Genomic DNA, 57671 nt, shown 5'->3' with positions numbered 1-57671 from the left:
ACTTGGCCAGCTGCCCAACAGTGATTATTTCCGAAATATCAAGCGCTACCCAGAAGCTATTCAGCACGAAGGAGTGCTCATTATCCGCTTTGACGCGTCCCTCTTCTTTCTCAATGCCACTTACTTCAAAGACAAAATCAAGAAAAGAGTAAATCGTTATCCTGGCAAGCTCGAAGTACTGATCCTGGATACTTCCAGTATTATCAATATCGATTCCAGTGGCCTCAGTGCCCTACGTGACCTTCACCGTTGGTGTACTGACCAAAACATTGAATTATACCTGGCGGGCACCATGGGGCCGGTTCGAGATAGCCTCGCTCGCGCAGATTTGCGGTCGCTAATAGGCCCGGATCACTTCTTTCGGCATCCTATTGATGCAATAGAATTTGCACAGAAAGATTAAATGTTCTCGTTATAATGCAAGTAAATCCCTATTAAGCATCGTTTTAACTTGGCTATTCTCAATGAATAACTATACTACATGGATATCACTGGACTTCTAGGTATTTTAGCAGGTATAGCGGTTGCTATTTGCCTTTTCTTTGCCAAGTATCTTTTTTCCAATAAAAAAGGAAACCGTCTAAACTCCATTTTATTAGGATTGCTGTTAATTGCGGTAGCACTACGAGTAGGTAAATCTATCTGGTTCTTCATCTTTTTCGGAGCCGCTCCTTTCGGCCTAGGCATTGGTTTTCTAGGTTTAGCAAGCATAGGTCCATTGCTATTCCTTTATATTGACAATAACCAGCACGACCGGCATAGCGTAAAAAGAAGTGAATTATTACACTTCGTTTTCCCTGTACTCGGCACCTTCACCTGTTGGCTCAATACAATGCAAGTAGCCACCTATTTATACCAACTAGCGACCATAGTACTATCTATTTACCTGCTCTTGTCTTGGCGTAACTATTTTACTAACCCAAGTCAATCCCCAGACTTAAAGCTATGGAATCGAAATGTGATTATTACTGTCACAATCATATGGATTGCTTTCGTTTACCAACACCTTACAGGTTCTTTACTTGACTATGCAATTGGTGCCGGAATAGCAGCACTGCCCATTTATTATCTCTTCGTTAAAGCAACCCGTACCCTGCTCGTTTTTTCAAATAAGCAACAAGATCTCCAATTGTCGGAATCACTGATAACCTCTGTAAAACATTTTTTTGAGGAAAAAGAAATATTTACACAACACCATTTGACCCTCAACCAATTTGCAAAAATATCAGACCTTCCTGCCTATTTAATTACCAAAGCGGTACAACAGCTTTACAACAGATCTTTTCCGGAGACGGTAAATTATTTCCGAGTAAAAAAAGCACAACAACTCCTGCTCGCACCCAAGACTGCCCAGCAAAAAATAACAACCCTCTCTTTTGATGTTGGTTTCCGTTCTACTTCTTCTTTTTACGCCGCATTTAAAAAAGAAACCGCTATGACTCCAAAGCAATTTCAGAAATTCGCTGCTAAGAAAAGGGCAAATCATTAACCTTATTTCTGCCCCTCTCTATAACACTGATAATAGATCGAACAAAGTGAGCTTAGGCAGGACCCAAACTCACTTATAAACCGACAACACCGAGTACAAGTACTACTTATTGCATAGAATAATTTACCGTCCAGGCAATTTGTACTCGCCATTCGTCATCTCGTCCACTATTTCTTCAATTCGGTTATGAAAACGCTCTGGTGCTTCTACCTTAGCATCCTTAATGGCTAACAATGCACTGGCCGTATCCCCTAAGAAATAGTCACTGATTCCCAAATTCAGCTGAATAAACCATGTATTTGGAAACTTCTCTAAAGCTGTTTCACAAAAAGATTTCGCTTCTTTATACTGCTCTATATCTAGCAAAAACCGAGAAAAACTATTCGCTTCATATGCCGTATATCCAATATTTTGAACCTCACCAATTGTAAGCTCCAAAGCTTCATCTTGGCCTAACCTATGATTAAGACGTGCCTTAGTTGTCAGGTTTGTAATATTCTTATTAGCAGCAAAACCATAATATCCCCCATTGATTGACCGTTCAGTCCATTCCAGTGCTTCCTCCAAATTGGTATCGTGATTCAGACACCAATTGGCTGCATCGTTCCAAGCCTCCCATCGGTAGGTGTTTATACCACGGAGTTCTTTTCGGAAAGAAGCTAATACCGTCTTTTCTAAATCTACTGAAACAGAAAAAGGAATACGCTTATCAGCCCATTCCAAGCCTAAGACCATCGTATTTTCACCAGCAGGATAAAACTCGTAATCTAGCTTTTCAGAAAAAGCACAGGCTACAGCATTTACCTCTACCTGCAAGCTTACATCCTGGTCCACATCCAAATAATAGCTACCCCATTGCTGACTATTATGGGCAAATAACAGCCTGAATTGGTCATCATGTGGAATGATATGAAATCCATAAACCCCAGCAGCCAAGGGCTGCCCCTCGATCAAAACATCAGTAGAGAATTCAATCGTTGTATTCATATTCGCTCCGGCCCTCCAAGCTATAGGGTCGCCATTCTCAGGTATAATTCCCGGGTCGTTCCAAACATCACGATCTCTTACGGTAGGGCTATGGTAGGTAACCGTAATGTCTGTGACAGCAAGTCGTTGCATCTCCACGACATAATTACTCGCCTGAGGAATTTTCAATGTATGGAACTGACCATAAAGTGTGCTACAAGTCAGCACAAGGCTGAACAAAACCAAAACAACAGTACGCATGATTTCTTTTTTTAACAGTCATTAAATTCCCTGCGAAGTAAGGGGCTCTTCTTTTTTTCCAATAAGAAGTATCTCTTTTTTATCTCCTGATTCGTCAAATCAGGAGAAGATTTTCCCTTTTCACGATTATATTTACAGCTATGGAGACTCCCGCAGCAGAAATCATTATTGACGAGCAGCTCGTCCGCTCCTTATTAAAAGAGCAACACCCTGACCTCGCCCAGCTTGATCTTAAGTACATGGCGGAGGGCTGGGACAATAAGATCTACAAATTGGGTCAAGATTTTCTTATTCGTCTACCTCGGCGCCAGCAGGCACTTCCTTATATCATTCGCGAGCAAGAATGGCTCCCCAAATTGGCCCCAAACCTGCCCATTCCTATACCTTCCCCCCTACGCTTTGGTCAGGCCCAGGGTGAGTATCCGTGGCCTTGGAGCATTACACCTTGCTTTCCCGGACAACCAGCAGCCGAGGCCTTGCCTGCCCCCAAAGAAGCTTCCCGCCTTGCCCATTTTCTTAGAATTCTCCATCAACCTCCAGCACCAACCAACGCCCCCTACAACGCCTCCCGGGGATGCACCCTCAACTCGCGGGCTGATAAGATCGAAGCGCGCATTGAACGCTTTATCAGCAAAGGACTCATTTCCTCCAATATTTCTAAAATTTGGGAAGAAGCGCTACTTGCACTTGATGATCAAATGCCCAAACGCCTCATTCATGGTGACCTCCACCCCAAAAACATCATTACCCACCAGGGCAAATTTTCGGCTATTATCGACTGGGGAGATATAACGGCTGGCGATCCGGCCACTGATTTAGCCAGTTTTTGGATGCTCTTTAACGACAAAAATGCACGCAATGTTGGTCTTGCTGACTATGACACAAACCCAGCGCTCTTGGCGCGAGCTAAAGGTTGGGCCGTCTTTTTCGGAACCATTTTATTGGATATAGGTCTGGGTGGCGATCTCGTTTTTGAGAAGGTCGGACGGTTTACACTACAAAATTTAGAGGAAGATTATCGTTAGCGAGCGAACTATATCTAACATCAATGATTTGGGCGCATCCCCTGGCGGGGTCGCTCCCTTACAGGGTTCGCTTTGCTCCGTGCCGACCTACTGGTTACGGCGCGCCGTAACCAGTAGGTCGGCACTGGTCACTTCGTTCCCACCTTCCAGGCAGCTTGCGCGGGGTATGCCCTAATATGCGACAAATAGCAATTATTGTTTCAATTGAAAAAAAACAAAACTTTTAATTGACTACTCCTGTATTTTTCCTATCTTTGTTATCACCTTAGTGAACTGACAACCACAGAGGCAATCATCGGTAACTCCCCCTAGCAGTCACTAGGAAATTCAGCGGTTTATTTTTGCGTATTGCTTGGCTGCTGCCGCTCTGGCAGCAGAGATAGACGCACGCCCCGTAGGGTCGTTTTGACCGGGGGCGTTTTTGGCGATCTGGCAGGAGGGTGGGCCCTCCACTTGGGGCTCTTACACCCAACTTTCTCCCCCAAATCATCCAACCGCATCAAAAAAACCTTCCTTTCAGCTAATAAATCCCCCTAAGCACAACTCCTTCTTAATACGCCAAAACGATCTTCCCAAAGTGAGCACCACTAGCCTGGTAACGAAACGCTTCAGTCAATTCCGTAAAACCAAAGCTACGGTCAATAATTGGCCGCCAATTCGATAGTTCGATGGCACAAACCATGTCTTCCTGCATCATTCGGCTACCTACAGCAAGGCCCGTCATACGCAAATGCTTAAAGAACAGTTTTGGGAAAGTGATCTCTCCTTTGCGGCCATTCCCCAATATTCCAATAGAAGAAATATGACCTCCCATAGATGCTGCTTCAATAGATTGTTGCATGGTTGAACCTCCTCCAACATCTAGCACATGATCTACACCACCACCGCTGATCTTAAAAATGGTTTTTCCCCAGCGTTCTTCTTCTCGGTAGTTCACCACTTCTTTCACACCCATGCTTTTGAGACGGTCTGCTTTTTCGGAAGAGGACGTTGTAGCATAAACTTCCGCACCGGCGGCCAGGGCAAGCTGTAATGCAAAAATCGACATGCCGCCAGTACCCTCAACTAATACTTTATCTCCCATTTTCAGCTGACCTTCAACCACCAGAGCCCGCCAAGCCGTCAGGGCAGCACAAGGCAAGGTTGCCGCTTCCGCGTAAGAAAAACCACGAGGGATACGGGTAAGTGATTGTGCAGACACGCACGACATTTCCGTTAAGTAACCATCTACTGTTTCGCCAGAAATGGCACTAGTCTTCGCAGATGTAGGCTTGCCATCCAGCCAATTGGGAAAGAACAGTGACATCACTTTATCTCCCTTTTTCCATGCAGTCACCCCCTCTCCTACTGCGGTTACCTCCCCTGCTCCGTCCGACATAGGTACACGGCCTTCCGGCACTGGAATCCCTCCAACGCCGACGAGATAATCATGATAATTCAAGGATGTTGCGTGCCAACGCACCAGTACTTCACCAGCCGCCGGTTGCGGCTCATTTTGTTCTTTTAATTGCAGGTGGTCAAGACCACCTTTGCTGCCTATGGCTATTGTTTTCATGATAATAATTATTTTCAAACCGTAATGACCACCTTCCCTTTTACTTCGCGATTGAGCAGTGCCTCAAGGGCCTTGGCTGCCAGTGGCAATGGATAAGTAGCATGTATCCGAGGCTTTAAACTCCCTTCAAAAAACCACTGAATCAACTGCATAGTTGCTTGTATGTTTTTTCCAGGGCTTTTTTGCGCAAAAGCACCCCAAAAGACGCCTATAATCTGACACCCCTTGAGCAAGGGCAAATTAAGCGGAATTTTAGGAATATCTCCTGCTGCAAAACCAACGACCAAATAACGGCCCTCCCAAGCTATGGCCCTCAAAGCTGCTTCGGTGTAATCGCCACCAACGGGATCATAAATAACATCAACACCTTTGCCTCCTGTCAGTTCTTTCGCACGAGTTTTTAAATCTTCCTTGGTATAGTTAATTACTTCATCGGCACCATACTCTCGGCAAATCGCTAGTTTTTCATCAGTAGAGGCTGCTGCAATTACTTTAGCGCCCATTTTCTTACCCAACTCTACTGCTGTCAGGCCTACTCCTCCGGCGGCGCCCAATACCAGTAGGGTTTCTCCTTCTTTGAGTTTCGCCCGGTCATTTAGCGCGTGATACGATGTTCCATAAGCCAGTAAAAAAGCTGCCGCCTGGGTCATATCCATGCCTGGTGGTTTAGGAAAACAGGCCTTGGCGGGCAAAACTGCTTCTTCGGCAAAGCCTCCGTAAGGTGCAAAACCAACGACCTCATCGCCTACCTTAAAACCTTTTACCTCTGCTCCTAAAGCCTTTATCGTACCAGCAATATCGCTACCAGGCGAAAAAGGTAATGCTGGTTTTACCTGGTACAATCCTTGTATAATCAGGGTATCCGGAAAGTTCACCGAACAAGCATGAACCTCTACCAGTATTTCATCGGGCCTTATGCTGGGTGTAGGTAAATCACCATAGCGCAAATTAGAGGGTGGACCGTAGGAATCACAGATGATTGCCTTCATTTTTTTATTTTTTCTAATTAAAAGTACAACTTACAGCCTGCGGATTCGCACTTTAGAGCTTATTGGGGAATTTTGCGAACTGATTCTCCTTTTCGAATTTCACAATAAACAAAAATCTCATGAAATCCATCTTCCCCATCTTTGTTTTGCCTCTCTTCTTTGCATTTTTTTCTTGCCAAAACAATCAGATTATTGCTCAACCAACTCCTCTTACCACTGGCCCTGAAACAGGTTCGATCGTCGTAGCTGGAGGTGGTCGTCTTGGTGACGACATTCTGCTTAAATTCATTGAATTAGCCGGTGGCATGGAGACCCCTTTAATTGTTATCCCCACCGCTGCGGGAAATCACAATTACAACCAAGATGTGGGAGTAGCTTCGGATTTTCGCCGCTTGGGAGCCCAAAATGTACAGGTCATACACACAAATGATCCAGACATTGCGAACAGTCCCACTTTTACTCAGCCATTAGAAAATGCCGGAGGCGTATGGTTTGGAGGAGGCCGACAATGGCGCTTGGTCGATGCCTACGGAGGTACGCGCTCGGAAGAACTTTTCCGGGCCGTACTGGATCGTGGCGGAGCCATTGGTGGCTCTTCCGCCGGTGCTACCATACAGGGTTCTTATCTGGCGCGGGGCGACACCAAAAACAATCAGATCATGATGGGTGATCACGAAGAGGGCTTTGGTTTCATCAAAAATATCGCTATCGACCAGCACGTACTGGCTCGTAATCGCCAATTTGATTTGTTTACCATTTTGGATAAACGCCCGGAATTGCTCGGCATTGGGCTCGATGAAGGAACCGCCATTATTGTACAGGGCGACACCTTTGAAGTTATGGGAGCAAGTTACGTTTTGATTTACGACCAAAGTTTTTGGTCAAGCGAAGGCAGTGATTCAAAACAATTGCCGCCAGCAGAACGTAGCTTTTACTTCCTTCGTGAGGGGGATCGCTACGATATGAAACAGCGGAAAACCATAGAGTAAATCCAAGTCAAATTTTCGGCAAAAAAACAGAAAGAAATTTTAAGTAGCCTACAGAAATGCCCACTAGGCAAAGGTAAAGGGACAGTAAACTCCCAATTACTATCCCTCTACCATAGGCGCAAACGCGCTCTATTTTTTCACCGAAAGGCTAAGCTATGACATGCCTAAACCGTAGTAATACACCTCTGGTGAGCCTTCGTAGATACCTTCTACCAACACCCCACCATTCTTGTTTTCCAGCGATTTGACTAGCTCATCCACGTTACGGATTATTTGCCCATCCACTTTGGTAATAATAAACCCTTCCCGCATGCTCGTCTGGCGGCTAATTTTGCCAGCATAGAGTTTACTCACTTTCACTCCGCCAGGAATGTTTAGTGCTGAGGCTTGATCCTTACTGATATTCTCAACACTAGCGCCCAACTCATTGAACAGCTCGTTACGTTCAGCTGCTACGATCTTTGTTTCGCCTTCTTGCCCTTTCAACTTCACCGTCAGATTCAGGTCTTTTTCACCGCGTTTCAGACTCAATTCCACATCATCCCCTGGACGATTTCGAGCAATCAGTTCTTGCAACTCAGCGGGGGTTTGTACTTTCAGGGTATTCACGGCCACAATTACATCACCAGCTTTTACCCCAGCTGCGGCAGCGGCACTTTCCTCCCCTACTTCTTCTACATAAACGCCGGTATTGACCGATAACTCCTTCTCTTTAGCCAAATTACCTTCGACGCCACGGATACGTATCCCCAGAAAGCCACGTTGTACGACACCATACTTCAACAGGTCCTCAACCACCTTGCTCACTATATTGGCTGGCACCGCAAACCCATAACCAGCATAAGCACCTGTTGGACTGGCAATTGCCGTATTGATCCCGATCAGCCCTCCTTGCAAATTTACCAATGCGCCCCCACTGTTGCCCGGATTAATAGCCGCATCCGTTTGAATAAAAGCTTCCACCGCGTATTGGTCTTGCAGAATATTGATACTCCGTGATTTAGCACTTACAATGCCAGCAGTTACTGTAGAGTTCAAATTAAAGGGATTACCTACCGCCAGCACCCACTCTCCAATTTTCACATCGTCAGAGTTTACCAGAGGAAGAGTGGCTAAATCTTTGGCTTGAATTTGCAATAAAGCCAAATCCGTGGCAGGATCTGTGCCGATAACCGTTGCTTTAAAGGTCCGATTATCATGCAAGGCTACTTCTATATCAGTGGCGTCAGCAACTACATGGTTATTGGTAATAATATAGCCACCACTATTGATGATGACACCAGAACCAGTACCTACTCGAGAAGGGCCATTTTGTCCTTGCCGCGGTGTCTGTGGGCCAAAAAAGAAACCTCCTCCTTGATCTCCGAAAAAGTCTTTAAAAGGATCGGGTAGTTGACGGTATTGCTGCTGCGATGGAGTCATTTTTGCCGTTTGGGTAGATTTGATGTGAACAACGGCCTCCATAACGTCTTGCGAAACTTTTGTAAAGTCCAGTGGCACAATTTCATTGTCTCCGTTAATCGTCAAAACAGCGCCCTGCACTGGCATACCATCAACGTGTTCAATCTTGACAGTTTTGCCTGCTCCATAAACACCAGGAGCCAGAAAAAAGACGGCTAAAGATACCACCAGGGCCGTCAGTCCTGAGATGATATAGTTTTTCATTACTATTCAGATTTAAGTTAATCAATGGAAATAAAATTAAACCTGTAAATGTGTTACATAGATAGATTTTAATTTCAAAAATCACAATTGAACATCAACAAGCCTTATGCCACCTGGGGGGTACTGACAAATTTTCAGTCACTTTATTGGCAACAAGTATTTCAGATAATGTTACTTTGTCAATGTGTCATTTTTTTGTTTCCCAAATGTCAATGTGTAGATATCCCGACAACTAAGTGGTTTAGTTAACAGAGACTGTTCATCGAACTGTAGTAACTGCGAGATATGCTGTAAATTGGCTTTCCTAGCCTCATCAAATAACCTTAGGAATGTTCCACTCCCAACTTTTTGTCGACAAGGTGGCCCTTGTTACTGGCGGACGATCCGGTATCGGCTTTGCCATTGCCAAACAAATGCTCCAACTCGGTGCCACCGTAGTGATCTGTTCACGTAAGGAAGACCTCCTCAATAAAGCGACAAAAGAGCTTCAGCAATACGGCAATTGTTCCTCTCTGCCCTGTGATATTCGCAACAGTGAAGAACTTCAAGTACTCGCCGAATTCATCAAGACCGAACACGGGCGACTCGACATCTTGGTAAATAATGCTGGTGGGCAATTTCCTTCCTTATCGGAATATATCAATGATAAAGGTTGGAAAGCCGTTATTGACAACAACCTCAATGGTACTTTTTTTGCTATCCGTGAGATGGCCAACGCCTTTTTCCTCCCTCAATCACAAGGCATCATCGTCAATATTATTGCCAGTATAAATCGTGGATTCCCCGCCATGGCACACACTGCTGCGGCACGCGCCGGTGTTGAAAATCTTACCAAGTCACTCGCTCAAGAATGGGCGGCATCGGGCATTCGCATCAACTGTGTTGCCCCCGGTATAATCGAGTCATCTGGCCTTGAAACCTACCCTCAACCAGTGCAGGAAATGTTTGCAGAAGCTCAAAAAGCAATCCCCCTCCAGCGTTTCGGCCAAGTAGAGGACGTCGCCAATGCCGTTTGCTTTCTGGCAAGTCCGCTGTCTGCTTACATCTCTGGCATAGCGCTCCACGTTGATGGTGCCCAACACCTCAACTTTGATAATATGGGGCTGGCTAATTTACTGAAGTCCTATTTGTAAAAAGCTTCGTAAATTGTGAACCACCCCTAAAAACCATTGTAAAGTACCCGATCCGCAGTAGTATTGCTGCGACGGTAAACCCGAGCCACCTACAATGGATAAAAGCAAATTATCGCAAAACCTTGATCCTATCATCTCCCTTTTCTACCGCTGGGAGAAAGAGCAAGGTGATACCGTCTTCCTTCGCCAACCCTACGGCAAGGAATGGAAAGAACTAACCTACGCCGAAGCAGGACAACAAGCACGTTGTCTATGCACAGCCTTACACGAACTTGGTTTAAAACCAGGAGATCATGTAGGCATACTCTCCAAGAATTGCTACCATTGGATCATCACCGACCTGGCCCTGATGATGGGTAATTTTGTGTCTGTCCCTTTCTATGCTAGCCTCCCCGCAGAACAACTCAAAGAAGTCATCGAACTCAGTGATATCAAAGCACTCTTTGTAGGTAAGCTCGACGAATGGGGCGAAAAAGCACAGGTAGTACCAGATACATTAAAAGTCATCAGGTTTCCTCATTACGCTGGCAATGCACTGATCGAAATAGGCCATGAATGGGATGTCTTGATCAATAAATATGCCCCCCTTGTTGGCACTCCCCTTCCGGCGCTAGATGACTTATGGACGATCCTCTTCACCTCCGGCACGACCGGTACCCCCAAAGGTGTGATGCATACTTATCGCAACCCTGCTCTTGTGTTACGTATCGAGGAGCTAACAAATTTCACGGGTGCGCTACAGCTAAAACGCAAAAAATGGTTTTCCTTTCTCCCACTCAATCATGTGGCGGAACGAATTGCTGTAGAAGCCAACTGCCTGGCCAATGGTGGTAGTATTTCCTTTGCGGAATCTATCGATACCTTTGCCAACAACCTGCAAAGTGTACAACCTTCATTCATCTTTGCCGTACCGCGCATTTGGACTAAGTTTTACCAGGCTGTCACTGCAAAAATTCCGGCGCCTGTTTTAAGCGTACTTTTCCGGATTCCACTGCTGGGTAAAGTCCTGAAAAACTATTTGCGCAAAGCAATGGGACTTAGCCATATCGAGATAGCAGGCACCGGCGCAGCCATCACTCCTGCCTACCTCAAGCGCTGGTACCAAGAACTAGGTATTCATCTGGTAGAAGCCTACGGCATGACAGAGGTCTGCGGCTCTATTTGCAATGGCCCTCAAGCAGATGCCCCCTCAGACGCAGTGGGGGTGGCTGTTCCTTTCTGCGAAGTCAAAATTATGGAGGCCAGCGAAGAAATACTCATGCGAGCGCCCTACCAGATGACGGGTTACTATCGCTCTCCCCAAAAAACGGCCGAAGTCATCCAAAACGGTTGGATACACAGCGGCGACAGAGGCACCATCGACGAAAAAGGCTATGTTCGTGTCATTGGCCGGGTAAAAGACGCTTTCAAAACCTCTAAAGGTCAGTTTATTATCCCCAACCCGTTGGAAGAACACCTAGCGCAAAATGAATACCTTGAACAAGTATGTGTGGTAGGTTTAGGTTGCTCCCAACCCATCGCTCTCGTAAATTTATCACCCAGCGGCTGGAACAGTTCAAAGAAAATAGTCCAAGACTCTTTACAGGAAACCCTAAATAGCATTAACCAACAACTGGCAAACTATCATCGTGTTTCCACTATTGTCATCGATAAAGTTATCTGGTCAGAAGCCAATCGTTTGCTCACACCTACCATGAAAGTCCGACGAGCAGCTTTGGATCAATCCTATGGAGAGGAATATGAACGATGGCATTCAGCGAAGGAGGCGGTGGTTTGGAAATAAGGGGTTGTTGGTTCGATGGTTGATGGAAAAAATAACTTTTACGCCTTTACACTTACCCAACTTTTACACCTTAAATTGGGTTTCAATATCTGTATCTTAGCATTTGGGAAAGACGACAGAAAATACTTAAAGCATGATAGAGCAACAATACGACATCAAGGAAGTAGACCGAATTTTTGATTTACAGCGGCGGCCAGAAAACCTCCAGCGGATGAAGAACACCACCGCAGCACAACGGCTGGAGCGCATTACAAAAATCGAAAAATATATCCTCAACGAAGAAAATCAAGCTCGCTTGGCGAAAGCCATGTGGTATGATTTGCGTAAATCACGCGAGGAGATGCTAGCTACTGAGATTCTTCCAATTCTTACGATCCTTGTTCATATCAAACGGCAATTGAAATCATGGATGCGGCCCCAACGGGTAGGTGCTCCGATGGCTATGTTGGGTATATCTTCTTATATCCGTTACGAACCTAAAGGACAGGTACTTCTGATTGCCCCTTGGAATTACCCTTTCCAACTAGCGATCAATCCGCTGCTACATGCTATTGCGGCTGGTAATGTTTGTATCGTCAAGCCGTCTGAAATATCAGCTGCGACCTCCAGTTTTATCAAAAATATGGTGGAAGACCTTTTCAACGAAAACGAGGTTGCCGTGATTGAAGGTGATGTGCCTGTTTCTCAGGCTTTGCTCGACAAACCTTTTCATCATATCTTTTTTACCGGTAGCCCAGCGGTAGGCAAGATTGTGATGAAAGCAGCCTCTAAGCACCTTACTTCCGTTACGCTGGAATTGGGCGGAAAATCACCATGTATCATCGACGAGACCGCCAATGTAGGTGTCGCCGCTGAACGAATAGCCTGGGGCAAATTGCTCAACAATGGCCAAACGTGTATTGCTCCTGATTATGTACTGGTACACGAAAGCAAGAAAGAGGCCTTCCTCAATGCGTACCAAGCTTGGGTAGAAAAGTCGTACAATTCCGACCAAAAAGGCATCAAAGCATCGCCTTACTATACCCGGATTATCAATGAGAAGAATTTCCATCGGGTAAAAAGCCTTATCGATGATGCCGTAGATAAGGGTGCTCAACTCATTGGCAGCGGAGAAACCGATGCTGATGATAAGTTTATCGCTCCTTGTTTACTTGATCAAGTGACTACTGAGATGACTGTAATGCAGGAGGAAATCTTTGGCCCAGTACTTCCCGTCGTTACTTACCGCGACCTATCTGAGGTACCTGCTTTCATTCAACAACTCCTTAAGCCACTGGCGCTTTACATCATGAGTAAGAGTCGCAAAAACCAGGAATACCTCTTGAACAATACCACCGCTGGAGGCACGGCTATCAATGAGTTGATGATTACAACCTTGAATCCAGAATTGCCTTTTGGTGGTGTCAACAACAGTGGCATCGGCAAATCCAATGGCAAACATAGCTTTGTTGAATTCTCTAATGAACGCGGTGTTTTAAAACGACGGTTCCTCGATTTCAAAATGCTATTTCCTCCCTATAAAACCACGATTTTCGAATGGATGACCAAAGCAGCACGTCTTTAAAAACAGTTCTTATTACAGGTGGTAGTAGTGGTATTGGTTATGCCCTCACTCGCTGGTTTGCCCGGGATGGTTACCGGATTTTATGGGTATCCAAACCAGCGGACGAACTAGAAATGGCCAGCATTGAACTCAAAAACGAGTTTCCTTATGTAGCATTACATTACCTGGCCCTTGATCTGGCGGTGCCAAATGCAGCCCAAGCAGTTCTCGAATGGACGCAAGAATTAGACATTCCCGTCAATGTTCTGGTCAACAATGCAGGATTCGGCACCTACGGGCATTTCGAAAAAATGCCTTTAGCAACGGAACTTGCAATGATCCAGCTCAACGCTGCTACCGTCTACGAACTGACCCATTTGTTTCTTCGCGAAATGGAAACACTCGGCCACGGTAAAATCGTCAACATTAGCTCAGCAGCATCTTACGTGCCTATGCCCTACTCCAGCATCTATGCCGGCACCAAAGCTTTCGTAAGGCAAATGACCGAGTCGCTGGCCTGGGAGTTACATGACCGAAACTCACCCGTGAAAGTATACGCCGTCTGCCCCGGCCCGCTGGCCGACACCAAGTTCCAACAACAAGCCGGAATGATGGGCGTACGTACCTTCAAAAGCATCATGGCCAGCACAACGGTAGAAGAAGTTGCACGCGATGCCTATCGGGGCATCCAGAAAAACAAAACCATTATTCGCACAGGCTTGGCCTTCCGCATCAATTACTGGGTCGCCAAGTTCAGTCCGGAGTTTCTGGCACGCTGGATTGTATTGAGGGAGATGGCTAAAAAAACGTGAGATTGGCCCTCTTGTGTTCCTGAAAACAAATACAACCTAAAGAAAACAGCGCCTGTCTTTACAATTAAAATAACACCTGCTCATTTTCCTAACATAAAAAATGACCTAAAACGATGCGTAATCCTATTACTTATTTTTTGTTTCTAATCACAAGTCTTTTTGTATTTCAAAGTCAGCAAGTGGCAGAAAATGACAGGGTTTATTACGATCATCAACTAGATTATTTCCCTAAAGTAAAGTCATTCCACACAGATACTAACACAACTATTCGCTTTGCCTTTAGCGGAGAATTCAAAGAGGCAATTGAGTCATTATGCAATCATATCCACCCTGATCATTACATCCTTGAAAGGTTTTCTGGGTTTACAATGCAAACCAGTGGAATGTCCCCTCCTGAATTAAAGGAGCATCCGATGTGGATGAGTGTAACTATTGATAAGCATGGGACGCTAGAGGCTTTAAACATTTCCCCAGGAAATCAAGCAGCTGACGTCGCCTTAGAAAAAGAGCTATTTAATCTTTTTTCGCTGAGTGAGATTAACCCCGCATTAGTCAATGGCATGCCTGTTAAGTGTAACTTGTTTTACACGATTGACACTACCGAATAGCCTAAGGCTTTGAACCAACCTAATGAAAACAGATAGAATATTCTTCAAAAACAACCCTTATCCAAACGGCCACAGGATACAAGAATTCTGCTGGAGTGGACGATTGATAAAAGAGCGCGGACTCGTATTTGATTTTCATTTAGTAACGGAGAATTACTACGAAGAAGATGACTCCGATGAGGAAGAGGAAGAAGCCAACTCCGACTGGGAATCAAAAATGGCTTGGGGCAACTTTCACCAATGTACCATGTCTTCTACCTTTTGGAATGGAAATGGTGCGGTGGTAGGCACAATAGGCAAACCGCTCGACTTTAGTAAATTATTAGGCAAGACCATCATTATTGACCCTCTGCCCGATGTTAATAAATATAATCCACAAGCATTTGCGTTGGACATTTACCTGCTTGGCCATGACAAATGTGCCAACCACAATATTACATTTACGAAACAACATAATACATCCACCTTCGATATAGAATGGCGTGGAAATATAGCCTTATTTTATTCCGGCGATAACGAGTTCAAATATTCCTTTGAAACAAAAATCAGGAAGGTGAATTTTGCAGGAATCCACTTGGACAAAAGGCTCAACCTGGCAGCAAACACCACCTTATTAAGGGCCTGCTCCCTAGGTATCAAGACCTTTGAGTTACTGGACGGTAAATTTGATATTAAGCTATAGTGTTCTCACCAGCCCAACATCAACACCAGCGCAGTTGATAGCAGCGTCAAGAAAATGCCAATCCGGAATATTTGAAAACTTCGTCGAATCAGGAGCATTTTTTGGCCAAGGCGGCGGCCAATAAAAAACAGATCCTGGGCTAAAAACTGACGCACACTGTTTTTCTTTTCTGTTGTCCGAAGAAGATTATCGTAATACGCAGTAAGATCAGTATGATAAGCGGTACCAAAGAAAAAGGGACTAGCTTCCATGCCCTCGGGCAATTCTTCGTTGAAGGTATCAAAGTTAAAAGGAGCCAGTACCAGCGTCGAAATGTAGATGGTTGCAAAGCAGGTGACGGCCAAAAAGAAGAGCGGCACAAATAGCGTATACGCAAATACTACGTCCAAGTTTGACATGGCCAAGGGGACGACAAAAGCGATCATCACAGCGTTCAAACTCAGCAGTACATTGGCTTTGTTATCAGCAATAGCGGTCAACTCTATGTTGTTCCGCAGCGTAGTTCGGATCACATTAACGGTTTCTTTTGAAAAAGAAAAAGTCGCAGCTTGTTTCGGTGAGACCTCTGGAGCCTTCATCATAGTAGGTTGTTAGGCGCGCAAGATACAACAGTCCCCCTTAATCTCCTACCTCACTTCAATACGATGGAGGGCAGAAAGGTTTCACCATTGTCTGTATTGATCTATTCTCCGTTTAAACACTCCTGATTTTTAAGTAAATATGTATTTTGGGATTGTTAGTTGGATAACTAATAAAGAAACTATTCTCCGTCTCCAATTAAACCCAAACTCAAGCTCCTTGTCTGACTTCTGAAAATTTAGACAATGGACAGACGAAAAATGCTCTAAGATGAAACGTAGATCCTTCCTGCAATTCGGGCAACAAACCCAGACGAGGAATGTTGCCACAGCAAACACCACCCTTACAACCACCGACCTGGAGCCATACACTGGCCAATGGAGCACCGTAGAGGCAGCTTTTCTGCTGCGACGAACCACTTTCGGGCCTAAGCCTACACATATTAAGCAGGCCGTTGCGGATGGACTTAGTGCTACCATCGGACAACTGTTTGCTAACCAGCCATTGCCCGACCCGCCGGTCTATTATGACTACGAAGACGATCCGAATGCCGGGCTAGGTGAAACATGGGTAAATACACCTATACCCACTCCGAGCCCCCAGGGTATTTTTGGAGGCCGATATCGATCACTGATTGGTTCTCAGCTGGGCCTTCTCATCAACGGTGGCGTTTCTATCCGTGAGAAAATGGTGCTCTTTTGGCATAACCACTTTGCTCTTGATGATAACAATGCCCAATTTGGTTACCAATACCTTGATGTTCTTCGCAGAAATGCCCTTGGGAATTTCCGAACAATGGTAGAAGAAATTACCGTCGCTCCTGCGATGCTCAGGTATTTAAACGGCCACCAAAATAGCAGGCAAGCCCCTAATGAGAATTACGCCAGGGAGCTGCTGGAGCTTTTTACCATTGGTCGTGGTGAAGTAGCAGCCCCCGGTGATTACACCAATTACACCGAAGACGATGTTGTGCAAATGGCCCGAGCCCTTACTGGCTGGCGTTTCACCACCCCAGACAATGGTCTTCCTTTAGGTGTTTTCGTTGCCAATCGTCATGATACTGGAGAGAAACAACTTTCTCACCGTTTTGATAACGCTATTATTTCTGATGCTGGTGACCAGGAATACAAAGTGGTTATCGATCATATTTTGCAAAAAACAGAAGTTGCTCGTTTCCTGAGCAGGCAGCTTCATATTTGGTTTGTTGGCACAGATATCGACGGTGTAGTCGAAGTCAACATTATCGAGCCCATGGCACAGCTGATCATTGATAACAATTACGACATTCAGCCAGCGGTAGAAGCACTACTTGGCAGTAATTATTTCTTTGAAGAAACCCATCGAGGCTGTATGACCAGTCACCCTCTCGATTTTATGTTCAAAATCGTGAACACGCTGGATATGGGCGCAGAAGCCGCACCTCTTCAACATTACTTTTTCTGGAATCAATTGAGACGGCTTGCAGAAAGCCTAGAGATGAAGTATATGGCGCTGCCATCCGTTGCTGGTTGGAAAGCTTTTTATCAGTCGCCACAATTCTATAATATTTGGATCAATTCAGTGAGCCTTCCCATTCGCCAGACCGTAGGGAATACATTACTTAATGGAATAAATTCCGGCGGTGTTCAGTGGCGAGTAAACCTACTGGATTTTATTGCAGAGATGGACAACAACCTCGATCCCAATAGCATGTTGGAGCAAATTGCTTTATATCTATTTGCCTATCCTATCTCCGATAATCAGCGAGACTTCCTCAAAGAAGTCTTAATTCCTGGCCTACCTGATTTTGAGTGGACTGTTGAATACGCTGATTTCCTACAAAACCCTGATGATCCTGATCTACGAGATGCCATTTTCACCAAATTAGAATCGCTCTTTGGCACCTTGTTTAAGATGCCGGAATTTCACCTTATTTAATACCCTCCAATTACAGACGTTATGAAAAGAAGATCTTTCCTCCAAAAAAGCTCCTTGCTTTCTGCTCCTTTGCTGTTGGGTGGTGTACCTGTTTCTGCCATTTCCGACAAGTCTTTCCTCAATCTCCTCAATGGTGATGATGACCGGGTACTTGTGCTCATTCAATTGAATGGTGGCAACGATGGCCTAAATACAGTGATTCCTCGTGATCAACAGGATGGCTTTGCTGCTGTGCGAAGCAACATCATGATCCCAGCAGATAGCTTACTCAACATTACCGATACCGTTGCCCTCAATCCCGCCCTAACGGGCTTGGAAGAGGTCTTCAATGAAGGTAAGGCCAATATCATCCAAAGCGTTGGATATCCTAACCAGAATCGGTCGCACTTTCGTTCCCTGGACATCTGGCACACGGCATCAGATGCGGATGATTTCCTGGATACGGGTTGGCTAGGGCGCTACCTTGACACCCAGTTCCCTGGGTTCCCCGAAGGCTACCCCAACGAAAACTGTCCCGATCCACTAGCTATGACGGTTGGTTCTGTTGTTACAGAAACCTGCCAGGGCGTTAGTGGCAACTTTAGCCTTGCTGTTGTCGACCCTGAAAACCTCAGTGCCTTGGCAACTCCCACCAATAACGACCTCGCAGAAGGATGTTATGGCAACCGCCTTGCCTTCCTGATCAATACCATTGAGCAAACCAATGCTTACAACGAAGTTATTGAGGCGGCTAATTCGAGTGGCGTCAACTTATCCTCAAAGTACGCAGATGACAATGCGCTAGCCATTAAACTACGTACCGTAGCTCGCCTCATTTCCGGTGGTTTGGGCACCAAAATATATGTCGTCAGCCTCGGTGGTTTTGATACTCACGCGGACCAAACAGTCGATGGCGACCCTACTGCTGGTTCGCATGCGGCCTTATTAAAAACGCTTGGTGATGCTATCTGTGCTTTTCAGGATGACCTGAAACTGCAAGGCTTGGAAGAACGCGTAATCGGTATGACTTACTCCGAGTTTGGTCGCCGGATTCGCTCCAACGCCAGTTTTGGTACAGACCACGGCACAGCTGCTCCTTTGGTTGTCTTTGGCTCTTGTGTCAATGCCGGTGTTATTGGTGACAACCCTGAAATTTCGCCCGACGTTGACAACCAGGAAGGCGTGCCCATGCAATACGATTTCCGCTCCGTATACGGTTCGGTATTGATGGACTGGTTTTCTGTGCCGGAAGATGATGTTCGCAACTTGCTCTTTGAAGACTTTCAACATCTTCCCATCTTGCGCGACTGTTCCGTCACCGACACCAGCAACGCCCTGGGAGAATCACTGAAGCTCAATATTTACCCCAATCCCTTCCGTGACCACACTTCCTTGGAGTTGACTACGGGCAACGAATGGGTTAAAATAAGTATCTACGATGTCATTGGTCACGAGCTACGAGTTGTCAGCAACCGTGTCTTCCCCGCAGGTAACCATCGTATTAGTATCGAGACACACCAGTTACCAGTAGGTTCCTACTATTGTCGTGTTCAAACCAAACAAGGACAAAAGACGGTGAGGATGGTGAAGGGTTAGGAAGTCAGCAGAGGGAAAGCGGAAGTGGGAAATAATCGGAGTGCGCGTATCCATTAAGGCTATCTAATACTTCCGAATTCCCACTTCCGATCTCCGACTTTGAAAAGGGTTGATGGTTGGGTGCAACTTACGTCTGTCTTTTTTTAACAATTATTTCATTCAATTAATATTGCGCAGAAAATAAAGTGCGATTTTTCTCAAGTTTTCCAAATAGTTAAAACGCTTTAAGTGAAGCGCTTATTCAACTATTATGAAAAACAAAGTCGCTTTTTATTTTCGTGCTGTTCCTTAGGCACAGAAAGTATGCTCTTTCTGAAGGGGATTTCTATGCCCTAAAACCAATATATTATGAATTACGGAAAAGAATTTCAAAGCTTCGCAGTTGGTCACCTCGGGATGAACAGCATGCACTTAGAGGCATATTTTAATGCAACCAACCCACAACTGAAAGCGACTATCTCCCCCACCGTGATTGAGGAACGTTCCTTAAACATGGTACAGATGGACGTCTTCAGTCGATTAATGATGGATCGGATTATTTTCCTGGGCGTGCCTGTAAGCGACTATGTAGCCAATGTCATTCAGGCCCAGCTGTTGTTCCTGCACAGCACGGATGCCCGGCGTGATATACAGATGTACATCAATAGTCCTGGGGGCTCCGTAACCGCTGGGTTGGGCATTTATGACACCATGCAATATGTGGGGCCAGACATCGCTACCATCTGCACCAGTGTTTCGGCCAGCATGTCTGCAGTCCTTCTAGCTGCGGGAGCCAAAGGAAAAAGATCTGGACTCCCCCATAGCCGAGTGATGATCCACCAACCCAGCGGTGGAATGCAAGGCCAAGTGTCTGATATGGAGATTAGCTACCATCTAATCAAGGGGATGCAAAAAGAACTCTATCGCATACTCAGTGAGCATACGGGGCAGAGCTATGAGCAAATAGCATCAGATAGCGACCGCGACCGCTGGATGTCAGCGGCGGATGCAGTTACCTACGGAATATTAGATGAAGTTCTTTAAGAGAGGACGCTAATCCTCGTCTTCGTCGTAATCTTCGTCATCATCTTCATTCAAACCGAAAAGATCAATCTCTTCGTCATCATCTTCGTCTAATAAATAGACTTGTTTCGGTTTGTATTTCTGTTTACCAACTGGTTGGAGCTTGGTGCGCCGGCGTTGATCATTAGAATTGGCCCCAGAAGCATTATTTTCTGGTCGACCTTGACGTTGCTTATCTAACTGTTTCATTATTAGCAATGATTACAAAAGCGTTTTATCAAGACAAGTGTACAAGAAAAATTGATACGGCGAAAGGGGTAAGGCAAAAAAAAGTAGAAAAAAACTAAAAATCAAGCTACTTCATGCCCCCTGGCTGCTTCTAACAAAGCAAACCAATCTTGATCTGTCAATTCGAGATCAAGCGCCTGCACGGCAGCCGTCATTCGAGATTGTCTGGCGGTACCCAGCACCGGTAAAATTCCCGCAGGGTGATGCAGCAACCAAGCCAGCAGTAATACATCTGCCCCCGGGTTGCCATACTTATGGCCAATGTCATCCAGTTTATCGGCAACCCGGGAGGCGGTTTCATCGTCGCGGTTGAAGAAGCCTCCCAGCGGCGACCAAGCCATTGGATGCATTCCGAGCTGGAGGCACTGATCGAAAGTACCATCAAAAAACGGGTTGGTATGCAGTAGGCTTGCCTCTACCTGATTGGTAACCAAGGGCGTAACCTGCCTTAAATATTCAACTTGTGAAGTTGTAAAATTGGAAACGCCAAAATGCTGCACCTTCTCCGTCGCTTTTAGGTGAGCTATAGCTGCTGCGACTTCCTCCGCCTGCATCAGCGGACTGGGGCGATGAATCAATAGCAAGTCTAAATAATCCGTACGCAGGTTGCGTAAGCTTCGTTCTGCCGAAGCAATGATGTAGTCTTTACCCAAGTCATAGGATTTGACTTGATTCTCAGGGCGCTGTTCACAAACCAGCCGGATCCCGCATTTAGAGATCAGTTGCATCTCCTGCCGTCTTTTAGGGCGTAGTGCAAGCGCATTACCAAAAGCTTCCTCTGTGGTATAGTGCCCATAAATATCCGCATGATCGAAAGTGGTGATTCCTAAACCCAGGCAGTGATCAATCAGCGCTGACATTTCCTTTACGTCAAGATCATGCCCCCAAACACCCCAGGTCATTACGCCTGCTACTAAACGGGAAAAAACAGGGCCAGGAGAAGCTAATCGAATCGGAGCTATCATTTTCTTATTTTTTTAGTCTAAGGTAGACTTTCTGCAAAATCAGTAGAGGGACGCGGTTTCCTCCGCGTATCTAAAGTAGATGATATAGGGATAGTGTTGTAAAAGGCATTTATTTCCAATATAACCTCTTTTTACAGAGGTTAACAATGTAGGAGTTATTCTCCTCCTTGGTTTCCAAAAAAGCCTCTACTTTCTACTTAAAATCACGCTATGATCTTCGGCAGATGCTGAGGATACAGCTAAGATATAAAAACACGGTAAATCTATTTACGTCTGTGAGGCCGTCATCCATTTCTTTTCCCTTGGAGGCTCGTAGTCCTTCATTTTCTGCAACAGCTTGTCAATGGATTCATCCACCAATACCATCGCGTAGTTACTTTCTCTGAGCAAGCCATTGCTAACCATACTTTGTAGTAACTTGATGAGGTCATCGTAGTAACCATCGACATTCAAAATACCTATTGGTTTTTGGTGCAACCCCAACTGTCCCCAGGTGAGCATTTCGAAGAGTTCTTCCAAGGTTCCGAACCCTCCTGGCAGCGCAATCACTCCCGAACACAGTTCGTTCATCCGCTGCTTGCGCTCATGCATGCTTTTTACCACAATTAGCTCGGTCAGTCCGCTATGTGCAATCTCTTTCCTACCCAAAAAACCGGGGATTACACCTATGACCTTACCACCTTCTGCCAGCGCACCATCTGCAACAGCCCCCATTAACCCAACCTGCGCACCTCCATAGACTAAAGTGATTCCGCTTTGGGCCAGTGTTTCCCCCAAAGAGGTAGCTTGTGCGGCATAAATAGGTTTGCGACCACTGGAGGAGCCGCAAAAAACGGTAATAGCTTGCATGATAGAAATAGTGTAGATAAGATGCTAAGATAATACGGATATGCGACTTAGCGACGCTGGGGGGTCTCTCCTTCTTCTGTGACAAGTATTAGGTATGGAATTAATTGTGCCCTTGGCTTTTGACACTGCCAAACCAGTTTTTGGGACATACAGAAACCGCAGAAGTATCAAGTGCGCAAGGCGTAGGCTGTAGCACGACGGACGGAGGAGTAGGACAAGGGGCAGCAGTGGTACCGAAGGTAAGAACGGATGGCCCGGTGCCGTATGGGTGTTTGCTTTGCAACACCCATACCGGCATGGCCCATAATCTGTTGTTCTTCAAAAATGCACCCCTACATTAAAGGGTACAAACTCCTAAAAATACAACACTGCTTTTCCGCGAAGGCTAAATGGCGTTCCCGGGGTAAAGTGAATTTCTTCGGTAGCTTCTACTTCATTAAAAAGGCGGGTTTCCGTAGCAAACTGGGCTTCGTTCCACGCTTCGTCCAATATATTTTCTGCGCTTAGTCCAATAAAATAGTTACGGCCTTCGTAACCCAGGTTCGCGTCTAGCAAAAAATAACCTGAGGCTGTGAGACTATTCGCTTCGTCAGCAGGACGGTCTCCCAGAAAGCGGTATCGTATGGATGCTTTCCAGCCTTCAGCAGGGCTATAGCTAAGACCTCCGGTACTGGTCCAAACAGGAGCCAATGGGATACGATCTGCTTCGTCGGTCGTTTTGCTGCGCGCATGGGTGTAAGTAAGGTTAGCATCGGCGAAGAAAGCTTGGCCAATTTGCCAACGCGCCATCCCTTCCAATCCTCTGCGGATGGTTTCTCCGCTGGGTTCTACAACCCCTTCGTCGCCTACATAAACAAATTCCTGTTCCAGGTCGAGCTGCCAGGCATTGATTTGCCACACCAAGCGACGGCCTGTACGAAACAGTGCTCCCAGGTCGTAGCTGACTCCTGCGGGCAGGCTGCTGCCTACTTCCTGTTCTAAAATCAAGCGAGCATCATTGGAATGAAACCCTCGCGCGGCACGCGCATAAAGCTGCCAACCATTAGTAACCTGATAAAACAGGCTCAACTTTGGGCTGAGAATCCCATCGGATGTAGATAATTGCTCATAGGCAGGCTTAGTCTGATCGAGATACTGAAAGCGAAAGCGATCATATCGCAAGCCCGCTTGTAGGCGCAATTCTGGCAGCAACTGCAAGTTTGCTTCCCCATAAGCTGCAGCGTTTAACTCGGTTACATCGCCAAGTTGTACGTTTTCAAGCGTTGTGGTACGATTACGCGTGTAAGACAATTCATTATCATTGCTACGATCAAAGCGCATTTGCCAGCCCAGTTCCGCATTTAGCGGCAATCCTAAAAATTGGGTTTGCTTGAGTACACGGCTACGGTAGCCAAACAAGTGCCGGTCTTCCTTTTGGCGAATTTGATCGCCATTGATGGGGTCTCTGGCAAAGAAGGTAAAGTTGGAATAAAGCTCAAAATCGTATTTGCTATAGAATATCTGGCTTTCAATTTGTGTGCTTGGGTTTAAAAAGTACTGGTGCTGGATATTGGCATTGATCCGGCTTGTTTGCCCGCCTTCTGTATCATCAATCGCGCCAAATCGGGTAATTAGCCCCTGATCGACGGCTCTTTGAGGGATTTGCCCGCTGGCATCCCAACGGCTGCTAAATGCAGAAAAAGTAGCGGTAAGTTTTTGGCGGCCATCAAAAGGATTATGGTATTTGGCCAGTGTATTGACGCGGTAAAAATTTTGAGGGGACTCAAAGTAACCATCTGTAAAAATACCTTCCGAAGCAATATAAGCGCTTGCTTGGTTATCACCTCCTTGCGGCAAAAGGTTGAGGCCACTAACTAAACGGTAGGTATCAAAACTTCCGGCTTCTGCTTTTGCAAAACTCCTTGCCAGCCGGTTGGTCGTCGTCAACTCTACGGCACCAGCAGTAGCAAAATTTCCGTCGCGTGCTGAATATGGGCCTTTGCGCAAGTCAATAGATTGAATTATTTCCGGAATAACGAAGTGTAAATCCGCATAACCTTGTCCGTGAGCATGACTTACCATATTGACGGGCATTCCATCTACCTGGATCGCTAGGTCAGTGCCATGATCGATATCAAAACCACGTAAGAAAATCTGTTCTGCCTTACCTCCGCCAGCGTGTTGAGCAATAAAAAGTCCTGGCATCATACGCAGTAACTCCTGCCCGCTATTAACTGGCCGTGTTTTAATATCAAGCTGAGAAATCACCGCAAAAGGGTCAATAGCCTTTGCGCTAATGACCACATCAGGGAGGTTGACATTTTCAGGTTCCAAATTGATACGTAAAGGTTGCGTGCTATCATCTGTAACCGTAACATTCTCCAGTCTTACTGTAGCATAAGCGAGATAGCTTACTTGAATAGTGTACTGCCCGGCAGGCAAGCCCACAAAGCTAAAGACCCCCAGTTCGTTGGTATAGGCGACCTTGTCCTTATCCACTAACTCTACTGTTGCACCACCTAATTCTAATTGAGTAGTAGCATCACGAACAATACCACTGATAGACCCCTTATGCAGGTTGTTTCCTAACAATGAAAAGCTAGTAAAAACGAAGAATAGTAGTAAAAAATGAGTGTGGTAGATTGTTTTTTTCATCGGACAATAGTTTTTTCTCCTGTTCCATTGAGGGGCAGAAAAGTTCTTTGGTGTACGTTTTATCTTAGAGCGGCAATGCGCTTACATTATTACCTACGACAAGGTCAGGGGAAGTGGATGTTAAAACAACCTAAAACTTTCAAAAGTTGAAAATGAAGCTTCTCCACTCATTCGTTTCTCCTCAAAATTGGCGGTGAAAGAAAATTCCTTATTTTTGCCTTTCACCTATCCTGGAAGCCGCAAAGGCACACCTATGGCGAAGAAGAAGAAAAAAGGTCAGTTAGCATTGCGGTTGGGGCTGAATGATGAACGAATACCAAAGTTGTTTGGCCTGCTCTGTTTGTTTATTGCCGCTTATTTATTTGTAGCGTTTTTCTCTTACCTTTTCACTTGGCATATCGATCAGGATCTTGTTAAAACAAGAACGGGATGGGATATCCTGAACAGTAATGCAGAGATGGCCAACTGGCTAGGCCGCCTCGGCGCTATTACCTCCAACTTCTTCTTTTACTGGTGCTTCGGCTTGCCCTCTTTCCTGCTTGTTTACCTGTTGTTCAAAATAGGTAACAACCGTATTTTCCGACAACCCTTTACCACCATTATGCCAACCATCAACTACACTATTGTAGCGATGTTGTTGGCTGCCGTTTTCCTGGAATTCATTACAGGTAGTGCAAACTTCCCTTGGGGTGGCGCTGTAGGGGAAGGAATTGCAGATTGGTTGCAAAACTTCGTAGGTACTGTAGGGTTATGGTTACTCATCATTGCTGTGGTCATTGGTATGGTCACTTGGCGTACGAACCCTAATTTCAACGAGCTTACCCTCGACAAGATGCTGGAAGGAATTGTCGATTATTTCAGTGATTTGACCAGCGGGGCTAGTTTACGCCGCAAGAAACGGGACGCAACACTTGCTAATAAAAACAAGCGTGCGCTGGAAGCTGATACTGGCTTTGAAGACGACTTAGGTGATGCCCCTGATGATGAAGAAAGTGAACAACCATCTACACCATCTACGCTGCGCCCTACCGGCAGCCAACTTGCTTTTGAACTGGCAGAAAAACGAAAAGCACAAAAACCAACTACGCTTAGTGCCGGAGAATCAGAACTAGAGATAGAGGAACCTACCCCAGGTGCCAGTGGCAATGGTGTACCCACTAACCCCACCGGCCAGCCATTATCTCTTCAGCAAGAAAACAAAGACCATTCCGAGCCCTACGACCCTACCCTTGACCTTTCCAGCTATGAATACCCAAGTGTACAGCTGTTAGAAGACTATTCTCATCAAAAAGTAGAAGTAGACCGGGCAGAACTAGAGGCTAATAAGGATCAGATCATTGAGACGCTGCTCCACTACAAAATCGAAATCACCAAGATTCGGGCGACTATTGGGCCAACCGTAACCTTGTACGAAATCGTTCCTGCACCAGGGGTACGAATTTCCAAAATAAAAAACCTAGAGGACGATATAGCCCTGTCCTTGTCTGCCCTAGGTATTCGAATTATTGCCCCTATCCCTGGAAAAGGGACCATTGGTATTGAAGTGCCAAACAAAAAGACCCAGGTGGTCTCGATGCGCGAAGTGCTGAAGCACGAGAAGTTCAAGCAAGCCAAAATGGATCTGCCTATCGCGCTGGGTAAGACCATCAACAACGAAGTTTTTGTTGCAGACCTTGCCAAGATGCCTCACTTGCTCGTAGCAGGTGCTACCGGACAGGGTAAGTCTGTTGGTATCAATGCCATCATTATGTCCATCTTGTACAAAAAACACCCCTCACAGGTGAAGCTTGTACTGATTGACCCTAAAAAAGTAGAGCTTTTCCCTTACAGCAGGCTTGAGCATCATTTCCTCGGTTTTCTTCCTGGTCAGGACGAACCCATCACGACGGAGACCAACCGGGTAATCCATACCCTCAATTCACTTTGTATTGAGATGGATCAACGTTATGATCTATTGAAGAAAGCCTCTTCGCGTAATATTAAAGAGTACAACGAAAAATTTGTAGCTCGTCGCCTTAACCCGGAAAAAGGGCACCGTTTCCTACCTTTTATCGTACTCGTAATTGACGAATTTGCCGACTTGATCATGACCGCCGGTAAGGAAGTAGAACTGCCCATTGGGCGATTGGCACAGTTGGCACGGGCAATTGGTATTCACCTTGTTATTGCGACTCAACGCCCATCGGTAAACATCATTACCGGGGTAATCAAAGCCAACTTCCCTGCCCGAATTGCCTATAAAGTAACGGCTAAGGTCGACTCCCGCACCATTCTGGATGGAGGAGGGGCTGATCAGCTCATTGGCCGAGGAGATATGCTCCTAAGCGTAGGGGGTGAAATGGTCAGAATTCAAGGTGCCTTTGTCGATACGCCAGAGGTAGAGCGTGTCATAGACTTTATTGGCAACCAGCAAGGATATCCAGAACCTTATCTTCTTCCCGAATTCCATGGTGATGAAGATATGCAAGGCTCCGCTACCCTCACCTATCGGGATGTTGATGAGATGTTTGAAGAAGCCGCACGCCTAATTGTTACCCAGCAACATGGCTCTACGTCTATGATCCAACGCCGCCTAAAACTGGGCTATAATCGGGCAGGAAGGATCATGGATCAACTGGAAGCTACCGGTATTGTCGGCCCATCAGAAGGCTCTAAAGCCAGAGAAGTCCTCGTTTACGACGAAATAGAACTGGAGCGCTATCTCACTGATTTGCGGAACAAGTAACAAAAATCATCAGAAAGAGATAATTTAGATATTGTGCATCGTACACGAAGTCACCCGACCTTTGTCTTTTCAGATAAAGCAATCAGGTTATGGCAGACTCGCGGCGGGCATCCAGTCTTCATATGAAACAGATCCAGCGGATGGTAGAATACCAGCGCCACTTGATTTTTTTCTTACTTAGCGCTATTGGCGCTTTTATTTTAACTCACCTGCTACGGGGAGCCGATTTTACCCAAGCTCAGGACTACGTGCTTTTTTTACTGTTCTTTTCCGTAGGTCTTTGGTTTACTGAGGCCATTCCTCCCTTTGCTGTAGGTATCTTGATTGTTGGTTTTTTAGTCTTTTTCCTTGGTAGTATTGCCCCTACTGGAGCCGAAAAAGGCCTCAATGTTCAGAAATTTGTAAGCACCTGGTCCAACAGTGTTATTTGGCTGATCCTTGGTGGTTTCTTTCTCGCCGAAGGGATGCGAAAGACGAAGGTCGACCAGGATGTATTCCGCATGCTAGTTGCTCGTTTTGAACCTCGCCCTGACCGTATTCTACTAAGTGTGATGCTTGCCACCTGCTTGGCTTCTATGCTCATGTCTAACACCGCGACAACGGCTATGATGGTAGCGACAACGGCACCACTGTTGTTACGCATGGGAGAACAAAGTCCCTTTGGCAAGACTGTCTTACTGGGCATTCCCATCTCGGCTGCCGTAGGAGGCATGGGTACGATTATTGGCAGCCCGCCTAATGCAATTGCCGTTGAGGCCATCAACAATAGCGGAGCCTTGCCTTACACTATCGGCTTTCTAGACTGGATGATTGTTGGTGCGCCTATTGCTATTTTACTCACCCTTATCATGTGGCAAGCTCTAATACGGAAATACCAGCCAGGCAACGAGCTTCTCGACATTTCTGAACTCCTGGAGAAAACATCTTATACAGAACGTTTAGTCATCACTACTGAAGATGAAAGCCGGGAGATTAGTCTTGTCGATGGTAACCGTTTGCGCAAGCGCATCGTAGTCATCACCCTACTCATCACTTTGTCCTTATGGCTTACAGGTCGTATGCACGGCATCCCGCCTGCTGCAGTGTCCGGCATCCCCATTATCGTATTTACGATGGTGAGTATCATTACCGGTGAAGATGTCCGGACTCTCCCATGGGACACCCTTATGCTGGTTGCCGGTGGTTTGTCTCTTGGGCTTGCTATTCAGGACACTGGTATCTCTGCTTACTTTGTGGATCAGCTTCAACAGTGGCCGTTTAATCCATTATTGGTACTCCCTGTTTTTGCACTACTCACCGTTATTTTGTCCAATATCATGAGTAACACCGCTGCTGCTACTATTCTTATTCCCGTAGCAGCATTATGGCCTGGTGTTCACCCAGCGGTGTTACCTATTGTAATTGGATTAGCAGCTTCTTGTGCGCTTTTCCTCCCTGTTTCAACTCCGCCAAATGCCATCGTTTTCGCTACCGGAAAAGTTACGCAACAAGAGTTCCATTTCGGTGGCATCACCGTTGGATTAGTGGGCCCAATATTGATTATAGTATGGCTTGCTGTAGCAAGATTATGGTTTGGATTTTAAAAACCAGAAGAGGGAATTAGGCTAAACATGAAAGCAAAAACCTACTCCATGTATGTTTTCGATCCTTATTTGCTGATCTTTCTTCAAGTATTTACGTAAACGTGAGATAAATACATCTAGGCTACGTCCTAAAAAATAATCATTCTCCCCCCAGACTGCTTCGAGGATATCTGCTCTTTTAATGACTTGATTTTTGTGCTCCAGCAAGTATTTCAAAAGGTCGGCTTCTTTTTGCGTAAGCCGGCGAAGGTCATCGCCAATCTTCAACTTGAGGTTGGGATAATTAAAAATGTATTCTCCCAATACGTATTCGTTAGGCGGAGGAGTCGACACACTACGGGATCGGCGTAAAAAAACCTCTATTTTCAGTATCAATTCTTCGATACTGAAAGGTTTCGTTATATAGTCATCAGCCCCAAGGCGCAATCCAAACAAGCGGTCTTCCTTGAGAGATTTAGCCGTTAAAAACAGTATGGGGACCTCTGTATTTTGTTTACGAATTTCTTTAGCCAATGTGAAACCGTCCGTTTCAGGAAGCATCACATCCAGTAGGCAAAGGTCATAATCCTGACGATCAATAGCCTCCTTGGCACTACTCCCATCAGCACAATGTGTCACTTGATAACCTTGCAGTTCAAGATGATCACGAGTAACAAAACTCAGGCTTTCGTCGTCTTCTACGTATAAAAGGTGGGCACGCATATGGTTATGGTTAGGTTTTATCTTTCTCTGACACCTTAGTATTGCGCAGAAAATAAAGTGCGATTTTTTTCATGTTTTCCAAATAGCTAAAACGCTTTAAATGAAGCGCTTATTTAACTATTGTGAAAAACAAAATCGCTTTTTATTTTCGTGCTGTTCCTTAGTATTAGATTGGCATTGGCTGATGGCGGGCTTTCAGGCCCTGTCCAAGGTTTAATCTCACCGTCGTTCCCTGCCCAACATCGCTGTCTAATGTAATCGTCCAATTATGGGCTTGGCAAATACGCCGTACGTAATACAATCCGAGTCCAAAACCTTTAACATTATGGACATTACCCGTAGGAATACGATAAAATTTATCAAATATCCTCGCTTGGTAGGCCGGAGATATTCCAATGCCATTATCTTGAATAGCAAGCTGAATAACGTTATTGTTTCTAATGACCCGCACACTTATTTGCGGATCTTCTTGACAGTATTTAATAGCATTATCGAGTAAACTATAGAGAATATTGGTCAGATGCAATCGGTCAGCCATCAGAACAACGCCAGCGGCATCTTCCAGGTCGGCAGTAAGTTCACCACCTTGTTCTTCCAATCGCATCCGCGTGCTGGAAAGTAATGCATCCAGAATCTCCAACAAATCTACTTTTTCCTTCTTGAGTTCCAGATTGCCTTTTTCCACACTGGCAAGCTGTAGTACTTTTTCGACTTGTTTGTTTAGGCGTTGGTTTTGTTCGAGTATGATCGTAGCGTAGCGATGCAAGCGAGTGTCAGCCTTCACGCGTTCATCATTAAGAAATACACCAGCTGCAATTTTGATCGTAGACAAAGGCGTTTTAAACTCGTGGGTCATGTTATTGATAAAATCTTTCTGCATCTCAGAGAGTCTCTTTTGCCTTAAAATAACCCACATCGCGTAAGCAAAAAAGAGAACGGTAAGCAGTAGAATAGCTGATAGAAAGATGATCAACTGCATTTTATCAAAAAGAAAACCGGTACGCCCCGGAAATTTCACACCAAAATAATAGGTAAATTCCTGATCCTTGGGTAAATCCCCCAAGTCCATATTTTTTATTTCTCCTTCTGGAGTGTAGCTACAGTAGCCACCATAGACCATTTCATCGGTATGACAATCAAAAACGGCGTACTCAAAATCAACGTTAAGTGTTCTTTCTTCTAGCTCGCTTTGTAGAAGATGCTCCAATAGTTTCGCGTCGATTTCGACAGCCATGTTAACGATCCAATAGTTGGTTGTCCGTTGTTTTACCACATCCCGAGAAGGAAGCTCGGCATCATTTATATCGGCAAGTTGATTAGCTACATGGTAAAGGGCCAGGTTGACTTTTTTATTGAACTCTTCTTCATTGAGGTCCCAGGTCGTCATTACCCAGTAAGATTGGATACCAATGATCCCTACCAAGGCCACGGCCCCAAGAATGACCACCCAACGAATTACCGCATTTTGCATAAGGAGAATTTTTCCCAAACACCTCTAAGCTGGACTTTCGGCATTTTTCCGAAAGTCGTTACCAAAGGTCGTTGTTTTCATCACCTTTAATATAGCTTTCCTGCCGCTTAACAGCGTATTAACAAGGGTTCTCTACGGGAACAAACCTGGAGGTAAGCACTGTAAAATCATCAGGATACCCCTCTTCGCCCTTGAAGGTATTCAGGGCTTGCTGTAGCTCATGATTAAATTCAGCAGCTGAAAGATGGTGGTGTTTTTCCACAAACTGCTTGAGCAACAAGTCGTCAAAATAATCCCCCTGCGCATTCTGAATGTCAATGAGGCCATCAGTGTAAGTCAGGATTAACGAGGGTTGCGTCAGCTGAACTTCTCCGACACCAATTTCCGGCAACTCCTGGAAGGACCCGAGGATCGTACACCCTTCCTTTAACAATACCGTCTGGTCTTCACTTGCTAAAATCGGAGGATTATGGCCAGCGTTGATATAACGCAAGACGTTGGTATAACGATCAAATTCCGCCACAAAAAAGGTAATAAAACGGTCCCCTCCCGTAATCCGATTAACAGAAGTATTGAGGTCTATAATAAACTCCTTAAGTGGTGTCCGTTTATTAATAAGGGTATTGAAATTAGCCTGAAAATTGGCCATCAACAATGCGGCGGCTACTCCTTTTCCAGAGATATCACCGATACAGAAAGCCAGTTTACCATCAGGAAACTCCAGATAATCGTAGTAGTCTCCGCCTACACCAAAATGGGGCTTATAGATACTGGCCATCTCATAACAATCCTTTACCGGCAGGCTGGCAGGAATGAGCATACGTTGCATCTCACCAGCGAGTTCCATTTCCCGGCGTAGGCGTTCCTGCTCTAATTGGCGCTTAAACAGCCTTTTGTTTTCAATGGCTACCGCTACAATATTGGTGATAGTGGTGATGAATTGTACTTTTTCATACATATCATCATCGTCATCAAAGCCACCAATAAACACGTAAGCAATGGGTTGCTTTTTGTGCAAAACAGGTATGACTAGTTCAAAGGCACAAAGAAAAGGATGGTCCTTGGCATCGAGATTAACCAACTCACGGAAATCAGCCAATTCTGAGCCAATGTTGTACTTCTTCTGCGCTTTGGTTAACCCGGTTTGAGCTGTACAAACCCATTTTACTTCTGTTTCGCCGTGAACATACAGCGCCATTTTCTTAATCCCCAGCTCGAATGTCAGGAAGGAATGGTACATTGCGAAAAGCTCCGCAGCAGGAAAGTTATTATTGATCGCCTGGGTAAGGGTCAATAATCGATTGACCTGTAATTGTCGCAAATGAAGCTCATGCTCCAAGCGCTCAATTTTAGAAAACTGCCTGGCCATATTTGCAAAGTCAGCCATATAGTACGCTAGCTCGGAATTTTAGAGTTTGCTGAAAATCTATTCGTAGAATTCCTCAACAAGCTCTTAGTTATAACTCTCCCCAAAGATACTAAAAGCAAAACAAATACTACCTCCTGACTAGGGTTTAGAAAACAGGTCATTAAACGCCTAGGTATCGTAAAATAAAAGGGAAGGAGGTACTTAGATATTTTGGAAAGGAAAGCTAAGGGGTTATTTTTGCATCATGCCAAGTAGAGGAAAGCACAAATGAAAACATTGATATTCCGTGGAGCCAAGCTCGCCTATGACATTGAAGGTAAAGGATTCCCCGTCGTCCTGGTACATGGTTTCTGTGCGGACAGCCAAATATGGGAAGATTTTAAACAGGACTTACTAGAAGAACGCTACCGGGTCATTACCATTGACTTGCCTGGATTTGGCAGTTCTGATGTGGTTCCCAATGTTTCCATTGACTACTATGCCCAAGCTATTCTAGCTGTTTTGGAGGAGAAAAATTTATCCGATGTAATTGTCATCGGTCATTCTATGGGAGGCTACACCGCCCTTGCGTTGGCGGCTTTGGCTGCTGACCGACTCAAAGGAATTGGTCTTTTTCATTCTCACCCTTATGCGGATAGTGATGAAAAAAAAGCTGCCAGATATAAGCAGATCGAATTTATCAATAAACATGGCCACCCCTTATACGTAAAACAGTTGGTTCCCAAATTATTCCCTCCTCCCTATGGGCAAACCAACCCTTTCGACCTAGATAAAATCATCCACCGAGCAGCCCGCTATCCCGCAGAAGGCATCATTGAGGGGTTAAAAGCAATGGCTAGCCGCCCCGACTATTCAGCTGTTTTAAAAAACTTCCTAAAACCCGTTCTTTTTATCGTAGGTGAAGAAGACGAAGCAGTACCCAAGGAGGCTAGTGAACAACAGCTGGCTTTACCTGCTCGGTCTAGCATCCATGTCTTGGAAAAAATTGGACACATGGGAATGATAGAATCTCGACGTAAAACGCAACTCATGGTTCGGCAGTTTGTAACCTACTGTTTGGAGTAAGCCTTCTACTAAAAAAAAGAGCCGCCCCTGGGGGCAGCTCTGAAATTCATGTCTAGCAGAATTATTCTTAGGCTGATTTACGCTGGTCGTTATGCACCATCATCTCCTGCTCATTGAGCGCTTCGAAGCGGTAGCCTTGTTCCGCAAAGTAAGCCAATGTTTTAGGCAGTGCATACCGCAGTTTCTCCTCGGCCTTGCGACTGTCGTGAAATACAACAATCGAACCAGGTTCCACATTGCGGGTAACGTTTAAGAGGCATTGCTCTTCGGTAATGTTCGGATCAAAATCACCACTCAATACATCCCACATCACAATTCTATAATGACGCAGTAAAAACTGTGTCTGACGTGGACGTAACTTTCCATACGGAGGGCGGAAAAGAATTGTCTTGGTCAGGTTTGCACAATGGCGGATGTTGTGAAAATACGGAATGTTGTCCGAGCTCCATCCATTGAGGTGATTAAAGCTATGATTACCAATAGAGTGACCGGCAGCTCTCACTTGCTCGAATACTTCAGGATGTTTTTCAATGTTGTCTCCAACACAGAAAAAAGTGGCTTTGGCATTGTATTGTGCCAATTGTTCCAAAACCCAAGGAGTAACATCAGGAATTGGACCGTCGTCGAATGTAAGGTAAATCACCTTGTCTTCGGAAGGAACTTTCCAGGTGAAATTAGGAAAGAGCTCTTGGATGAATTTTGGGGTTTTAACGAGGTACATAGGAATCGCAATTAATAGTTCAGGGATAATATAATCAAGGTTGCCAGGTCTTAAGACACATCACAACCTACATGTTCATTTTTGTACTAATAACCTGGGGAAATAGACAACGATGGGAAAATCAGGGAGAATTTCTTGCTGCCGCTCTAAATCATTACTTTTGCCGCAGATAATATTGGTAAAGGCACTGTATTTTAGAATGGGGAGTATCCTTAAAAACTGTGTTCTTCCCTTATTACCAAATTTCTTTAGTAAAAGTTTCCCGATAAACGTATAAGTAGCCTGTTTTGCTGCTTTAAAACGGAACTTTTTTTAAAGAAAATTCACTTTTTAGAAGAAATATTCGTGATGACGACAGAAAATGGGGAAATGAGCTCAAAAAACTCAATTTCAACTGTTAGCATTCACCATAAACTACGTTTTACCGATGAGTAATGTCCGAGTAAGATTTGCGCCAAGCCCAACGGGAGCACTGCATATTGGCGGTGTCAGAACAGCCTTATACAACTATCTATTGGCTCGCCAATTGGGTGGCACTTTTATTCTACGAATTGAAGACACTGACCAAAATCGCTACGTCCCTGGTGCAGAAGATTATATCAAGGAAGCACTGGCTTGGTGTGGCCTTACCGTCGACGAAGGCACCGAACAAGGAGGCGACTACGGCCCTTACCGCCAGTCTGATCGAAAAGCCATCTATCTGGAGCACGCACAAAAATTGATTGATAACGGTACAGCCTACTACGCATTCGACACCCCTGAAGAATTGGATGCTCGCCGGGAAACTGAAAAAGAAGCAGGTAATCATAATTTCCGCTATGATGCTGCCAGTCGGTCAAGCATGCGTAACAGCGAATCTCTTTCCAGCAAAGAAGTAGAGCAGTTACTGGCCGCTAACACCCCCTACACCATCCGTCTCAAAGTGCCTACAGATGAAATTGTAAAGGTCACAGATTTAGTCCGCGGTGATGTACAGTTTCAAAGTAAAGAACTCGACGATAAAATCCTGCTAAAAACAGATGGTATGCCCACCTACCATCTCGCCAATATTGTGGATGATCATTTAATGAAAATCACTCACGTTATACGTGGTGAAGAATGGCTACCAAGTACTGCCCACCACGTATTACTTTACCGTGCTTTCGGCTGGGAAGACACCATGCCGGCCTTTGCTCACTTGCCACTTATTTTGAAACCTACCGGTAAAGGAAAACTGAGCAAGCGCGACGGTGTAAAACTAGGAATTCCTGTATTTCCGCTCGCTTGGAAAGGAGCAACCGAAGAAGAATCTTTTACCGGTTTCCGCGAATTTGGCTTTGATCCACGCGCCATGGTCAACTTTATGGCGCTATTGGGCTGGAACCCTGGCACCGAACAAGAACTATTCAGTCTGGAAGAGCTCGTAAAAGCCTTTTCGATTGAAAAAATCGGTAAAGCTGGTGCCCGCTTCGATTTTGACAAAGCCAAATGGTTCAACCAGCAATACATCATGCAATCTTCTGACGAAGACCTTATCACTGTCATAAAACCTATGCTGGCAGAAAAAGGCATCACCAAAGACGATGCATTCCTGGCGACCTTTGTGCAACTGATGAAAGAAAGGGTTGTTGTCTACGGCGATTTCTGGGGTAGTGGTTACTACTTCTTTACCGATGTGACTGCTTATGACGAGAAGAACATCCGCAAGAAGTGGAAGCCAGAAAACCAGGCTCTCTTCGAAGACCTACGTCAGCAGCTCAAGGCCCTAAATTCTCCGGATGAAGCCGCCGTAGAAGCTACTGTCAAGTCATTTATGGAGACCAATGGGCTAGGTTTTGGAGCCGTTCTGCCTATCCTGCGTATCGGTATCACCGGCACTATGAAAGGCCCTTCTATATTTGCGGTCATGGCACTACTTGGCACTGAAGAAGTCGACCGTCGGCTAGAGAGTGCCTACGCGGCATTTAATGCGATCAAGAACGGATAGCCAGGAAGTGGAAATGTGAGTCATCCCGAATTTTGATTGTCATCAAAATCCGTACTGACCAGCTAAACTGCAAAACTTATCGTTAAAAACGAAACCCCGTGATTTCTATTAGTGAAATCATGGGGTTTCGTACAAAAGTCAGATAAATCCCTCTCTTCAGATGCTTAATCCACTTACAGTTTGACTTTCGAATAGGAATGCCTTCAGCCTAGAAAGTCCGAGGTCGATACTAGGACGCTTCGCGCCCTCTAGGGTCGAGATTATAAGGATTCAGGTGCCAAAATTGAGCTTAATCTTCCTCCACCGGATAGACTGCGGTTCGCACTACCTCCTCGTAATAGGCTTCGTATTGAGGAAGGATAATATCCAAATCAAATCGTTTGGCTTGAGCTAAAGCATTAGCACGAAACTCGGTGAGTGTTTCGTCATCTTTAAGGATATCTATGGCAAAATTCGCCATTGCTTCAACATCACCAACATCTGCCAGATAGCCAGTTTTCCCATGTAGATTTACTTCTGGCAACCCTCCTACATTAGACGATACAACAGGTACTTCACAAGCCATTGCTTCCAGTGCCGCCAAACCAAAACTTTCACTGGCAGAAGGCATCAAAAACAAATCTGCAAGGGATAAGAGTTCTTCAACAGCATCTTGCTTACCAAGAAACCGAATTTCATCACACAGTTTCAACTTGCGGCAGAGCGTTTCCATGTTTCGCCGTTCCGGACCATCACCAATTAGGAGCAATTTACTGGGTAGCTTCTTCTGTACTTTGGCAAAAATTTGGATAACGTCTTCTACCCGTTTCACCTTACGGAAATTACTGGTATGCACTAGAATTCGCTCACCATCGGGCGCGATGGCTTTCTTAAAGTGATCTTTATTCACCCTACGGAAACGCTTGAAGTCAATAAAATTATAAATGACTTCAATCTCACGGGTGATATTAAACGTATCAAAGGTCTGCTGGCGGAGGCTATCGGAAACAGCTGTGACACCATCTGATTTGTTAATCGAAAAAGCGACTACCGGCGCAAAGGCTTTATTATTGCCAACTAAAGTGATATCCGTACCGTGCAAAGTAGTAACCACCGGCACATAACGCCCCTCGGTGAGTAGTATTTTTTTCGCCATATAAGCTACGGCTGCATGTGGAATAGCATAATGAACGTGCAGCAAATCCAGGTTTTCATACTTTACCACATCCACCAATTTACTGGCCAATGCTGTATCATAGGGCGTATACTCAAACAAAGGATAATCATCTGTACCTACTTCGTGATAGTATACGTTTTCATAAAAATGCACTAATCGTGCTGGCGGACGATAGGTAATAAAGTGAATTTCATGTCCGCGTTGAGCTAGCCCTAGTCCCAATTCCGTGGCTAATACCCCACTGCCTCCATAGGTTGGATAACAAACAATGCCTATTTTCATTGATCTTTGATAGGTTCAGTCTTTAATAATAGCAAGAGGAGGCAAATAGTTGTCCTCTATCTCTAGTAAGTTGGTGGATGCCCCACTATGCGCAGTGAAAAGACAAGCGCCACTCCTGTTTTACAGAAGTGGCGCTCATTATATCGTAACCGATTAGGATACTTTAAGACTTAACTAGCTTAATCGTCTTCACCTGCCCAGCAGCCTGAATACGAACCAGGTAAATGCCCGCAGGAACCTGACTCAAGTCAACCGTTTCGTTAACCGTATTGACGCGCTCCAAAATCGGACTTTGCCAAATTTGCTGCCCCATGAGGTTGATCACATCAATACGCGCATCGACACTTTGATTAAAGTCGACACGTACATTGCTTTGTCCTTGAGTAGGGTTCGGAGCCAAGGAGATGTTACCAATAAGGTCGATAACCTCTTCCGTTCCTACCATTACATCGACGGTAACCATAAGCTCATCACTACATCCAAAGCGATCAGTAATCGTTACTGTATAATCACCAGGAGCTAAATCAGTAATGGTTTCCGTCATATCTCCTGTTGACCACAAGTATTCAAATGGAGCAATACCACTAGCAGGAATTGCCGTAGCGGCACCATCATCAAGACCAGGAGTAGCGTCCGTGATTTCTGCCGTTATACCGAGTCCATCACAACGTGGCAAGTTGATATTGTCAAAATCAAGCCAATAATCGGCTCCTCCACTGCCATAAGAGCCAGCAATTCGAATCTGGACATTTTCCCCTGCAAAGTCTGCTAAAGGTACCGATACCGTGCGGAGGTCTGTAGTTGGCTCATGATCCGTACCTGACTGCAAGAAGGCGATACCAAAGGTTTCACCACAGTCTGTAGAGATAAGCACAGAAAGTAAATCTGTTGCGGTCAGATCCATCGTAGCTTCTGTGCCAGCAAACCATTCCACATAACGGTAATCGAAGAACAACGTATCCGTTTCTTGGATTGGGCCAAGCACTGGTAGATCAACAATAAGTTCCGCCCCTGCAAAAAAGAGGTTAGCACCAAGTACGAAGGTTTCGTTATCATGAGCCAAAGGCGCATATATAGTTCCGCTGGTCGTAATGTATTCAGGAGCAGCCCCTGCCTCGAAGTCTTCAAATAATGGTGGTGCGAAGCGCGTCACAACGATGGTGAAAGTGTCATTTTCTACATCACCGTCATTCATCATTTCGGTCCATACCTGAATGGTGTATTCACCGGGCAAGTCAAAATCGTAATTGAGGTCAAACTCAAATGCTTCCATACTATCACGGCTAACGATTCCAGTAAAAAAGCCATCAACAGGCTGGTTTACACCAGAAAGCACACCATTAATGCTGTAGTTCAGCGGGAATAAAGTCTGAGGGTATTGGCCAAAGTTGGTTATCTCAACCCGAATAGGTTCGCCATTGCCTAAACCACACTCATCCGTTGGAGCGATGACATTGGTAATTCCAACATCATTGTAGTATATGGTAGAGAAACTGAAAGGCCCCAGAACAACCGTCGCTTGCCCATCCGGACATAAGTTGACCACATAGAATTCAAAGTCCGTCCCTTCGGGTAAATTATTGATGGTTACCAGCGAGTCATCCGTCATCAAGGTATTTCCAGTGCCCAACTCAAACCCAACCGTATCATACTCGATCATGAAGGTATCAAGCCCAGCAAGGTTGACTAAAATGTCTACCGAAGAAGCATCGAAAAATTCTACCGACACATCTGGCGTAAGGATAATTGGATCAGGAATACAAGGGGAGCAGGTTATTGATGCTTCCCAGCCAGCATTCGTGGTACCTCCATTAGAGCTAAAAATAACGGTCAAACAACCATTATCAGCTGTGGAAACAAAAAGCTCTGGCCCAGAAACATTCGTACTCAGCGGATCATCTGTACCCTCACCATTAAATACTGAAATGATATCGTTGAATGATAATTGAACAAAAGAAAAATCAATGATAATGGCTTCTCCAGGATTGTCGGGACAGAAAAGATAAGTTGCGAATTCGTTGTCTTGATAGTTACCATCAGCACCACCCGAGTCAAAGAAGCTATCGCCACATTCTGGGATAGTGGTAAAAGAAACTGGGCCTACCCAGTTAGAAAACTCGCCTTCGTCTTCACAATGGCCACGAACGTAAAAATCATATTCCGTACCACTTTCACCACCAGTCCAGGTGTAAGGATTGTCGGTAACATCGGATACTGTAGCTACTCCTGTAGGCATTGTTCCAGCAGGAACAATCTCAAGGTCCCAAACGGTAACATTACCTATTTGAGACCAGCCTAAAACACCCCCATTAGAGGTAGCGGCTACAACTTCTAGAAAAGAAGGATTAGGACATGGAGGCGCAGGGGCACAAGATACAATTGCTTCCCAACCTTCACGTATTACCGAACCATCAGAATCCCAAGTCACGGTAATACAACCATCTAAAGACACAGACGTAAACGACTCTGGTGCAATTAAATCAGCATTAAGCACAGGACCACCTGTACCCGATCCGCTATAAATGGTAAGATCATCACAGCAGGTTTCCACGTCAACAAAGATAAAGTTAAGCGTAACCAAGTCGCCAGGAGTATCAGGACAGAAGGTATAGGTTTCTATTTCATTGTTCTGATAAGTGCCATCAGGGCCACCGCTATCGAAGAAACTGTCTCCACACCCAGAAGCTGTTGTAAAACTCAATGGCCCTACCCAGTTAGAGAATTCACCCTCATCTTCACAATGACCACGTACGTAAACATCGTAGGAAGTACCCGATTCTGCACCATCCCACATAAATGGGTTATCGGTAACATCTGCAATTGTGGGAATGCCGGTGCTTGGCGTACCAGCAGGTAGAATTTCCAAATCCCAAGTATTCACATTATCCTCTTGAGTCCACGAGAATGTAGCGCCTGTTCCAAGAACATCGCTTACAGTTAGTAATGTCGGGTTTGGACAAGGGGGCGGAGGATTACAGCTTATCAAGGCCTCCCAACCATCATTTACAACTGAGAAATCAGAACTCCAGGTTACCGTTAAACAACCATCGGCTGCGGAAGACGTGAAGCTTTCCGGATCTTGAACATCGAGATTCAATGGATTTCCTGTACCGGTGCCATTATAAACACCTAGGTCGTCACAGCAAGCCTCAACATCTACAAAAGTAAAATTGAGGGTAACTAGGTCTCCTGGATTGTCGGGGCAAAAAGTCCAACTTTGAATTTCGTTATTCAGGTATTGCCCATCGGGGCCACCAGAATCATAGAAGAATTCACCACAGGACTGGCCCGAGAGTTGCCAGGCGCTCAGGGTGAATAATACAAACGTATACAGTGTAAATTTCCAGCTCATGAAGCTTATCTTTTTTGGCAGAAGGTTGCTAAATAATGCAGAAAAATTGATTTCTCAATTTCGATTTCCTAATAATCAACTACGCAGTTCATTTCAAGCATATTCATTGGCAAAAAGACCGTGAAAAAACAGAAAGTAGTTTCTCGTACTCTACGAACGATTTTTGCTCATTTAAGATGATCCACAAAGTGTGCTAAAATTAGCCAAAAATCCTTAAACGCCCACTTTATTTTACCTGACTAGCTGCTTTATGACAAAGAAGTATTAGAATAATATTAAATGGAGCTCAATATTTTTTCTAAAATCATTCTCGACTCTAAACATTTTGAACCCTGAAGTTCTAAACCTTTTACTTCTTTCGTTGTTAAACCGGCGTTCCATTGTTTTACCTTTTTTTCAACTAGGTATTCCTTTAGCAAAGCTGATTAAGCCCGCACCGCTAAAGCATTGATAATAAAATAATCTACGGGTGGCAGTCTATTCCATCAAGGATCTGGAAAAACTCTCAGGCATCAAAGCCCACACTATCCGTATTTGGGAACAGCGATACAGTATTTTAGCTCCGCAGCGAACTAAAACCAACATCCGATATTATCAAGACGAAGACCTCCGCACTCTATTGAATGTAGCTCTCCTTAACAAGAATGGCATCAAAATCTCTAAGATTGCCAAAATGAAAGAAGAGGAATTGGCAGAAAAAATAGCTGCTATCTCAGAAATCAACTTTGAGGATGGAACCCAACTTGATGCGCTAACTATCTCTATGATTGAGATGGACGAAAATAAATTTGACCGCATCATCAACACCAATATCGACCAAATTGGTTTTGAACGGACGATGATGGAAGTTATTTATCCTTTCCTTGACAAACTCAGTTTACTTTGGCTCACTGGGTCAATTACTCCTGTACAAGAAAACTTCATCAGTTACCTGATCCGGCAAAAGATCATCAGTGCCATCAATGTTACTCCGCTTTCAAGTGGAAGCGAAGTCGAAAAGATCATCCTGTATCTCCCTGAAGGAGAACGACAGGAACTCTCCTTGCTATTCATGCATTACCTCCTCAAATCTCGCGGCAGGCATGTGTTGTATCTTGGGCAAGACATCTCCCTTTCCGATCTAGTAGATGCTAATCGCATTCAGAAACCGTCATTCATTTTCACAATGATTACCGAAACTTTTGCGAAGGAACCCGTCCAAAATTACGTCGATCGACTTGCGGAGACTTTTCCAGACACTAAAATACTTTTGTCCGGCTATCAGGTTGTCGCACAACAGGTAGAGGCTCCAGATCACGTTATTGTACTCAAGAGCCTAGACCAAATGCTTCAATTTATTGATCAATAATAAAGTGTCTTCACGCCAAGAACACCTTAATTGCATCCTATTGAAAAAATAATTAATGTTGATACAACAATGTTGATTGGCACGCTGTTTAGCAAAATGTTATTAAACAACTAACTTGATTTTTTTATGAAGAATATAATGATTTTAGCGCTTGCCCTAATGTTGGCAGCTTGTGGTGCAGCTCCAGAAGGAGAACAAGTAGAGGCTCAGGAAGCTGTAGAAACTACTGCGCCAGCAGTTGAAACTGTTTCGGTAGCTGTTGATACCGATGCTAGCATGATCAACTGGATTGGTGCTAAATTTACAGGCGACCAGCATACCGGTACTATTCAGATTGCTGAAGGCAATTTGATGACAGCAGGTAGCAATTTGGTAGGTGGTAACTTCATCATTGACATGAGTACCATTGAAGTGACCGATGAAACGCCTCAAGAAATGAAAGCGAAACTAGTTGGCCACCTTTCTACCGGCGATTTCTTTGAAGTAGAAAAATTTGGCAAAGCTTCTTTCGAAATCACATCTGTTGAAGCAGTAGAAGGTAATGCTGAGGCTACTCACAAGATCACAGGAAACCTCACTATGAAGGATATCAGTAAAAGCATTACTATTCCGGCAATGGTTTCTATCAACGAAAGTGGTATTTCTGCCAAGACGCCCCAATTTGTTATTGATCGCACTCAATGGGGAGTAATGTATGGCTCTACAGCAGCTGGTGCTTTGAAAGACAAGGCTATTAAGAACGAGATTGCACTACAAATCAATCTCTCTACAAAATAAGCTCTTAGAGCAAGGGATAAGTCAATAAGCATCTGAAAAGAGTAGCTTATCTGGCTTTTTGTACGAAACCCCATGATTTCTATTAGTGAAATCATGGGGTTTCGTTTTTAACTATAGGTTTTGCGGTTCGTCCTATGCCGTAATTTTTTCTACCGCCTAAACTATAGCTTCTATTTTACTTTTCTGCAAACTGCAAACAAACAGGCGTTTTCACTTCCCATTCCTGCTCGTAACGTAGCTTCCCATTTTTAGTATCTATGGTAAACTGTACCACATTGTCAGAATTCTGATTGGCAACCAACAAGGTTTTTCCTCCAGGGTGGATCGCAAAGTTTCGAGGAAAGGTTCCTCGCGTAGAAAAATAACCAACAGACTCCAAGCTACCATCTCGCGTGTCTACCCGGAAGCCTGCCAAAGAATCATGCCCCCTATTGCTAGCGTACAAATATTCACCATCAGGGCTAAAATGTAGATCCGCACCCAAGCTAAAATCCTTGAAATCATCCGGCAGTGTAGACCAGTGATCAATGATATTCAAGGCGCCATTTTCAGCATTATAATGAAAGCCTGTGACGGTATTATTCAGCTCATTAAGTACATAAGCGTATGGCGCACGGGGATGAAAAGCCAGATGTCGTGGACCACTGCCTCCCGGCACTTCCGCCGTGGCGACCAACTCCCAAGACGGTCCTTCTGCCCGAAAGGTATGCACTTGATCAGCCCCTAGGTCAGCTACCATCACCCAGTATCCATCTGGGCTAACAGTCGCAGAATGTGGATGTGAACTTTCCTGCCTTTCGTTAGGCCCTTGCCCTACTAAACGTAAGGTATCAGTAGCTGCCTTTATTTGCCCATTTTTTGCTACCGGGTAACGAGCAATCATCCCTCCAACATAATTGGCGACATATAGCCACTCACCATTAGGGTGAACACTCACATAGCAAGGTGCAAAACTGAAGGTCGGCTGCCGATTGATTAGCATCAGCTTTTCTCCCTCCTGTTGATAACTATACACATATCCCGTCGTATCCACATCAGGCCCTAGCTCGCTTACCGCATAAACGCGACCGCCATCAGGTGACAAACACAAAAAAGAAGGGTTTACAATATCTTCGGTCGTATGAGAAGAAAGCAAACTGTCTTCTTTAAATTGAAGCCGGTAAATGCCCGCGGCTTTGCCGTCTACATGGCCTTCTTTTCGAGTATAAGTGCCTACCCATACTTCTGCTTCTTCCATCATTGCAGATTGCTGATCACTTGGCGGTTCGTAGCAACTGGTCATAAGAAAAACTGGGCTGATAAAAACGAGGAATAGTGGTAACCTTATCTTCATTGGAGATGTTTAAGAACGGAAAGTTAGTAAATACCCCTAACTTTGTCGAGAAATCTAAAAAACGGACATGGCCCAGCAAGCAGAGCAACCGCAACGTACGGATGTAAATACATTAGGTGAATTTGGTTTGATTGAACATCTTACGCAGCGGTTCCCACTTCTCAATGCATCCTCATATCTAGGAATAGGCGATGATGCTGCTGTGATTGACAATGGCAACTTCAAGACTGTTGTTTCTACCGACATGCTGGTTGAAGGCATACATTTTGACTTGATGTATACTCCTCTCAAGCATCTAGGCTACAAATCGGTTGTTGTCAACCTATCGGATATTTACGCCATGAATGCCCGCCCACGGCAAATCACCATGTCACTCGGCCTTTCCAACCGCTTTTCAGTAGAAGCACTGGAAGAGTTTTATGAAGGGGTATACCTTGCATGTGAGCACTATGGGGTCGACCTCATCGGAGGCGACACTACTTCTTCCAACAAAGGAATGGTCATCAGTGTCACAGCTATTGGGCAAGGGGAAAAAGACAAGCTGGCCTATCGCTCTGGTGCAAAAGTGGGAGATATTATTTGTATCACCGGCAATGTTGGTGCAGCCTACCTAGGTTTACAAATACTGGAAAGAGAAAAGCAGATCTACCTCTCTTCGCCAGAAGTTCAACCCAACCTTGAGAACCAAACCTACTGTGTCGGTCGCCAGCTCAAGCCGGAAGCTCGCCGGGATATGATCGAACAGTTTGATAAAGCAAAATTGATCCCTACCTCCATGATTGATGTCTCGGATGGGGTAGCCAGTGAATTATTCCACATTTGCAAGGCCTCCGGCGTAGGGGCTTTTCTGGAAGAAAGCGGGGTACCTATTCACCCTGATGCCCAATTGTTGGCGCTAGATTTCAAACTTGACCCCATCACCTGTGCCCTCAGCGGAGGCGAAGATTACGAACTCCTCTTTACCGTCGATCCCCGCGACCTGGAAAAGGTAAAATACCTGCCAGATATTTATATTGCAGGCGAAATCACCGCAGCCAAAGACGGTGTTGTACTACACACCAAAGGTGGCAACATCCATCCCTTGCAAGCGCAAGGCTGGGTGCATTTCAATCCTAATAAAGGGTAAACTTGACTTTCGGCAAAAGTCCGTAGATGGGTTCGGGCTACTTCGCACCCTCAGCGTAGAGGGTAGAGGGATAGTGAACAATCAGGAATCAATTCCCAACTTCGCGTAAAAAAGCCAATGTTGGAAAATTGACAGGCTGTTTCTACTAGCATTATCAACTCCGAGGACCGCGTAGGGACAACTCTGAGGAACGCAGTGACGATCACTGTAGTAATCACTGAAGGTAAAGCCCCTCTACCATCTACTCTAAGTGGCGATGCAATCGCTGCGTATCCCTTTACGACTTTTGGCAAAGCCAATTTAATAGAAATCACCCTCCTCAACCACCAGCGTTGTCAACTCTACCGTATGCCCATCGGGGTCTTTGGTATAGAGAGAATGAAAATAATGATGGTCTTGAAAATGGTAGACAATTCCCAATTGGGTATAGTGCACTTGGGCCTTGGCAAAGTCAGCCGGGCTCAATTGAAAAGCGAAATGGTCAATTTTTATATGCTTGGAAGAAGCATCCAAAGGCTGGTCTTCCATATTGGCAGGAAAAAGTGCTACGCCTGTCTTTCCCGCCAATAAAAAGGTAGGGAAAGGCCGCCAACGGGCAGGCTCGTAACGTTTAAGGCCCAGTACTTCTTCGTACCATCGGGCCGATGCTTCCATATCCTTCACACGGATAGCAACATGATCCAGAAAATCAATATTGAAGTCGACTTTTTTTTCTGGATTCATAAGAAAAGGTAATTTTCACCACATAACCACCAAGTTTAAATTAAAACGAGATGGCTATGTGGTAAAAACATAGAAAGTTAGCTACTAGTTATGGTATGCTTGGTTATGTGCCAGCGTTGCACCACACTGTGAGCAAGGCACTGCCGAAGCACCTCCTCCTGCACAACCAGCAGAACACGTATAATGCCATACACCAGCTGCATTCTGAGCAGGCTCAGTAGGAGGAGCCGCTGCTGCCGGAGCCCCAGGGTTCTGAAGCATAGGATTCTGCGCGGCTGGCGCGGCGGCTGGCGCAGCATCATTAGCATGAAAAGCCTGATTGTGAACGAGCGCTGTACCACATTGTGCACAAGCCCCCTGTGAAGGACCACCAGACCCCACGTGGCCTGATGGGCAAATATAATGTTCAACACCAGCCGCTGCACCACCTGCTGCTGGAGGAGGGGTAGCAGTTACCGGAGCAACCGCCGGTGCAGTAACCGCACTGTTATCAGTAGATTTGTCGCCCTGGCAAGCCAAAATAGTTAAGCCAACCACGAGCATAAAAACGAAGGTTAAGACCCTGTTCATGAGCTTTTGTTTTTTGCTGTCCTTAAAAAGGAACAGTACTTAGTAATTTAGCAAAAATAAGGCTTTTTATTAGACTTGTTCTATCCATCCAACTCCGTCACAGCGTCGTTCAGGTCGTCGGTCGCTTTTTTCAGTTCCTCAACTGCATCTTCCCGCTTCTTAGAGGACCGGCGGCTACGCTTCTTAGGCGCTTCCACGGCTGCTTTGGGCGTATAAGTGGCATTGGGATCAAAAGGTTCTTTGCTAAAACTTAAGGCATCTTCAGCCAGGTCAACATAAATGGTATCCCCGGTAGTAAAAGTATCAGCAATGATAATACTCGAAAGGCCGTCAACCAAGTCTCGCTGTATTACACGCTTCATCGGGCGTGCACCAAACTGAGGGTCATAACCCCGCTCGGCCAACCAATCCAAGGCCCGTTCGCTGATCTTCATGACCATTCCCTTGCGGGCCAACATTTTTTCGGTCTTCCGTAAAAGGAGCTTAGAAATTTTCTTGATCTCCGCCCTCGTGAGCGGCAAAAACATGATGCGTTCGTCGATCCTGTTCAAAAACTCTGGCCGTAGGTTATCTTTCAAGGCTTCAAATACCTCTTCTTTTGTTGTGGCAACAATATCATTACGATGCTCCTCTCCTACTGCGTCCAGGTCTTCAAAGTTTTCCAAAATCACTTCTGCACCCATATTTGAGGTCATAATAATGATGGTGTTCTTAAAACTGGCTACCCGCCCCCGATTGTCGGTCAATTGCCCATCATCCAATACCTGCAACAGTATGTTAAAGGTGTCTGGATGTGCTTTCTCTATCTCATCCAATAATACAATACTATAAGGGCGACGGCGTACCGCCTCCGTTAGCTGGCCACCTTCGTCGTAACCTACGTACCCCGGAGGCGCTCCCACCAGGCGACTCACCGCGTGGCGCTCCTGGTATTCACTCATATCGATTCGGGTGATCGCACGCTCATCATTGAACAGCACTTCCGCCAGGGCTTTCGCCAATTCGGTTTTACCCACTCCAGTAGGGCCCAGAAAAATAAACGAGCCAATAGGCCGTCCCTCATCCTGCATCCCTGCACGGCTGCGGCGCACGGCATTGGCGACAGCTACTACCGCTTCATCCTGTCCAATCAAGCGCTCATGCAGCTCGTCTTCTAGTTTCAACAGTTTCTCTTTCTCGCTTTGTAGCATTCGTGCCACAGGAATACCCGTCCAACGACCTACGACTTCTGCAATGTCATTAGCCGTCACTTCCTCATTGGTAAACCGTTTTTCATCAGGCAGTTTATCCAGTTTCTTCAAGGCCACAGCCAGCTGACTTTGCAACTCCTGCAACTCACCGTAGCGAATTTTGGCTACTGTCTCAAAGTCGCTATGCCGCTCGGCACGGTCCGCTTCCTGCTCTTTCTCTTCCATCTGCTTTTTCAAGCCTTGCACCAGATCCACTATTTCCTTCTCTCCCTGCCACGAGGCCCGCAACCCATCGCGCTTTTCTTTGGCATTGGCTATCTGCTCATTGATTTTCGCCAGCTTCGCCTTGTTCTTTTCTCGCTTTATCGCTTCGCGTTCTATTTCCAGCTGGCGCACCTTGCGCTCCCATTCATCCACTTCTTCCGGCACACTGTCCAGCTCTAGCCGCAGGCGGGCAGCACTTTCGTCAATCAGGTCAATGGCCTTATCTGGCAGCTGACGATCAGCAATGTAGCGGTTGCTCAACTCGGCAGCAGCCACCAGCGCTTCATCCAATATTTCAATTTTATGGTACACCTCGTAGCGTTCCTGCAATCCGCGCAAAATCGAGATCGTATCTTCTACACTAGGCTCTTCAATCAACACCGTCTGAAAACGCCGCACCAATGCTTTGTCTTTCTCAAAGTACTTCTGGTATTCATCCAACGTCGTTGCGCCAATCGTACGTAGCTCGCCACGAGCCAAAGCAGGTTTCAAAATGTTGGCGGCATCCATAGCGCCATTGCCACCGCCTGCGCCAATCAGGGTATGAATTTCATCAATAAAGAGTACAATTTCTCCGTTCGATTCGGTCGTCTCTTTGATCACTCCCTTCAGGCGCTCTTCAAATTCTCCTTTGTATTTTGCGCCAGCTATCAAGGCTGCAATATCCAGCACGTAAATACGCTTGCTTTTCAGGTTTTCCGGCACATCTCCTTTCACTATCCGCCAAGCGATACCTTCTACAATGGCCGTCTTACCTACCCCGGCTTCACCAATCAGCAGCGGGTTATTTTTCTTACGGCGCGACAAAATCTGTAGCACTCGGCGCATCTCTTCATCCCGTCCTATGATGGGGTCCAGCTTGCCCGTCTCTGCACGCTCGTTCAGGTTAATACCAAATTTCTTCAAGGCATTATAGCTCTCTTCTGCACTCTGATCGGTAACCTTACGCCCTTTACGCAAAGCTACAATGGCTGCACGCAGGCCATCGTTGGTCAGGCCCATATCCTTCAATATTTGCCCGCCCTTATCTTCTCCTTGCAGAATCCCCAACAGCATCAATTCTACCGAAATATACTCATCCTCAAAGTCCGGCAACATCTTTTTCGCTCGGCTTAGTGCTTTATTAGCACCATCCGTCAGGAATTGCTTTTCACTCCCCGCCACTTTCGGATAGTCCCTGATCGAGCGATCCAGCTTTGTGATTAGCTCTTGCGGGTCTACACTATTCTTTTCCAATAAAAAGCGGACAACACTTTCATCCGTATCCAGAATACCTTTTAGCAGGTGAGGAGTGTCTACTTGTTGCTGGCTCAAGCCACCAGCTACCTTCTGCCCTTGCATGATAGCTTCCTGGGCGCGAGTCGTAAAATTATCGTAAGTCATATTCGAGTTTAAATCTGCGGTCTCAAATATAACAAACCCCATCCACATCCACCTTGCCCATTTATACGAACCATTAGTATTCATCGGCCAAACAAGGTTCAGTTCCCGCTTTTTTGGGCGGCTGCCATCGTCCCTCGGCACCAGGCTGTTCGCCCCTGCGGGGACTACCATCCCTGCCGCTGCTCGTCCCTGCGCTGTGCTCCGGCCCCTGGCCTACGCATCAAAAAACAGTGGCCTTCAGGCGTTTTCCTTAGTCACGAAAAATGGCTATGCCCTCTGCGGCTTTGCGCGTAATAAACAACTTGGGCTTCAGTTACGGTTGGGACACTTCTGAAAAAAACACCTCTACGATGTGGAATATTGACAAATATGTTAATTTTTAACGTCATCGCTCATGTTAGTTTCCGAACTAACATGTTATATGCCGCTGGTCTCCCGACCAGCAATCAAGATTAGCCCATTTTACGCTGGTCAAGAGACCAGAAAGATAAAGCATCGTAGTCTGGGACTACGACGAGCCTACATAGTTGAGATGCATACCAACCGTAGGGCTTCAGCCCGAGCGTCATGTTTACGCTTGGGCTGAAGCCCAAGTTACGTTTAGGGGCCAACGAAAAATAAGCTCAATTCTACATGAAAGTTCTTCATAATTCAGGACGAATAGATCGTACCCGCCACAAAATCACATGGAACCACCAATAACTACCTCCACCACTCATTTATAGCAAAAGGTGTAGATTTTTTTTTGCAAACTCCCTATCAAACAATTTTAATTAGGCTCAGAACAGCCCAATACTAAATTTTCAAAGCAGAAATCTTTTTTCTCTTAACTTTACCACATGAAGGAAAATACAATTCGGATCGGTGGAGTACCCGAACACTTCAACCTTCCCATCCACCTGGCGATAGAGAAAGGAGAGTTCCGCAAGCGCGGTATCAATGTAGAATGGACGACCTTCAAAGGAGGTACCGGGCAGATGACAGAAGCCCTCAAACAGGACAATGTTGATGTCTGCATTTTACTCACAGAAGGCATCATCAAAGCCATTATTGATGGTAACCCCAGCAAGATCATCAGTAATTATGTGATCTCTCCGCTCACTTGGGGTGTACATACCGCTGCGGACAATCCTCTGGATAATTATCTCGATATTTTCGATAAAAAATACGCCATCAGTCGCTTCGGTTCGGGCTCTCACCTCATGGCCATTGTTGATGCCAATAGCAAAGACGAAAACATCAACAAAGAGCAATTTCACGTTATCCGTAACCTCGACGGCGCCTTGACCTCTCTTGCGAGCAAGGAAACCGATGTTTTCTACTGGGAAAAATACACCACTAAACCTTTCGTCAAGTCTGGCCAACTCAAGCGCATTGGAGAATTCCTCACTCCTTGGCCTTGTTTTGTCATTGCAGCTACGGATAAGGTTTTAGAAAATCAGCCAGACAACATCGTTCGACTACTACGTACCATCCACGATGCCTGTGATACCTTCATGCAAGACGAGCAAATCACAACGGTCGTCAGTGAACGCTATGGAATCACCCAGGAAAATGCAACGCGCTGGTACCACAGCACCGAATGGGCCATCCACGGCTGGGTCAGCAACAAGATGCTCAAGAGTGTGCTCTACTCCCTCCGCAGCGCGGGCATCATCGCCGAAGAGGAAGCCATCCCTCCCCTGGTATGGACCAGAGGTTAAGTACTTGGACAAAAGAAATGTGGTATTGATTTTTAGAGCTATTTTTCTTCTAATCAAGGGAAGCCCGGAAACTGGTAGCCATAGCTACCAAGTTGAGGACTGTACGAAGAGTAGGAGGAAAAAACTCAAAAAGTAATCCGTGATTACATTTGTCCAAGTACTTAAAAACCGGTTACCCCATCACAGGGCAACCGGATTGCTTACATCTAAAATAAAAACCGCGTTATTTTTTGAGAAGGAGTTTACTTCCCATCATTGAGTATTGTACTTCATCAAGGTCACTCATCCAAGTACCTCGTACGCAGTACCCAATACCATTTTACTGCTTCACCATCATCATTTGCTCCACAGCTTCACCAACCTGCACCCGCAGTAGGTAGGTGCCACGCGCGAGCTTAGCAGGTGTAGGCCATTCCATTTCCAATAGCTCCTGCTGGTTAGAGATAAATTCTTCGTGTACCCGCTGGCCCATCATGTTGTACATGTTGATGGTCACATCACCTGCCTCCGGCAATTCTATCGTCACCAATGCGGTGGTCGAGAATGGGTTGGGGGTGGTGGTTAGGGTGAGGGGGGAGGTGGTTTGCGAAGCTCTTATTGGCTTTACAACATATTCGTGTGAATAAGCATTACTTAAATTTAAGACTCTTCCATATTGAACCGTTCCCACTAATGCAGGTATGATATCAGAGCTACTTAAGAGAGATTGACGAACTTCATCCATACTTGAGTTAGAGTTTTCTAAAGAAAGTTGAGCGAGTGCTGCCGTAACCAAGGCAGAAGAGAAGGATGTTCCTGAGGATAGGTAATAATTACTACCATCATGGGTTAATAGATTATCAGCTTCCGCTGCAATTTCAAAATGGATGGGGTTAGCATTAGTATCTTCCCATGGTTTAGAAAAGCAGTCCTGAGTACCTGCAACTGTTATTTCTGCAAACAAACCACTCGTACCAATACCCGGAAAGACATTATTCGAGTTAGATCCTTGGTTACCTGCACTACTAACTAAGAGAATATTATCTCCAAAGTAACCAGGCCCACCGTTAATTGATCCGAAAAGATTACCCCAAACATTCTCAATGAGACCAAAATAATCTTTAGCGTTTAAATCGTTAGGTATTACAATATTCGCGCTAAAATTCACTATGATTTTATCATTTTCATCCCAACTCCCATTTTGGTATTGCTCAATAATAGCTTCTATCGCTGAAATAAGCGCACTTGTCGTACTTGTTCCTTCGTCATCAAACGCAACTAAATTATAATACTCTATCTCTGTCACGCCAGCTTGAGTAAGAATGTTTTGTATTACAGATAGTACTTTATTTCCATGCGCGCCCCCTGTATTTGATGGGCTGCCTTCGAAAGGCATATTAGTTGTGCCTCCCGTCTGTTGATCTATAATTACGATCTTTAAATCACTTTGATGAGGATTGTTACTCTGGTCTTCTCCAATTAATCGATTATTATGAATATCGTCGCAATAGGGCAATGGATCAAAAGTTCCATTGTCATTGAATACACCATCTTGCTCTAGCTGGAGGAGGAGGTTTAGGTTGCCGTTATTGATGATGGCGGAGGCATCTCCTTCATTTCCATCATCATCTCCTTCTTGAATATTGATATAATACAACAGCTCTTCCACATCATCAACAATAGTGGTTTCCCCATTCTCTGTCACCAAAAGAGGAAAAGTAATATCTGCCCAAAGTTCGATCTCCTCACTGATATCTGTGGTATTGGTGATACCAAACAGGTCACGTACTGCCTCGCGCTCTGTACTCGTGGTTCCTGCCACATACTCCACAATAAATTCATCCGCCACGAAGTTTTGGGCAAATAAAGCTATCATGAAAAAAAATGCTAAAAATGTACTTACAACTGTTTTCATCTTTGTTGTTATCTTGTTGATCAAATATCTTGTCAACTATATAAGCTTGAAAAAGTAAAAACGTGACATTTTTTCTTGTTTTTTTTGTAAAAACATACTAAAGCAATAGTGCACTCTTAAAAACCCACACATAACTCACTGATATAAAAATGATTAACCCCAAATGCCCTTTTGAATACTTAACAACCCAAAGAATAGAAAAAAATCTACTCTTTCTTTGTTTTATACTTTGCCTCACCTCCATACATGGGCAATCAGCTGATTCATTGGCGCATGTTTTGGCAGATAAAGCCGAAAAGATTAATAACAAAGGAAGTCTCCCCTTCTTGGACGAGGCTTTTAGTCTTTGTGCAAAACTAGGATGTGCTGATTCTACAATTGCTCGATTATATCAAAGAAAGAGTGTTGCTTATTATTTAGGATTCAGAGAATTTGACACCTCATTAAATTATACCGATTCAGCTATTTATTATTACCAGTTAGCTTACGGAAAAAATCACATTATTACAATCAATTCATATTACAACAAAGGTGCTATCCAGTCCTCTATAGGTAGATATACAGAAGCAAAACAAAGTATTGGCGAGGCAATCAGTTTTCTCTATACTATTGAGAACTCACAAAACAAAGATTCTATTTGGGTCAATTGGAATTTCGAGTTAATGAGAATAAACCGAAGGCTAGGAGACTTTAATGCAGCATTTACGATAGGTAAATCAATACTAGGTAATGATTTTTTAGTTCCAATTATCGAAAGACGAACAAAAATAGCATTGGGATTAACACTTATGGATCATGCGCGATATAATGATGCGAAGAAATTATATTTAACTTACTTAAACGACTCAAGATATTCAGACAATATAGCTATTCGAGGGAATTTAGGATTAGTTCACCTAGCATTAGGCGAAATTCCATTAGCAGAACCGCTTTTGTTAGAGAATTACAACCATCGTTTTGATCGACATAAAGTTGGAGTTTCAAAAATCACAAAAGAAAACCTCTCCAACTCCCACGCCAACCTCCTCCAACTCTACCTCCAAAAGAAAGAATACGACGAGGCGGAATACCACTACGCCGAAGCACTACGCTTGCTGCTGGAAGTAGACAGTACCGGCCGCCGACCCCGTTTTGCGGAGATATACTTCAAAAAAAGTAAGCTGGAGCATGCGCTCGGCAATTACGACAGTAGCCTCGCTTTTCTCGAAAAAGCAATGCAAGTCGTCGCGCCAGAGTTGAAGGAAACAGGGGCGGAAGAAAACATCAGTATCATTGGCCCTTTTAAGCGGGTGTTGGAAATTATCGGCTTCCGCGCGCGAGTGCTCGCCAGCCAAGGAGACAACCAGCGCGCGCTCCAGGATGTAGCCCTCCTTAATCGCTTGGTGACGCAGAGTAGACGAAGCTACCAGTCATCACTCTCCAAGTTTTACCTCATCCAGCAGGTGATGCCGGTTTACGAATTGGGCATCCTACTCAATCGTCAATTGTATGCCCAAACGGGCAAGCGACAGTACCTAGAACAGGCTTATGCCCTCAATGCCCGTAATAAAGCGATCTTACTGCTGGAAAGTTTGCAAAGTGATCGCGCTATGACTTTCGCTAAACTGCCGCTTTCGGTGCAGGAAGACGAGAAAAACCTGCGTGATGAACTTACCGAACAGGAGCGCCTACTCTACGTCGCCTACCAAAAAGAAGAGGCTTTTGACAGCCTGCAAAGTGTCGTCTTCGAAAAAGAACAGGCTTATTTTCAGTTTATCCAGCAGCTTGAAAAAAATTACCCCGCTTATTATCAGCTCAAATACAGCGCTGACAAACCACCATTGGTAGCCGATGTTCAACAGCAGTTGTCCAAAGATCAGGCCATGATCGAATACTTTGTGGGGCAGGATAGTATCTACACCTTCCTTATGGATGGCAATGCGCTACAAGTGTTTTCAAAAGCCACTCCCGAAGGGCTAACCGATTCTGTGGAGCTGTTCCGAGAGTTACTCACCAATGGCATCGAAAAAGATTGTGAACAAGCCTATATCCAACTGGGCCGCTACTTCTATAATCTACTATTAGATCAGCCCTTAGCGCAACTAGATGATCGCAAGAACCGACTAGTGATTATTCCCGACGGGCTGCTCAATTACCTTTCCTTTGAAGCCTTGTTGTACAAAAATATCGAACAGCTGAACGGTGCGGAAGGATTCTTAATCGAAAAATACGCGTTTAGTTATGCTTACTCCAGCAAACTATTACTGGAGGAGGAATACTATCCACGTTCTGCTGAAAAAGGCTTCATTGGCTTTGGCATGGAGTACGATGATGCTACGCTGGATTACCTCAAAGAGATCGACTACACCAAGATCCAAGAGATCGACACCACCTTTACGTTGCCCTGTGGTTTCACGCTGGATACGACTCGGCGCTACCTTGGCAAGCTTGCTTTTTCTGACAATGAAGTCCGCGATATTGTTGCAATTACGGAAGGTGATAGCTGGCTCAACGAAGAGGTAACCAAAGAGCGATTTCTGCAAGAGGCTACCGACTACAACTTGCTGCACCTCTCTATGCACGGTAGTTATGACCTGGAGTTTCCAATGAATTCTGCACTCATCTTCACACGAACAGATTCTTCCGATTTGTTTCTGCGAGCTGCCGAAATCTATGGCTTGGAGCTTACGGGAGAAATGGCCGTATTGAGTGCCTGTAACACGGGCTACGGTAAGCTTCAACCCGGGGAAGGCCCAATGACGCTGGCCCGAGCTTTTCATTATGCTGGTATCCCTTCTGTAGTGGCTAGTTTGTGGAGTATTCCTGACAATTCCTCGTCAAAACTCATGAAGTTGTTTTACGAACAACTGAATCATGGTTATCCCAAAGATATTGCCCTCCAAAAAGCGAAATTGATCTATCTAAAGGACGACCAAATCAGCAGCCCAACCAGCCGTCAGCCAGTACACTGGGCACCTAGCATTGTGATTGGCAGTGTGGACCCCGTAAAGGTGCGTTCCGCTTCTCCCTGGTGGCCTTTATTGGGCGTTATGGTGGTAGGATTAGGCTTTTTGATTGTATTTGTTAAACGAGAGAAGTAATTACCTTTGCCAAATGAAGAACCTGATCATTTGCACGCTAATTGTGCTCAGCATCGGCCTCACGGCACATGCGCAGCAAGCCATCCAATATACGTTAGACCTTAATAACATTCAACACCATGAGTTGAATATCGAAGTCTCCTTTCCTTCCTTGCCGCCGCAACCATTGGTGGTACGAATGCCAACGGCGTCGCCCGGGCGGTATGCTACTCATAATTTTGCAAAAAACGTTTATAGTGTAGAAGCTCACACTCAAGACGGCAAAGTGTTGGCGGTAAGCAGAACTGGCTTAAATCAATGGACAGTAGCAGGTCATAACGGCAGTGCTGTATTCAAATATACACTTTTCGCTAATCGTGCTGATGGTACTTATGCCAAGGTAGACAACCGTAAGTTGCACCTCAATATGCCGGCCACCTTTGTATATGGAGTGGGCCTCAATGATCGGCCAGTGGAATTGTTGATACCATCAGATCAGCAACCAGATTGGCAGGTAGCGACTCAGCTACAGCGAGTGGGTGGCCGCCGCTTCAGAGCACCTGATTACTACTATTTCTACGACAGTCCCACCTTCGTAGG

Annotated in this window: 43 protein-coding genes and 1 pseudogene (1 of these 44 running past the window's edge); 24 read left to right on the top strand and 20 right to left on the bottom strand. The window is 45.2% G+C overall.

The window, feature by feature from the left end; translation table 11 throughout:
• Both ACRBG0_RS03235 and ACRBG0_RS03230 read left to right on the top strand, forming a co-directional pair.
• Positions 1-403, top strand: partial view of a SulP family inorganic anion transporter gene (locus ACRBG0_RS03235; protein WP_431485490.1) — the end only. The gene continues 1274 nt to the left of window position 1, outside the view; the window shows 403 of its 1677 coding nt (coding positions 1275-1677); the start codon falls outside the window, past its left edge; the stop codon is at positions 401-403.
• Positions 404-481: 78 nt separating this feature from the next.
• A complete protein-coding gene (locus ACRBG0_RS03230; RefSeq protein WP_431485489.1) occupies positions 482-1489 on the top strand; it encodes a helix-turn-helix domain-containing protein in 1008 nt (335 codons plus the stop codon).
• A gap of 123 nt (positions 1490-1612) precedes the next feature.
• Here the strand turns inward: ACRBG0_RS03230 and ACRBG0_RS03225 are convergent, their stop codons facing one another.
• Positions 1613-2716: a DUF2911 domain-containing protein gene (locus ACRBG0_RS03225; RefSeq protein ID WP_431485488.1), complete on the bottom strand. Its 1104-nt coding sequence runs from the start codon at positions 2714-2716 to the stop codon at positions 1613-1615.
• Between the two features lie 140 nt (positions 2717-2856).
• On the opposite strand from ACRBG0_RS03225, the gene ACRBG0_RS03220 reads away from it, so the two are divergent.
• On the top strand, positions 2857-3741 hold the full coding sequence (locus ACRBG0_RS03220) for an aminoglycoside phosphotransferase family protein (protein WP_431485487.1): 885 nt from the start codon (positions 2857-2859) through the stop codon (positions 3739-3741).
• Between the two features lie 550 nt (positions 3742-4291).
• Here ACRBG0_RS03220 and ACRBG0_RS03215 read toward each other — a convergent pair.
• Both ACRBG0_RS03215 and ACRBG0_RS03210 read right to left on the bottom strand, forming a co-directional pair.
• Positions 4292-5296, bottom strand: coding sequence for a zinc-dependent alcohol dehydrogenase family protein (locus ACRBG0_RS03215; RefSeq protein ID WP_431485486.1), 1005 nt, complete (start codon positions 5294-5296; stop codon positions 4292-4294).
• A 14-nt stretch (positions 5297-5310) separates the two neighbouring features.
• Positions 5311-6285 (bottom strand): NADPH:quinone oxidoreductase family protein, encoded by a 975-nt coding sequence (locus ACRBG0_RS03210; RefSeq protein WP_431485485.1) that lies wholly within the window; start codon positions 6283-6285, stop codon positions 5311-5313.
• A gap of 119 nt (positions 6286-6404) precedes the next feature.
• On the opposite strand from ACRBG0_RS03210, the gene ACRBG0_RS03205 reads away from it, so the two are divergent.
• The gene (locus tag ACRBG0_RS03205) at positions 6405-7274 is read left to right on the top strand and encodes a cyanophycinase (protein ID WP_431485484.1); all 870 of its coding nucleotides are present in this window, start codon (positions 6405-6407) and stop codon (positions 7272-7274) included.
• A gap of 153 nt (positions 7275-7427) precedes the next feature.
• Here ACRBG0_RS03205 and ACRBG0_RS03200 read toward each other — a convergent pair whose 3' ends face one another.
• Positions 7428-8939 carry a Do family serine endopeptidase gene (locus tag ACRBG0_RS03200; protein ID WP_431485483.1) on the bottom strand — a complete coding sequence of 504 codons (1512 nt, stop codon included), beginning with the start codon at positions 8937-8939 and terminating at the stop codon, positions 7428-7430.
• Between the two features lie 329 nt (positions 8940-9268).
• Between ACRBG0_RS03200 and ACRBG0_RS03195 the strand changes: the two genes are divergently transcribed.
• From ACRBG0_RS03195 to ACRBG0_RS03170, 6 genes are all read left to right on the top strand, one after another.
• Positions 9269-10072 (top strand): SDR family oxidoreductase, encoded by an 804-nt coding sequence (locus ACRBG0_RS03195; protein WP_431485482.1) that lies wholly within the window; start codon positions 9269-9271, stop codon positions 10070-10072.
• 94 nt (positions 10073-10166) lie between these two features.
• Positions 10167-11855: an AMP-binding protein gene (locus ACRBG0_RS03190; RefSeq protein ID WP_431485481.1), complete on the top strand. Its 1689-nt coding sequence runs from the start codon at positions 10167-10169 to the stop codon at positions 11853-11855.
• Positions 11856-11988: 133 nt separating this feature from the next.
• Positions 11989-13419, top strand: a complete 1431-nt coding sequence (locus tag ACRBG0_RS03185) for an aldehyde dehydrogenase family protein (RefSeq protein ID WP_431485480.1) — start codon at positions 11989-11991, stop codon at positions 13417-13419.
• Positions 13392-14210, top strand: a complete 819-nt coding sequence (locus tag ACRBG0_RS03180) for an SDR family NAD(P)-dependent oxidoreductase (RefSeq protein WP_431485479.1) — start codon at positions 13392-13394, stop codon at positions 14208-14210. The genes ACRBG0_RS03185 and ACRBG0_RS03180 overlap by 28 nt, the downstream gene beginning before the upstream one ends.
• Positions 14211-14323: 113 nt before the next feature.
• Positions 14324-14818, top strand: coding sequence for a hypothetical protein (locus tag ACRBG0_RS03175; protein WP_431485478.1), 495 nt, complete (start codon positions 14324-14326; stop codon positions 14816-14818).
• 22 nt (positions 14819-14840) lie between these two features.
• Positions 14841-15500: a hypothetical protein gene (locus ACRBG0_RS03170; RefSeq protein WP_431485477.1), complete on the top strand. Its 660-nt coding sequence runs from the start codon at positions 14841-14843 to the stop codon at positions 15498-15500.
• A gap of 5 nt (positions 15501-15505) precedes the next feature.
• Here ACRBG0_RS03170 and ACRBG0_RS03165 read toward each other — a convergent pair whose 3' ends face one another.
• On the bottom strand, positions 15506-16081 hold the full coding sequence (locus ACRBG0_RS03165) for a Pycsar system effector family protein (RefSeq protein WP_431485476.1): 576 nt from the start codon (positions 16079-16081) through the stop codon (positions 15506-15508).
• A 268-nt stretch (positions 16082-16349) separates the two neighbouring features.
• Here ACRBG0_RS03165 and ACRBG0_RS03160 point away from each other — a divergent pair, with 268 nt between their 5' ends.
• The 3 genes from ACRBG0_RS03160 (at position 16350) to ACRBG0_RS03150 (ending at position 20594) form a co-directional block, all read left to right on the top strand.
• Complete coding sequence (locus tag ACRBG0_RS03160) at positions 16350-17996, top strand: DUF1800 domain-containing protein (protein WP_431485475.1); 1647 nt, start codon at positions 16350-16352, stop codon at positions 17994-17996.
• Between the two features lie 21 nt (positions 17997-18017).
• Positions 18018-19571 carry a DUF1501 domain-containing protein gene (locus ACRBG0_RS03155; RefSeq protein WP_431485474.1) on the top strand — a complete coding sequence of 518 codons (1554 nt, stop codon included), beginning with the start codon at positions 18018-18020 and terminating at the stop codon, positions 19569-19571.
• A gap of 348 nt (positions 19572-19919) precedes the next feature.
• Positions 19920-20594 carry an ATP-dependent Clp protease proteolytic subunit gene (locus ACRBG0_RS03150; RefSeq protein ID WP_431485473.1) on the top strand — a complete coding sequence of 225 codons (675 nt, stop codon included), beginning with the start codon at positions 19920-19922 and terminating at the stop codon, positions 20592-20594.
• A 9-nt stretch (positions 20595-20603) separates the two neighbouring features.
• On the opposite strand, the gene ACRBG0_RS03145 is transcribed toward ACRBG0_RS03150, so the two are convergent.
• From ACRBG0_RS03145 to ACRBG0_RS03135, 3 genes are all read right to left on the bottom strand, one after another.
• Positions 20604-20822, bottom strand: a complete 219-nt coding sequence (locus tag ACRBG0_RS03145; RefSeq protein ID WP_020536598.1) for a hypothetical protein — start codon at positions 20820-20822, stop codon at positions 20604-20606.
• 101 nt (positions 20823-20923) lie between these two features.
• Positions 20924-21826, bottom strand: a complete 903-nt coding sequence (locus ACRBG0_RS03140; protein WP_431485472.1) for an aldo/keto reductase — start codon at positions 21824-21826, stop codon at positions 20924-20926.
• 267 nt (positions 21827-22093) lie between these two features.
• Positions 22094-22675 carry a TIGR00730 family Rossman fold protein gene (locus ACRBG0_RS03135; RefSeq protein ID WP_431485471.1) on the bottom strand — a complete coding sequence of 194 codons (582 nt, stop codon included), beginning with the start codon at positions 22673-22675 and terminating at the stop codon, positions 22094-22096.
• Between the two features lie 140 nt (positions 22676-22815).
• Between ACRBG0_RS03135 and ACRBG0_RS03130 the strand changes: the two genes are divergently transcribed.
• Positions 22816-23016, top strand: a complete 201-nt coding sequence (locus ACRBG0_RS03130) for a hypothetical protein (protein WP_431485470.1) — start codon at positions 22816-22818, stop codon at positions 23014-23016.
• 13 nt (positions 23017-23029) lie between these two features.
• Here ACRBG0_RS03130 and ACRBG0_RS03125 read toward each other — a convergent pair whose 3' ends face one another.
• A complete protein-coding gene (locus tag ACRBG0_RS03125; protein WP_431485469.1) occupies positions 23030-25309 on the bottom strand; it encodes a TonB-dependent receptor in 2280 nt (759 codons plus the stop codon).
• A 253-nt stretch (positions 25310-25562) separates the two neighbouring features.
• Here ACRBG0_RS03125 and ACRBG0_RS03120 point away from each other — a divergent pair, with 253 nt between their 5' ends.
• Together ACRBG0_RS03120 and ACRBG0_RS03115 are read left to right on the top strand one after the other, a co-directional pair.
• Positions 25563-28034, top strand: a complete 2472-nt coding sequence (locus ACRBG0_RS03120) for a DNA translocase FtsK 4TM domain-containing protein (protein WP_431485468.1) — start codon at positions 25563-25565, stop codon at positions 28032-28034.
• Between the two features lie 122 nt (positions 28035-28156).
• Complete coding sequence (locus ACRBG0_RS03115; RefSeq protein ID WP_431485467.1) at positions 28157-29617, top strand: SLC13 family permease; 1461 nt, start codon at positions 28157-28159, stop codon at positions 29615-29617.
• Positions 29618-29638: 21 nt separating this feature from the next.
• Here ACRBG0_RS03115 and ACRBG0_RS03110 read toward each other — a convergent pair whose 3' ends face one another.
• The 3 genes from ACRBG0_RS03110 to ACRBG0_RS03100 form a co-directional block, all read right to left on the bottom strand.
• A complete protein-coding gene (locus tag ACRBG0_RS03110; protein ID WP_020536604.1) occupies positions 29639-30319 on the bottom strand; it encodes a response regulator transcription factor in 681 nt (226 codons plus the stop codon).
• Positions 30320-30485: 166 nt separating this feature from the next.
• Positions 30486-31790 carry a sensor histidine kinase gene (locus ACRBG0_RS03105; RefSeq protein WP_431485466.1) on the bottom strand — a complete coding sequence of 435 codons (1305 nt, stop codon included), beginning with the start codon at positions 31788-31790 and terminating at the stop codon, positions 30486-30488.
• Positions 31791-31908: 118 nt separating this feature from the next.
• Positions 31909-33177, bottom strand: coding sequence for a SpoIIE family protein phosphatase (locus ACRBG0_RS03100; RefSeq protein ID WP_431485465.1), 1269 nt, complete (start codon positions 33175-33177; stop codon positions 31909-31911).
• Between the two features lie 249 nt (positions 33178-33426).
• On the opposite strand from ACRBG0_RS03100, the gene ACRBG0_RS03095 reads away from it, so the two are divergent.
• Positions 33427-34224: an alpha/beta fold hydrolase gene (locus ACRBG0_RS03095; protein WP_431485464.1), complete on the top strand. Its 798-nt coding sequence runs from the start codon at positions 33427-33429 to the stop codon at positions 34222-34224.
• A 67-nt stretch (positions 34225-34291) separates the two neighbouring features.
• Here the strand turns inward: ACRBG0_RS03095 and ACRBG0_RS03090 are convergent, their stop codons facing one another.
• The gene (locus tag ACRBG0_RS03090; RefSeq protein WP_020536608.1) at positions 34292-34945 is read right to left on the bottom strand and encodes a polysaccharide deacetylase family protein; all 654 of its coding nucleotides are present in this window, start codon (positions 34943-34945) and stop codon (positions 34292-34294) included.
• Between the two features lie 427 nt (positions 34946-35372).
• Between ACRBG0_RS03090 and gltX the strand changes: the two genes are divergently transcribed.
• A complete protein-coding gene (gene gltX / locus ACRBG0_RS03085) occupies positions 35373-36911 on the top strand; it encodes a glutamate--tRNA ligase (RefSeq protein ID WP_431485463.1) in 1539 nt (512 codons plus the stop codon).
• A 289-nt stretch (positions 36912-37200) separates the two neighbouring features.
• Here the strand turns inward: gltX and bshA are convergent, their stop codons facing one another.
• Positions 37201-38349, bottom strand: coding sequence for an N-acetyl-alpha-D-glucosaminyl L-malate synthase BshA (gene bshA, locus ACRBG0_RS03080; protein ID WP_431485462.1), 1149 nt, complete (start codon positions 38347-38349; stop codon positions 37201-37203).
• 163 nt (positions 38350-38512) lie between these two features.
• Positions 38513-41701, bottom strand: coding sequence for a T9SS type A sorting domain-containing protein (locus ACRBG0_RS03075; RefSeq protein ID WP_431485461.1), 3189 nt, complete (start codon positions 41699-41701; stop codon positions 38513-38515).
• A 469-nt stretch (positions 41702-42170) separates the two neighbouring features.
• Between ACRBG0_RS03075 and ACRBG0_RS03070 the strand changes: the two genes are divergently transcribed.
• Together ACRBG0_RS03070 and ACRBG0_RS03065 are read left to right on the top strand one after the other, a co-directional pair.
• Positions 42171-43049 carry a MerR family transcriptional regulator gene (locus ACRBG0_RS03070; RefSeq protein ID WP_431485460.1) on the top strand — a complete coding sequence of 293 codons (879 nt, stop codon included), beginning with the start codon at positions 42171-42173 and terminating at the stop codon, positions 43047-43049.
• A 126-nt stretch (positions 43050-43175) separates the two neighbouring features.
• A complete protein-coding gene (locus ACRBG0_RS03065) occupies positions 43176-43826 on the top strand; it encodes a YceI family protein (RefSeq protein WP_431485459.1) in 651 nt (216 codons plus the stop codon).
• A 175-nt stretch (positions 43827-44001) separates the two neighbouring features.
• On the opposite strand, the gene ACRBG0_RS03060 is transcribed toward ACRBG0_RS03065, so the two are convergent.
• Positions 44002-45159: a lactonase family protein gene (locus ACRBG0_RS03060; protein ID WP_431485458.1), complete on the bottom strand. Its 1158-nt coding sequence runs from the start codon at positions 45157-45159 to the stop codon at positions 44002-44004.
• 67 nt (positions 45160-45226) lie between these two features.
• Between ACRBG0_RS03060 and thiL the strand changes: the two genes are divergently transcribed.
• Positions 45227-46285 (top strand): thiamine-phosphate kinase, encoded by a 1059-nt coding sequence (thiL, locus tag ACRBG0_RS03055; protein WP_431485457.1) that lies wholly within the window; start codon positions 45227-45229, stop codon positions 46283-46285.
• Positions 46286-46585: 300 nt separating this feature from the next.
• Here thiL and ACRBG0_RS03050 read toward each other — a convergent pair whose 3' ends face one another.
• The 3 genes from ACRBG0_RS03050 to ACRBG0_RS03040 all read right to left on the bottom strand — a co-directional run bounded on the left by ACRBG0_RS03050 (position 46586) and on the right by ACRBG0_RS03040 (position 50415).
• Positions 46586-47008, bottom strand: coding sequence for a VOC family protein (locus tag ACRBG0_RS03050; protein WP_431485456.1), 423 nt, complete (start codon positions 47006-47008; stop codon positions 46586-46588).
• A gap of 84 nt (positions 47009-47092) precedes the next feature.
• Positions 47093-47578, bottom strand: a complete 486-nt coding sequence (locus tag ACRBG0_RS03045; RefSeq protein ID WP_431485455.1) for a hypothetical protein — start codon at positions 47576-47578, stop codon at positions 47093-47095.
• A gap of 80 nt (positions 47579-47658) precedes the next feature.
• The gene (locus ACRBG0_RS03040; RefSeq protein WP_431485454.1) at positions 47659-50415 is read right to left on the bottom strand and encodes an ATP-dependent Clp protease ATP-binding subunit; all 2757 of its coding nucleotides are present in this window, start codon (positions 50413-50415) and stop codon (positions 47659-47661) included.
• Between the two features lie 839 nt (positions 50416-51254).
• Here ACRBG0_RS03040 and ACRBG0_RS03035 point away from each other — a divergent pair.
• Positions 51255-52118, top strand: coding sequence for an ABC transporter substrate-binding protein (locus tag ACRBG0_RS03035; protein ID WP_431485453.1), 864 nt, complete (start codon positions 51255-51257; stop codon positions 52116-52118).
• Positions 52119-52437: 319 nt separating this feature from the next.
• Here the strand turns inward: ACRBG0_RS03035 and ACRBG0_RS03030 are convergent, their stop codons facing one another.
• A complete protein-coding gene (locus ACRBG0_RS03030) occupies positions 52438-53973 on the bottom strand; it encodes a S8 family serine peptidase (protein ID WP_431485452.1) in 1536 nt (511 codons plus the stop codon).
• Positions 53974-54161: 188 nt separating this feature from the next.
• Between ACRBG0_RS03030 and ACRBG0_RS03025 the strand changes: the two genes are divergently transcribed.
• A complete protein-coding gene (locus ACRBG0_RS03025; protein WP_431485451.1) occupies positions 54162-57092 on the top strand; it encodes a CHAT domain-containing protein in 2931 nt (976 codons plus the stop codon).
• Positions 57093-57105: 13 nt separating this feature from the next.
• Positions 57106-57671 (top strand): annotated as a pseudogene (locus ACRBG0_RS03020) (M61 family metallopeptidase); the annotation flags it as partial.

Source organism: Lewinella sp., assembly GCF_050633125.1.
GTDB lineage: Bacteria > Bacteroidota > Bacteroidia > Chitinophagales > Saprospiraceae > Lewinella.
Note: the sequence above shows the minus strand (reverse complement) of the source record. Positions and strands in the feature narration are given on the sequence as shown.

What these genes read in the sequence shown, in the direction of transcription:
- ACRBG0_RS03230 (WP_431485489.1), top strand. Translation starts at nt 482, where the DNA reads ATGGATATCACTGGACTTCTAGGTATTTTAGCAGGTATAGCGGTTGCT.
- ACRBG0_RS03225 (WP_431485488.1), bottom strand. Translation starts at nt 2,716, where the DNA reads ATGCGTACTGTTGTTTTGGTTTTGTTCAGCCTTGTGCTGACTTGTAGC.
- ACRBG0_RS03220 (WP_431485487.1), top strand. Translation starts at nt 2,857, where the DNA reads ATGGAGACTCCCGCAGCAGAAATCATTATTGACGAGCAGCTCGTCCGC.
- ACRBG0_RS03215 (WP_431485486.1), bottom strand. Translation starts at nt 5,296, where the DNA reads ATGAAAACAATAGCCATAGGCAGCAAAGGTGGTCTTGACCACCTGCAA.
- ACRBG0_RS03210 (WP_431485485.1), bottom strand. Translation starts at nt 6,285, where the DNA reads ATGAAGGCAATCATCTGTGATTCCTACGGTCCACCCTCTAATTTGCGC.
- ACRBG0_RS03205 (WP_431485484.1), top strand. Translation starts at nt 6,405, where the DNA reads ATGAAATCCATCTTCCCCATCTTTGTTTTGCCTCTCTTCTTTGCATTT.
- ACRBG0_RS03200 (WP_431485483.1), bottom strand. Translation starts at nt 8,939, where the DNA reads ATGAAAAACTATATCATCTCAGGACTGACGGCCCTGGTGGTATCTTTA.
- ACRBG0_RS03195 (WP_431485482.1), top strand. Translation starts at nt 9,269, where the DNA reads ATGTTCCACTCCCAACTTTTTGTCGACAAGGTGGCCCTTGTTACTGGC.
- ACRBG0_RS03190 (WP_431485481.1), top strand. Translation starts at nt 10,167, where the DNA reads ATGGATAAAAGCAAATTATCGCAAAACCTTGATCCTATCATCTCCCTT.
- ACRBG0_RS03185 (WP_431485480.1), top strand. Translation starts at nt 11,989, where the DNA reads ATGATAGAGCAACAATACGACATCAAGGAAGTAGACCGAATTTTTGAT.
- ACRBG0_RS03180 (WP_431485479.1), top strand. Translation starts at nt 13,392, where the DNA reads ATGGATGACCAAAGCAGCACGTCTTTAAAAACAGTTCTTATTACAGGT.
- ACRBG0_RS03175 (WP_431485478.1), top strand. Translation starts at nt 14,324, where the DNA reads ATGCGTAATCCTATTACTTATTTTTTGTTTCTAATCACAAGTCTTTTT.
- ACRBG0_RS03170 (WP_431485477.1), top strand. Translation starts at nt 14,841, where the DNA reads ATGAAAACAGATAGAATATTCTTCAAAAACAACCCTTATCCAAACGGC.
- ACRBG0_RS03165 (WP_431485476.1), bottom strand. Translation starts at nt 16,081, where the DNA reads ATGATGAAGGCTCCAGAGGTCTCACCGAAACAAGCTGCGACTTTTTCT.
- ACRBG0_RS03160 (WP_431485475.1), top strand. Translation starts at nt 16,350, where the DNA reads ATGAAACGTAGATCCTTCCTGCAATTCGGGCAACAAACCCAGACGAGG.
- ACRBG0_RS03155 (WP_431485474.1), top strand. Translation starts at nt 18,018, where the DNA reads ATGAAAAGAAGATCTTTCCTCCAAAAAAGCTCCTTGCTTTCTGCTCCT.
- ACRBG0_RS03150 (WP_431485473.1), top strand. Translation starts at nt 19,920, where the DNA reads ATGAATTACGGAAAAGAATTTCAAAGCTTCGCAGTTGGTCACCTCGGG.
- ACRBG0_RS03145 (WP_020536598.1), bottom strand. Translation starts at nt 20,822, where the DNA reads ATGAAACAGTTAGATAAGCAACGTCAAGGTCGACCAGAAAATAATGCT.
- ACRBG0_RS03140 (WP_431485472.1), bottom strand. Translation starts at nt 21,826, where the DNA reads ATGATAGCTCCGATTCGATTAGCTTCTCCTGGCCCTGTTTTTTCCCGT.
- ACRBG0_RS03135 (WP_431485471.1), bottom strand. Translation starts at nt 22,675, where the DNA reads ATGCAAGCTATTACCGTTTTTTGCGGCTCCTCCAGTGGTCGCAAACCT.
- ACRBG0_RS03125 (WP_431485469.1), bottom strand. Translation starts at nt 25,309, where the DNA reads ATGAAAAAAACAATCTACCACACTCATTTTTTACTACTATTCTTCGTT.
- ACRBG0_RS03120 (WP_431485468.1), top strand. Translation starts at nt 25,563, where the DNA reads ATGGCGAAGAAGAAGAAAAAAGGTCAGTTAGCATTGCGGTTGGGGCTG.
- ACRBG0_RS03115 (WP_431485467.1), top strand. Translation starts at nt 28,157, where the DNA reads ATGAAACAGATCCAGCGGATGGTAGAATACCAGCGCCACTTGATTTTT.
- ACRBG0_RS03110 (WP_020536604.1), bottom strand. Translation starts at nt 30,319, where the DNA reads ATGCGTGCCCACCTTTTATACGTAGAAGACGACGAAAGCCTGAGTTTT.
- ACRBG0_RS03105 (WP_431485466.1), bottom strand. Translation starts at nt 31,790, where the DNA reads ATGCAAAATGCGGTAATTCGTTGGGTGGTCATTCTTGGGGCCGTGGCC.
- ACRBG0_RS03100 (WP_431485465.1), bottom strand. Translation starts at nt 33,177, where the DNA reads ATGGCTGACTTTGCAAATATGGCCAGGCAGTTTTCTAAAATTGAGCGC.
- ACRBG0_RS03095 (WP_431485464.1), top strand. Translation starts at nt 33,427, where the DNA reads ATGAAAACATTGATATTCCGTGGAGCCAAGCTCGCCTATGACATTGAA.
- ACRBG0_RS03090 (WP_020536608.1), bottom strand. Translation starts at nt 34,945, where the DNA reads ATGTACCTCGTTAAAACCCCAAAATTCATCCAAGAGCTCTTTCCTAAT.
- gltX (WP_431485463.1), top strand. Translation starts at nt 35,373, where the DNA reads ATGAGTAATGTCCGAGTAAGATTTGCGCCAAGCCCAACGGGAGCACTG.
- bshA (WP_431485462.1), bottom strand. Translation starts at nt 38,349, where the DNA reads ATGAAAATAGGCATTGTTTGTTATCCAACCTATGGAGGCAGTGGGGTA.
- ACRBG0_RS03075 (WP_431485461.1), bottom strand. Translation starts at nt 41,701, where the DNA reads ATGAGCTGGAAATTTACACTGTATACGTTTGTATTATTCACCCTGAGC.
- ACRBG0_RS03065 (WP_431485459.1), top strand. Translation starts at nt 43,176, where the DNA reads ATGAAGAATATAATGATTTTAGCGCTTGCCCTAATGTTGGCAGCTTGT.
- ACRBG0_RS03060 (WP_431485458.1), bottom strand. Translation starts at nt 45,159, where the DNA reads ATGAAGATAAGGTTACCACTATTCCTCGTTTTTATCAGCCCAGTTTTT.
- thiL (WP_431485457.1), top strand. Translation starts at nt 45,227, where the DNA reads ATGGCCCAGCAAGCAGAGCAACCGCAACGTACGGATGTAAATACATTA.
- ACRBG0_RS03050 (WP_431485456.1), bottom strand. Translation starts at nt 47,008, where the DNA reads ATGAATCCAGAAAAAAAAGTCGACTTCAATATTGATTTTCTGGATCAT.
- ACRBG0_RS03045 (WP_431485455.1), bottom strand. Translation starts at nt 47,578, where the DNA reads ATGAACAGGGTCTTAACCTTCGTTTTTATGCTCGTGGTTGGCTTAACT.
- ACRBG0_RS03040 (WP_431485454.1), bottom strand. Translation starts at nt 50,415, where the DNA reads ATGACTTACGATAATTTTACGACTCGCGCCCAGGAAGCTATCATGCAA.
- ACRBG0_RS03035 (WP_431485453.1), top strand. Translation starts at nt 51,255, where the DNA reads ATGAAGGAAAATACAATTCGGATCGGTGGAGTACCCGAACACTTCAAC.
- ACRBG0_RS03030 (WP_431485452.1), bottom strand. Translation starts at nt 53,973, where the DNA reads ATGATAGCTTTATTTGCCCAAAACTTCGTGGCGGATGAATTTATTGTG.
- ACRBG0_RS03025 (WP_431485451.1), top strand. Translation starts at nt 54,162, where the DNA reads ATGATTAACCCCAAATGCCCTTTTGAATACTTAACAACCCAAAGAATA.